This window comes from Paenibacillus macerans (assembly GCF_050565405.1).
Lineage (GTDB): Bacteria > Bacillota > Bacilli > Paenibacillales > Paenibacillaceae > Fontibacillus > Fontibacillus macerans_B.
This window is the reverse complement of record NZ_JBNYYG010000010.1, coordinates 57,672-115,342: the sequence shown is the minus strand read 5'-3', so window position 1 is coordinate 115,342 and position 57,671 is coordinate 57,672. Positions and strand designations below refer to the sequence as shown.

43 protein-coding genes and 1 riboswitch (2 of these 44 cut by a window edge) are annotated in these 57,671 nt (G+C 56.5%); of the genes, 6 read left to right on the top strand and 37 right to left on the bottom strand.

Features of this window, described 5'->3' with window-relative positions:
- Positions 1-321: the 5' portion of a Na-translocating system protein MpsC family protein gene (locus ACQ4N8_RS09400; RefSeq protein ID WP_430704088.1), read on the bottom strand. It extends 60 nt beyond the left edge of the window; only the first 321 of its 381 coding nucleotides appear in the window; it begins with the start codon at positions 319-321; its stop codon lies off the left edge, out of view.
- Between the two features lie 211 nt (positions 322-532).
- On the bottom strand, positions 533-706 hold the full coding sequence (locus ACQ4N8_RS09395) for a hypothetical protein (protein WP_430704087.1): 174 nt from the start codon (positions 704-706) through the stop codon (positions 533-535).
- A gap of 238 nt (positions 707-944) precedes the next feature.
- Here ACQ4N8_RS09395 and ACQ4N8_RS09390 point away from each other — a divergent pair, with 238 nt between their 5' ends.
- Positions 945-1,286, top strand: a complete 342-nt coding sequence (locus tag ACQ4N8_RS09390) for a cupin domain-containing protein (RefSeq protein WP_430704086.1) — start codon at positions 945-947, stop codon at positions 1,284-1,286.
- A gap of 442 nt (positions 1,287-1,728) precedes the next feature.
- On the opposite strand, the gene ACQ4N8_RS09385 is transcribed toward ACQ4N8_RS09390, so the two are convergent.
- Together ACQ4N8_RS09385 and ACQ4N8_RS09380 are read right to left on the bottom strand one after the other, a co-directional pair.
- Positions 1,729-2,859, bottom strand: a complete 1,131-nt coding sequence (locus ACQ4N8_RS09385; RefSeq protein WP_430704085.1) for a glycoside hydrolase family 88 protein — start codon at positions 2,857-2,859, stop codon at positions 1,729-1,731.
- A gap of 73 nt (positions 2,860-2,932) precedes the next feature.
- Entirely contained in the window at positions 2,933-3,925 is a 993-nt protein-coding gene (locus ACQ4N8_RS09380; protein WP_430704084.1) for a Gfo/Idh/MocA family protein, read from the bottom strand.
- 126 nt (positions 3,926-4,051) lie between these two features.
- On the opposite strand from ACQ4N8_RS09380, the gene ACQ4N8_RS09375 reads away from it, so the two are divergent.
- Positions 4,052-4,921: an AraC family transcriptional regulator gene (locus ACQ4N8_RS09375; RefSeq protein WP_430704083.1), complete on the top strand. Its 870-nt coding sequence runs from the start codon at positions 4,052-4,054 to the stop codon at positions 4,919-4,921.
- A 158-nt stretch (positions 4,922-5,079) separates the two neighbouring features.
- Here the strand turns inward: ACQ4N8_RS09375 and ACQ4N8_RS09370 are convergent, their stop codons facing one another.
- The 14 genes from ACQ4N8_RS09370 to ACQ4N8_RS09305 form a co-directional block, all read right to left on the bottom strand.
- A complete protein-coding gene (locus ACQ4N8_RS09370) occupies positions 5,080-7,818 on the bottom strand; it encodes a carbohydrate-binding protein (RefSeq protein ID WP_430704082.1) in 2,739 nt (912 codons plus the stop codon).
- Positions 7,819-7,855: 37 nt separating this feature from the next.
- A complete protein-coding gene (locus ACQ4N8_RS09365) occupies positions 7,856-9,124 on the bottom strand; it encodes a glycoside hydrolase family 125 protein (RefSeq protein WP_430704081.1) in 1,269 nt (422 codons plus the stop codon).
- 64 nt (positions 9,125-9,188) lie between these two features.
- The gene (locus tag ACQ4N8_RS09360; RefSeq protein ID WP_430704080.1) at positions 9,189-10,772 is read right to left on the bottom strand and encodes a hypothetical protein; all 1,584 of its coding nucleotides are present in this window, start codon (positions 10,770-10,772) and stop codon (positions 9,189-9,191) included.
- Between the two features lie 36 nt (positions 10,773-10,808).
- Positions 10,809-11,696 (bottom strand): carbohydrate ABC transporter permease, encoded by an 888-nt coding sequence (locus ACQ4N8_RS09355; protein ID WP_430704079.1) that lies wholly within the window; start codon positions 11,694-11,696, stop codon positions 10,809-10,811.
- Positions 11,697-11,708: 12 nt separating this feature from the next.
- Complete coding sequence (locus ACQ4N8_RS09350; protein WP_430704078.1) at positions 11,709-12,665, bottom strand: ABC transporter permease; 957 nt, start codon at positions 12,663-12,665, stop codon at positions 11,709-11,711.
- A gap of 18 nt (positions 12,666-12,683) precedes the next feature.
- Positions 12,684-14,354: an extracellular solute-binding protein gene (locus ACQ4N8_RS09345; protein WP_430704077.1), complete on the bottom strand. Its 1,671-nt coding sequence runs from the start codon at positions 14,352-14,354 to the stop codon at positions 12,684-12,686.
- Positions 14,355-14,700: 346 nt separating this feature from the next.
- Positions 14,701-16,335 (bottom strand): sensor histidine kinase, encoded by a 1,635-nt coding sequence (locus ACQ4N8_RS09340; protein ID WP_430704076.1) that lies wholly within the window; start codon positions 16,333-16,335, stop codon positions 14,701-14,703.
- A 12-nt stretch (positions 16,336-16,347) separates the two neighbouring features.
- On the bottom strand, positions 16,348-17,058 hold the full coding sequence (locus ACQ4N8_RS09335) for a response regulator transcription factor (RefSeq protein WP_430704075.1): 711 nt from the start codon (positions 17,056-17,058) through the stop codon (positions 16,348-16,350).
- A gap of 14 nt (positions 17,059-17,072) precedes the next feature.
- Positions 17,073-18,164: a glycoside hydrolase family 76 protein gene (locus tag ACQ4N8_RS09330; RefSeq protein WP_430704074.1), complete on the bottom strand. Its 1,092-nt coding sequence runs from the start codon at positions 18,162-18,164 to the stop codon at positions 17,073-17,075.
- A 14-nt stretch (positions 18,165-18,178) separates the two neighbouring features.
- Positions 18,179-19,249, bottom strand: a complete 1,071-nt coding sequence (locus tag ACQ4N8_RS09325; protein ID WP_430704073.1) for a glycoside hydrolase family 76 protein — start codon at positions 19,247-19,249, stop codon at positions 18,179-18,181.
- Between the two features lie 19 nt (positions 19,250-19,268).
- Positions 19,269-20,189: a carbohydrate ABC transporter permease gene (locus ACQ4N8_RS09320; RefSeq protein ID WP_430704072.1), complete on the bottom strand. Its 921-nt coding sequence runs from the start codon at positions 20,187-20,189 to the stop codon at positions 19,269-19,271.
- Positions 20,186-21,073 carry a carbohydrate ABC transporter permease gene (locus tag ACQ4N8_RS09315; RefSeq protein ID WP_430704071.1) on the bottom strand — a complete coding sequence of 296 codons (888 nt, stop codon included), beginning with the start codon at positions 21,071-21,073 and terminating at the stop codon, positions 20,186-20,188. Before ACQ4N8_RS09315 ends, ACQ4N8_RS09320 begins: the two co-directional genes overlap by 4 nt.
- Positions 21,074-21,100: 27 nt before the next feature.
- Positions 21,101-22,396, bottom strand: a complete 1,296-nt coding sequence (locus tag ACQ4N8_RS09310; protein ID WP_430704070.1) for an ABC transporter substrate-binding protein — start codon at positions 22,394-22,396, stop codon at positions 21,101-21,103.
- A 491-nt stretch (positions 22,397-22,887) separates the two neighbouring features.
- Entirely contained in the window at positions 22,888-24,066 is a 1,179-nt protein-coding gene (locus ACQ4N8_RS09305; RefSeq protein ID WP_430704069.1) for a GntR family transcriptional regulator, read from the bottom strand.
- A 202-nt stretch (positions 24,067-24,268) separates the two neighbouring features.
- Between ACQ4N8_RS09305 and ACQ4N8_RS09300 the strand changes: the two genes are divergently transcribed.
- Positions 24,269-25,207, top strand: a complete 939-nt coding sequence (locus ACQ4N8_RS09300) for a M15 family metallopeptidase (RefSeq protein WP_430704068.1) — start codon at positions 24,269-24,271, stop codon at positions 25,205-25,207.
- A gap of 7 nt (positions 25,208-25,214) precedes the next feature.
- Here ACQ4N8_RS09300 and ACQ4N8_RS09295 read toward each other — a convergent pair whose 3' ends face one another.
- The 8 genes from ACQ4N8_RS09295 to ACQ4N8_RS09260 form a co-directional block, all read right to left on the bottom strand.
- Positions 25,215-26,171, bottom strand: coding sequence for a 3'-5' exoribonuclease YhaM family protein (locus tag ACQ4N8_RS09295; RefSeq protein WP_430704067.1), 957 nt, complete (start codon positions 26,169-26,171; stop codon positions 25,215-25,217).
- A gap of 360 nt (positions 26,172-26,531) precedes the next feature.
- Entirely contained in the window at positions 26,532-27,566 is a 1,035-nt protein-coding gene (locus ACQ4N8_RS09290; protein WP_430704066.1) for a protein-glutamate methylesterase/protein-glutamine glutaminase, read from the bottom strand.
- Positions 27,567-27,590: 24 nt separating this feature from the next.
- On the bottom strand, positions 27,591-28,406 hold the full coding sequence (locus ACQ4N8_RS09285) for a CheR family methyltransferase (RefSeq protein ID WP_430704065.1): 816 nt from the start codon (positions 28,404-28,406) through the stop codon (positions 27,591-27,593).
- Between the two features lie 3 nt (positions 28,407-28,409).
- The gene (locus ACQ4N8_RS09280) at positions 28,410-30,218 is read right to left on the bottom strand and encodes a methyl-accepting chemotaxis protein (protein ID WP_430704064.1); all 1,809 of its coding nucleotides are present in this window, start codon (positions 30,216-30,218) and stop codon (positions 28,410-28,412) included.
- A 29-nt stretch (positions 30,219-30,247) separates the two neighbouring features.
- Positions 30,248-30,742 (bottom strand): chemotaxis protein CheW, encoded by a 495-nt coding sequence (locus tag ACQ4N8_RS09275; RefSeq protein WP_430704063.1) that lies wholly within the window; start codon positions 30,740-30,742, stop codon positions 30,248-30,250.
- A gap of 22 nt (positions 30,743-30,764) precedes the next feature.
- Positions 30,765-32,891, bottom strand: coding sequence for a chemotaxis protein CheW (locus ACQ4N8_RS09270; protein ID WP_430704062.1), 2,127 nt, complete (start codon positions 32,889-32,891; stop codon positions 30,765-30,767).
- A 137-nt stretch (positions 32,892-33,028) separates the two neighbouring features.
- Positions 33,029-33,115: riboswitch (cyclic di-GMP riboswitch) on the bottom strand.
- A gap of 157 nt (positions 33,116-33,272) precedes the next feature.
- Positions 33,273-35,474, bottom strand: coding sequence for an FMN-binding protein (locus ACQ4N8_RS09265; protein WP_430704061.1), 2,202 nt, complete (start codon positions 35,472-35,474; stop codon positions 33,273-33,275).
- A 360-nt stretch (positions 35,475-35,834) separates the two neighbouring features.
- Positions 35,835-39,440 (bottom strand): WIAG-tail domain, encoded by a 3,606-nt coding sequence (locus tag ACQ4N8_RS09260; RefSeq protein WP_430704060.1) that lies wholly within the window; start codon positions 39,438-39,440, stop codon positions 35,835-35,837.
- Between the two features lie 291 nt (positions 39,441-39,731).
- Here ACQ4N8_RS09260 and ACQ4N8_RS09255 point away from each other — a divergent pair, with 291 nt between their 5' ends.
- The gene (locus tag ACQ4N8_RS09255) at positions 39,732-41,048 is read left to right on the top strand and encodes an MFS transporter (RefSeq protein ID WP_430704059.1); all 1,317 of its coding nucleotides are present in this window, start codon (positions 39,732-39,734) and stop codon (positions 41,046-41,048) included.
- Positions 41,049-41,070: 22 nt separating this feature from the next.
- Here the strand turns inward: ACQ4N8_RS09255 and ACQ4N8_RS09250 are convergent, their stop codons facing one another.
- Positions 41,071-43,047: a glycoside hydrolase family 127 protein gene (locus ACQ4N8_RS09250; RefSeq protein WP_430704100.1), complete on the bottom strand. Its 1,977-nt coding sequence runs from the start codon at positions 43,045-43,047 to the stop codon at positions 41,071-41,073.
- Between the two features lie 133 nt (positions 43,048-43,180).
- Here ACQ4N8_RS09250 and ACQ4N8_RS09245 point away from each other — a divergent pair, with 133 nt between their 5' ends.
- Positions 43,181-44,062 carry an AraC family transcriptional regulator gene (locus ACQ4N8_RS09245; protein ID WP_430704058.1) on the top strand — a complete coding sequence of 294 codons (882 nt, stop codon included), beginning with the start codon at positions 43,181-43,183 and terminating at the stop codon, positions 44,060-44,062.
- A 194-nt stretch (positions 44,063-44,256) separates the two neighbouring features.
- Here the strand turns inward: ACQ4N8_RS09245 and ACQ4N8_RS09240 are convergent, their stop codons facing one another.
- The 4 genes from ACQ4N8_RS09240 to ACQ4N8_RS09225 form a co-directional block, all read right to left on the bottom strand.
- Positions 44,257-45,162, bottom strand: a complete 906-nt coding sequence (locus ACQ4N8_RS09240) for a hypothetical protein (RefSeq protein ID WP_430704057.1) — start codon at positions 45,160-45,162, stop codon at positions 44,257-44,259.
- Between the two features lie 93 nt (positions 45,163-45,255).
- Complete coding sequence (locus ACQ4N8_RS09235) at positions 45,256-45,687, bottom strand: disulfide oxidoreductase (protein ID WP_430704056.1); 432 nt, start codon at positions 45,685-45,687, stop codon at positions 45,256-45,258.
- 16 nt (positions 45,688-45,703) lie between these two features.
- A complete protein-coding gene (locus ACQ4N8_RS09230) occupies positions 45,704-46,417 on the bottom strand; it encodes a DsbA family protein (protein ID WP_430704055.1) in 714 nt (237 codons plus the stop codon).
- Positions 46,418-47,049: 632 nt separating this feature from the next.
- A complete protein-coding gene (locus tag ACQ4N8_RS09225; RefSeq protein WP_430704054.1) occupies positions 47,050-47,697 on the bottom strand; it encodes a 50S ribosomal protein L25 in 648 nt (215 codons plus the stop codon).
- 267 nt (positions 47,698-47,964) lie between these two features.
- Here ACQ4N8_RS09225 and ppk1 point away from each other — a divergent pair, with 267 nt between their 5' ends.
- Positions 47,965-50,073 (top strand): polyphosphate kinase 1, encoded by a 2,109-nt coding sequence (gene ppk1 / locus ACQ4N8_RS09220; RefSeq protein WP_430704053.1) that lies wholly within the window; start codon positions 47,965-47,967, stop codon positions 50,071-50,073.
- On the opposite strand, the gene ACQ4N8_RS09215 is transcribed toward ppk1, so the two are convergent.
- From ACQ4N8_RS09215 to ACQ4N8_RS09190, 6 genes are all read right to left on the bottom strand, one after another.
- Positions 50,033-51,571 (bottom strand): Ppx/GppA family phosphatase, encoded by a 1,539-nt coding sequence (locus ACQ4N8_RS09215; protein WP_430704052.1) that lies wholly within the window; start codon positions 51,569-51,571, stop codon positions 50,033-50,035. The two genes, ppk1 and ACQ4N8_RS09215, sit on opposite strands and share 41 nt — an antisense overlap.
- A 208-nt stretch (positions 51,572-51,779) precedes the next feature.
- A complete protein-coding gene (ptsP, locus tag ACQ4N8_RS09210) occupies positions 51,780-53,492 on the bottom strand; it encodes a phosphoenolpyruvate--protein phosphotransferase (protein WP_430704051.1) in 1,713 nt (570 codons plus the stop codon).
- Entirely contained in the window at positions 53,485-53,760 is a 276-nt protein-coding gene (locus ACQ4N8_RS09205) for an HPr family phosphocarrier protein (protein ID WP_430704050.1), read from the bottom strand. The genes ptsP and ACQ4N8_RS09205 overlap by 8 nt, the downstream gene beginning before the upstream one ends.
- A gap of 133 nt (positions 53,761-53,893) precedes the next feature.
- Positions 53,894-55,954, bottom strand: a complete 2,061-nt coding sequence (gene ptsG, locus ACQ4N8_RS09200) for a glucose-specific PTS transporter subunit IIBC (protein WP_430704049.1) — start codon at positions 55,952-55,954, stop codon at positions 53,894-53,896.
- 235 nt (positions 55,955-56,189) lie between these two features.
- Positions 56,190-57,035, bottom strand: coding sequence for a glucose PTS transporter transcription antiterminator GlcT (gene glcT / locus ACQ4N8_RS09195; RefSeq protein WP_430704048.1), 846 nt, complete (start codon positions 57,033-57,035; stop codon positions 56,190-56,192).
- 234 nt (positions 57,036-57,269) lie between these two features.
- Positions 57,270-57,671: the final stretch of a flotillin family protein gene (locus tag ACQ4N8_RS09190; RefSeq protein ID WP_430704047.1), read on the bottom strand. Its footprint extends 1,176 nt past the window's final position; only the last 402 of its 1,578 coding nucleotides appear in the window; its start codon lies off the right edge, out of view — the gene reads right to left on this strand; its stop codon occupies positions 57,270-57,272.

Below are 57,671 nucleotides of genomic sequence, written 5' to 3'. Positions count from 1 at the left end.
CGTACCGGAAAATTCGGTCTCCGCATCGTAATCTTTGAGTACTGCGACGATATTCAATTGAAATTGACGTTCGAGGGCCGCCTTGATTTCCCGCTTGAACACCTGAAACAACAGGTAATCCAGCTGCCTGGTGGCCTGGGGATAATCCTCGTCCAAGAGCTTCAAAACCGGCACTCGTCCATTCAATGAGATAATCACGATTTTGTTGCCGACGAAATCCACCTTTTGCTGTTTTACGCCCACGTTAAATATTTGCTTATTTATCGCGTTGTAAATCCTCAAAATGTCCTGCTTCCATTCGCCAGCCGTTGATGCCGCCATTTCCACACGCCCCTTTTCACGTTAAGTAATCTACCATTAAATTGGGGGGGGTGATCGTATAAACTAGCAATCTTGTGTATTATTATAGGCGAATCAAAGCTAATGTCAATATATTTACGCTAAAATAATTAAAACTTAACTCTGTGGCGTTATATTATGTAACACAAAAGCACTATTCAATCATGCCATGTATGAGCGTGGCTGTGTCAGGTCATCCGGTTAGCAACGTCAATCTGTCGATTTGCTGATACAGTCGCTCCGCCTCGTCCGCCATGCCCGGCTCGTTCAGCCGGATCGACATCGCGAGCAGCCGGTCGGCCTTCTGCTTGAGCCGCTTGATCTCCATTAAAACGGCTTCTTGATCCATCCCCAGATAACTTGTCACGAGCGCTACTCCTTTCGCCTGATTTTCAAAAAATATCCATGCACCTCCATTCAATTTACCGCATTTTGCATTAATGGCATTTTCAAGGACTTTTGAATTGGCGGCATTTTTTTCGTTTTCTTGATCTGGATCAAGAATAAATCGGGCTAACGATGCTAACATTGAACCAGGAAGAAACGAAACCCGCCACACACTAAATCATCCGGCTCGGGCCGGACGTTCAAGGAGGAACCTACCTATGGAAAAATTGGCCTTAACCGCGCTGCAGGACTATCAAGCGGATAAATTCACGAAACGCATCGCCTTCAAAAAGGGAGAAAGCGTCGTCTTCGTGCTGAACTTCATGCCGGGGCAAGAGCTGCCGCCCCATACTCATCCAAACACCGACGTCTTTATTCTTGCTCTGGAAGGCGCAGGCGCCGTCACGGTAGACGGAGAAACCTCGCCGCTAAGCAAAGGCGAGGTGCTGCACCTATCCGGCGAAGAAGCGTTCTCTTATCGCAACTCCGGCAGTGAACCCGCCAGCCTGTACGTCGTGCTGACCAAGGTGCCGTCCCCGGAATATGCTCAAAACATTTAATAAGAAAATGGCGGTGCAAGGGAGTGATCCCCGCACCGCCATTTTCGCGTTCCCGGCCATTTATGCTTTGCCCCGGACGATTGACTCCAGCGCTAATGGATTCTACTATATCGGCAAGGCTTCGTAACGGACCGTAATGACGTTAATCGCTCATTTCCCGGTTATTTCCTGAGCTAACGGACTCCACTGACGTTATCGGGCTCCAAACGAGACGATTTTCACCTTTTTAAAGGGAATAACGCCCCCTGGGTCCGTTACAATTTTTATGCCCTTCTTTTGGGGCAATTAACGGCCTGGGGTCCGTTATCCTTCGTATGCGGCGGCGACCTGGACGGCAGTAATTCCGGTATTGTAGCATTGTGGCATTACGGCCATTACGGGCATTACGGCCATTGCGGGCATTGCGGGATCGCGGCATTACGGGCATTGCGGCCGTACCAGTCTATCGGTCGTACCAGTATCCGGATATGCCCTTTTCCATGCGCATCAACGCTTCCAGATAGAAATAGTCGCCCCAAATCGTATAGTCGTCCGGGGAAGCGCCGCTGCGGACGGAATAAGAGCCGTGCCGGATAAAGCCTTCATCTCCGGAAGCCGGGTCCGGCGCGTAGTTCTGAGCGAGCGAAGCCATCGATCGGGTCACGGCCTCCTGCAATTTACCTTTCAGCGGATCCTGCGGGTCCAAATGGCCGATCAACTCCAGCATCCCGGCCGCGGCGATCGCGGAAGCCGAGCTGTCGCGCTTCGTTCCCGGGACCTGCGGGGCGTCGAAATCCCAATAGACGACGTGATCTTCGGGAAGACGCGCGATGAAATACATCGCCAGCCGCTTGGACGTTTCCAAAAGCTCCGGCCGGCGAAGAGCGCGGTAAGCCAGGGCAAAGCCGTAAATTCCCCAAGCCTGTCCCCGCGTCCAGGTGGAACCGTCGCGGTAGCCCTGGTGCGTCCCTCCGCGTACGGCATCCCCGGTGAGCGGATCGAAATAAAACGTGTGGTACGAGGAATCGTCTCCCCTCACCAGAAAACGCCGGCTTTTGTCGGCATGGATTCCGGCAACTTCGCGGTATTTCTCCTCGCCGGTTTGTTCGTAAGCCCAATACAGCAAAGGCAGGTTCATCAAGCAATCGATAATGATCCGGCCACCGTTCTCCGGATCGTTCTCCGGCCCCCAGGCCTGGATCAACTGCGGCTTCTCCCGCCAACGCTTCAGCAAGACGTTCGCCGCCTCCAGCGTAAGCCGGCGCGCTTCCTCATCCCGTTCCAGGATCCAGCCCGCTTGAGTCGACAGGGAATACAGGAACCCGATGTCGTGATGGTCCAGGCTGGCCGGGTTCCGCTCCAGCCGCCGCCGAAAGCCGTCAACCGTGTGAACCGCCGCCTCGCGGAACCGCTTCTCCCCCGTGTATTCGTAACAAAGCCATAAAATGCCCGACCAGAACCCGTCCGTCCAATCGGTGTTCGGATTCAGCTCATAGTGGCGGCCGTCCCGGCTTACGTGGGGGAATTGGTCCCGAAATCGTTCGATATTGCGTTCCGTTTGCCGGACGGCTTGTTCAATCGCTTGTGCCCACATTTTGCGTGACCTCCCATTTTAATAGGTTTCGCTTCAAATTATAAGGGGAGGTTCATTGCGCTCTGTTGTGCCTTTATATCGCTATATTGCGTTTTTCGTTGGCCGAACGATAGGCAGCCTCCATGAGCCGGGTCAATTCCACGGCCATGCGAACATTCTCGTCCGCCGACGTATCGTTTTGGATATGGCCGATCCACTGCGCAAATGCGCTTGAGCGGTTGGTCGGGATCGGCAACTCATGCCAACGCTCGGCGTACTCCTCACCCTTCGTCCCGGTGCGAAGCAGCAGCTTCGATTCCGGCGCGCCGTACAACAAGGTGCCGTCGGTTCCGTGAACCTCGATCGCAAACGGCGAAAAGCGGTTCACGAAACCCGTCTCGGCGATGCCGACCGCTCCCGATGGCGTGCCTAACGTTACGACGGCGTTATCCTCGACCGGCTTGCCCGTGACATAACCGAACTGCGCCGAAATCTCGGCGGGGTCTTCGCCCAGGAAGAGCCGGGTCAAATACATCGGATGACAACCTAAGTCGATCAGGGCTCCGCCGCCGCAATCCTCCAAGTCGTAGAAATGCTCCGGCAGCCATCCCGCCGTCGCGCCGTTATGGGACAAACGAACGCGGACCTGGGTCACGCGCCCGACCAGCCCTTCTTGCAGCGCTTCGGAGATGGCCAGCGTATATCCGTCATTCAAGCGAGGCAAGGATACCGTCAGCTTGACGTTGTTTTTTTGCACTTCGTCCAGGATTTCCCGAACCTCCCGAAGCGTAGGCGCCAGCACTTTCTCCGTAAAAATATGCTTGCCGGCGCAGGCCGACGCGACCATCACGTCCCGGTGCAGGCGCGTCGGGGCATCGACGATGACGGCATCAATGCCGCTCGCCAGTAGCTCATCCAGCTCGGCAAAAAATGGGACGCCCAACTTGGCGGCTTCCTCCCGGCCCCGCTCCGGATTTTCGTCCCATACCGCCGTAATCTCCGTATCGGGATGCGCTTGCGTTTCCTTCGTATAATCCCAAGCATGCACGTGCCAAAAACTGATCTTGCCGATCCGTATCGCTGCCAATGGAATTCCTCCTTAAGAACCTTAAATAAGATGCATTGCTAACATCCTTAATGTATCACATACCGTTTCCGATTTTAACCTGTTATGATATATGGGAATATTGCGTTTGCGGATGGAGGCTTTCATGTGGAGTATCGTGAATCGATGGATCTGGGCGCAGCCGGCTATACGTTCGATTATCGGAACGAAACCAAAGAGGTGCACTGGCGAAGAGTCCATGCCCATCAAGGGATCGAGATGCTTTACGTGCATCAGGGACTCGGCGAGATTGCGGTGGAAGGCGTAAAATACCCTTTAGCAAGCGGAACGCTTGTCCTTTTCCAGCCCTATCAGCTTCACCGGGTAGAGGTTCCCGTTCATGGCGACATGTCCTACATCCGCACGAATCTGACCTTTAACCCGCATTTGGTCGAGCCCTGGCTGGCGCCGTTTCCCAAGCTGGCGTTCTTTTTCAGCAAAGTGTGGCGAGGGGTTTTGCCCAAGCAAGTATTCCAGCTGCATGCCGATCGGCGGCTGCCGAATCTGCTGGAGGATTTCCAGCGGCTGCGGACCAAGGCGTCGCCCGCCGTCGAGGAGGATCTCGGTTTGTTCTTTCTGGCGCTGCTAAGGCATCTTCAGCTTCACGTATTCACGGACGGCATCGACGCCGATTCCGGGCAGGGCAAGGCCACGCAGCATGTCGAGAAGATGATGGATTGGGTCGAGGCCCATTTCAAAGAACCTTTCCAATTGCAGCGGATCGCGGAGGATCTTCATCTGTCTCCGTACCACCTGTCGCATTTGTTCAAGCAGCATACCGGACGAACCCTCTCGGACTATATTGCGGCCAGGCGAATCAGAGAGGCCTGCGCCCTGCTGATACTGACCTCCAAGCCGATCAAGCGGATCAGCCGCGAAGTGGGCGGGCTGAGCGAAGCTTATTTTTGCCAGCTGTTCAAAAAATGGAAAGGAATCACTCCCCAAACCTATCGCGAAACCGTGCGCCGTTTTTATTGAATGCGTTCCCGGATCGCCTGTATTGCAACGGGGATATATATCCCGCCAATCAGGAGGCCTTGCGGTTTGAGGAGAAGCAAGCGGATGAATTCATATTCGGGCAAAAACAAACAGACCGATCGTCGATCCAGGATCCGCATCGGTCTGTTTTGCAATTCTTATTTAGAAAGATAGTCTTCCAGTTGGATCGTGTAGCCTTTGGAGACGTTTCCCGAACTATCTACGGCCTTAAACACGACCGAATAATGCTTCGGATTTTTTATCCCCGGCAGCATGGCCGTCTGAATGCCCCGTCCGACCTCGAGCGTATGGCCTTCCTGCTTTTTGTTCTTGAATACGCTGATCCGAACCATCTGTCCGTCCATGTCGTACGGGCCGTCCCAATCGAGCCGGATTTGCCCGTTTTCCCGCATCGCCCGAACGTTCTCAACGTCTCCCGGAGGCACTTCGTCGCGAGGCGGAGCGGGCGGAACCGTAGGAGCCGTAAACACGGCCGGATCTCCGAACGTAAACTTATCCAGGTTAAACAGCCAATCCGAGCCTTTGAAGATCAGGAACACGATATGTTTTCCCGTCACCGCTGCCGTCACGTCCGCCGAGAACACCTGAAAGTTCTGCCAGCCGCCGGTTCCGGTCACGGTACCGGTCGCGATCACGGGGCCGCTCAGGCTGTCGATCCTCACTTCAATCGTCCCGCCGCCGGTATCGCTGGCTGCGTTGACATGAAACCGGGTTGGATTCGTATCGCCGAAATCGACGTAGTTGTACATCGCGTAGGGCTGGTTCGGTCCGTACAAACCCGCCAGATAGGTTTGCCCGCCGCCCTGTTCCGTGCCGAAGCCGCCGCCGCTTGTCGCGTTTTCGGCTTCAAGCTTGCCGTACGCATCCCTTGCCTTGCCCTTGACGGTCGTAAAGCTGAACCAATCGAGGTTGCAGGGAAAGTCGCTGCCGTTCGTCCCATGAAAAACAAGATACACGTCATGGATGCCGACGGCCCGGGTATCGTCGATCATGGACATGATGTCCACCCAGCTGTTCCAATCGCCCATGGCGGGAATCGGAATGACGCCGACGGACGGTCCGTCCGGAGCGTCCAACTTGACTTCGATCGTCCCGCCTTGATGGCCGCTCGCTACGCGCACCGTTACGCCGGCCGCGCCACTGTCGAAATCAAGGTCCCGATACATGGCGTACGCGCCATCGGTGATCGCATCCAAATAGCCGTGTTCGGCATGTTTGCCCAGCCCTTCGCCGGCATCGAAGTTCCCCGCCCGCAGCTTGGCGAAGGCATCGGTTTTCGTCGGATCGGTCGCCGTGAACTTGAACCAGTTCAAATTGAACAGGTAGTCGTCGTTCGTCTTGGCAAACACCAGGTATACATCATGGATCCCGGTAACCGTCAGCGGTTTCCCTTGATCATCCTGAAGCACGGCGACCGCGTCGATGAAGTTGTTCCAGCCGCCCGTTCCTTCCACGCTAACGGTACCGGCCTTCGGTCCGTCCAAGGCATCCAGCCGGATTTCGATCTTCCCACCGGACGTTCCGCTGGCCGCCCGGGCGATAATCCCCGCAGCCCCGTTCGTCCCGAAGTCGACATTCTTGTAGGCGGCATAATGACCGGACTGGATGCCGCCCAGCTGCAACGTGCCTTCCGCGCTGCCCTCCAGCACGAACCCTTTGCCGAGGTTGTATTGTTCCGCCTCGATTTTGGAGTAAGCGGATTTCGCCGGGTAGCTCAGGTTAACGTCCTTCGGCTCCAGCACGGTCAACGCCTCGACGGCACCCGAGGAAGCCCATGATTCGTAGGTTCCGGCGAGCAGCTGCCCCACCCAGTTCCCGTCGACGATCCCCTCCTCGTTCCGGTGGTTCCATGCCGTTGCGGCGTTGAAGGCCAGCCAGGCATCGAATCCCTGCTCAAATTCCCGGTAGGCGCGGGCATTGCCATCGTTCAGCGCCTGTTGCAGATACGCCAAATTCCGGATGAGAATCGTCTTGCCGCCTTTCAAATCCCCGTTAGGGCCTTCGTAGTTCAGCAGTCCGTTATCGTCGACCAAACGCTCCATCGTAAACCGGGCAGCCTTCACGGCATCCTCCAGGTAAATCGGGTCGCCGGTCACCCGGTGCAGGCCTACCGCCGCGCCGACAAACGTTCCCTGATTGTAATGCGTGGCGTCCGGGACGGCGCCGCGATCCGGCTCGATCCGGTCGAATACCTTGCCGTTGCCGTCGGTCAGCATCGTTTTGCCCCAGCGGAAGATGCGCTCCGCCGCCTCCAGGTAATGCCGATCGTCCGTAATTTCGTACAGGAACACGGCTGCCTGGGCGGCAGGGAAATTGATGCAGGCGTTTTTGGTGACATGCTCGCTGTTCAGCCACCAGATGCCGCCGTTCGCGAATGAATCGTCCCACTGCGTGTCGTACACGAAATCGAAGTAATATCGGGCCTTCTCCAGATATCTGGTTTCGCCCGTGATTTGATAGGCCCGCGCGCTGGCCATGGCCCACCACATGATGTCGTCGTTAAACGGATTGTTCGTCCAATCCTCCCCGTGCTTCGCGACGGCCCCGTCGAAAACCTCGTCGATTTGCGTACGAAGCTGCGCCTTCAGCTCCCGGTCCGTTGTGCGCTGATAGGCATCCATCACCATCTCCCACAGCTCGGCTTCCACCCAGAAGCTTTGGTATTTGTCGCCGCGGTTCGAATCGGCCCAATAATACTTCGCCTGCGGGTCCCAGAACTTCGCGTTAAACGCTTTGATCGCCGCATCCGCATCGGCAGGCCCGACTGCGGCGGCTTGAGAGCTTCCCGCCCCGGCGAACATCGTCAAGATTAGGGCAAACGCCAGGGGCAGCGCGAAAAAATACGACAACGGCTTGTTGCTTCGATTCCTATTCACGGCATGACCTCCAAGGTTTCATTTTATGGATCCTGGGCTATCGCATGCTGATTTGCAGGCCGCACAAACTTAACACGAACTCGACGAACATGGCGTTGGACCAGGAGAACCATTCCCGCGTATATTCGTCCGGATGATCCTTATGGAAACCTTCGTGGACCAGTCCCGTCCCGGCGTCGGTTCGCTCGAACATGTTCAAGATCTCCAGCTTCTCCGCTTCCTCAACTGCGGTGATGCCCTGAATGGAGAGACCGATATGCCAAATGTAATCCTCGGGAGTATGCGGGCTGCCGACGCCTTTGGCATATTTCCCTTCATAGTAATAAGGGTTGCGGCGGCTGAGGATCATTCGGCGCGTGTTCAAATAGACGGGATCGTCCTTGCGGCAATAATCCAGATAAGGCAGCGACAGCAGACTGGGGACATTGGCGTCGTCCATCAGGTTGATCCCCCCGAGCCCATCGACCTCATAGGCATAAACCGGGCCGAACTCCGCATCCTCCAGCAGAGCATGCCGTTCAATGCCTTGCTGGATGTCTCGCCGCAGCAAGCGGATTTCCTCTTCCAGCTTCCCGTCTTGATAAAACCGTTCATTGATTTCCAGCAAATAGCCCAATACGACGACGGCAAACATATTGGACGGTACCAGATAGCCGTACTTGCAGGCGTCGTCGCTGGGACGGAAGCCCGACCACGTCATTCCCGTATACGCCGTCCGCCCCGGGAGGGTATTGGTTTCGCCGCCGTTTTCCCGCACGAACGTATACTTCGATTGCTCCTCGTGCCGCTGCTCGGTACGCCAGGTTCGCAGGATCAGCTCGGCGGCCGACTTGAATTCCGCGGTAAAATGCCGGGTTTCCCCGGTGTTTTTCCAATACAAATAGGCCAGTTGAATCGGGTAACACAGCGAATCGACCTCGTATTTGCGCTCCCAAATCCAGCCCGACATCTCGGTAAGATCCTGGTGGTGGCCGCGGAAGTTCTCGAATTCGTTAAACGCGTTGGCGTAAGGATCCCGCAGGATGCACCCGCATTGCGTCCTTAGTACGCCTTCGATGATCTCCCGCAGGCCGGCATCCTGAGCGGCCGGAATCAAATACGGCCTCAGTTGATTGACGGAATCCCGCAGCCACATCGCCGGAATATCGCCGGTCAGCATGAATACGGTGCCGTCCTCGTGGCGGTGGATCGTCGTTTCGAGCGTATTTTCGTAGCATCGTTTGAACATCTCCACGATTTTCGGACGTTGCTGCATCGTTTGCTCGACCAAGGCGATGATATCGGCTTGGGAAAGGTGTTGGGTCATGGTCATTCTCCTCTGTGGTTATGGATGTCGGGAGCCGTCCGCTCCCGTTCTTGCTGAAATGCGGTCACTCAAACGCCCGCGGGTAGCCGTACCATTCGTACCGGACCACCCCCCGGGCCGTCCGCCAAAGCGACGGGGTGCCCGTGGATAACCAATCGAGCGGTACCGCGGAAGGCTGAGGCGTGGCGGCAAGCGCAAATGCCTCGCGTAAATCCGCCCGCATCGCTTCCGTCAATTCGCGCGGATTGCAGGAGATAAACAACGGCGTCCCGCTATGAGCCACCGCCTTTAACCATTCGCGGTTTTGCTCCCACGGAATGTCGGCCGCAATGCCGACGCAATCGGCATCGGCCAAATAGAACGCCTGATGCTGCGGCATGCGGAAGGCAAGCGTATTGACGCCCATTTTTCGCGTGCGGGCAAACTCTTTGCCGCTGGTATCGTCTCCGGTGCGCTGAAGCTCGAAGATGCCGGCCGCCAAATGGCCGATCGTATTGCAACCGATGATATAAGCTTTTCCGGCATGTTCCCGGATCGTTTGATAGAAGGCTTTGATGATTTGCGCCGTCGTTTTGGACTTGTCGCAGAAGCGGATTTCCTTGTCCGTATAACGCAAATCCATCTGGAAGCCCCAACGCCCGAACAGGTCCACGGTAGTGAAATCATGTTTGATCAGCTCATACCCCCAGCCAACGATCCGGCTGACGTCCTCGCCGATCCGGCGCAAGACTTCGGGATCGCTGGGATCAAGTACGTATTCGCCCTTGCGCAGATCGGCATGGAGCACCCGCTTCCGGTCGCCTGCCTCCCGGACCAGCAGCGGGCGGAACCAGATGCCCGGTCGAACGCCCAGCTCTTTGATCCTGCCGGCGATCTCGGCCATCGACCCGAACTTGACGTTTCCCCGATCCCAGGGACCGCCGTTATAGTCGGCCGCATGCTCCGGCTGCCAGCCGTTGTCGATGACCATGAACGGCCTGACGGCATTGCCTTGCGATAACAAGGCGACCAGCTCCGCGTGTTCGGCAATCAGCTCCGCCGAGTTGTTGCCGTAGGCATAATACCAGTCGTTGCCTCCGTGTACCGGTTCCGCCGGCAAACGCGGCCGCGGGCACATCGCCCGGCAAAAGGCGGCGGCCGCCTCGAACGGTTCCACCCCCTCATGCTGCGCAAACACCACAGTCGCTGCCTCCAGCTCCCTTTCGCCCAGCTCAATCGGATAGGTCCCGTTCCGGATATCCATCCATAAGTCGATGGCCGTATCGTTGACCTGCCAATGGCACAGCGCGTTCGGCCCGGTCATGACCCCGTAGCATTCCGCCAGCCCGGGCGCCGCCGCGATGAAATACCACGGCAGGATGCGATCCGGCCGAAGCGGCTCGAACCCCAGATCGCCGTATCCCCGCTCGAACGCGTCGCCCAGATATGCCGTTTCCGCCGGAAAGGCATGCTTCCAGCTCAGCTGAATCCGGGATAACGCCTCCGACGGCGAACTCACTTTGACGGCAAAGCTGTTTCCGCCGGCCGCGGCCGCGAATTCAAGGCGAATCCCCCCATGGGGAAACGCCCAGCCTCCGTCCGCCGGGTCCAGCCGGACCCAGCCTCGGCCGCCTGTCTCCAGCCGCACGGCATCGGGAAATCGAATCAAACTAACCGCACCTCCTGTTTCTACTGTCATTCCAACCTATTCCTTAACCGAACCCAGCACAATCCCATGGATCAGATACCGCTGCAGGAACGGATAAATGAGCATGATCGGAATCATCGATACGAGGATTTTGGCCGAATTCAAGGTTGTACTGGATATTTTGTTGAACTGCTGCAGTTGCTCGACCGTCAAATTCTGCATTTGGTCCCGGGTCAGGCTAAGCTGCTGCAGATAGGTTTGCAGCGGGATCTTGTCGCTGTCGTTGATCAGCACGATCCCGTCAAAGAAGTTGTTCCAGTGGCCCACGATGACGAACAGCGTGATCGTCGCCAGGCTTGGCAGGGAGACCGGCAAAAAGATGTGCGTCAAAATTTTTAGCGGTCCCGCGCCGTCCATGAACGCCGCCTCTTCGAGTTCTTTCGGGATGCCCCGGAAAAAGTTCATTAGGAGAATCACGTTAAATACCGGAACCGCCCCCGGCAGCACCAAAGCCCAAAGGGTATTGATCAGCTTCAGATCGCTGATCACCATGTACCAGGGCACGATTCCGCCGCTGAACAGCATCGTGAAGATGATGATCCACATATAAAGGTTGCGCGACCGAAACTGCACGATGCTCCGCGACAGCGGATAAGCCATCAGAACCGTAAGCAGCATGTTGATCGCGCCCCCGAGGAATACCCGTTCCACCGACACGGCAAACGACCGCCAAAACTTCGCGTCGTTCAAGATTTTTTCATAGGATGAGAAATTCAGGTCGACGGGAAGAAAATAGACCCGGCCGGCGTTCACCGCCGTACTGCTGCTGATTGAAACCATGATCGTGTTGATCATCGGCGCCAGCGACAGGAACGCGATGACCACGAGCGCAAAGACGATCAGCACGTTTACGAATCGGGACCCTAACGTTTGCGACTGTACCATGACGATGCCCCCCTAAAAAATCCTGTACCCGGCGTATTTGGCCGCCAGCTTGTAGGAGATGATGATCAGCACGAAGCTGATGACGGATTTCATAAGCCCGATCGCCGTGGCGAACGAATACTGCATATTGATGAGACCCATCCGGTACACGAACGTATCGATGATGTCCCCCGTCTCGTAAACGAGCGGATTATACAGGTTAAACACCTGGTCAAAGCCCGCGTTCAGCACATTCCCCAAGCTTAGCGTGCCGAGCAGCACGATCGTCGGGAATATCCCCGGCAGAGTGATGTTCAGCATCTGCTTCCAGCGGTTCGCCCCGTCAAGCGCCGCCGATTCGTAAAGCGACGGATTGATGCTCGTCAGCGCCGCCAAATAAATAATCGTCCCGTATCCGAATTCCTTCCACGTATCCGTCAGGATCAGCAGCGGCCGGAACCACGTATTGCTGGCCAGGAACATGATTCGCTCGAGCCCCAGAAATTCCAGCAAGTTGTTGACCATCCCGTCGTAGGAAAAAATCATCGTCAGCATCGTCCCGAGCACAACCCAGGACATGAAATGGGGTAGATACACGATCGTTTGCACCGTGCTTTTGAACAGCTTCAGCCGCACCTCGTGGAGCAGCAGCGCAAACACGATCGGCACGACCAGGCCCAGCACGATTTTCCCTACGGCAATAACGATCGTGTTGATAAAGATTTGCTTGCTGTCCGGCAATTGAAACATGTAGGTGAAATTGTCCCACCCGACCCAAGGGGATTCCGCGATCCCCTTGGCCGGAATGAATCTTTGAAACGCCATGACCGCGCCGAACATCGGAACGATCGAGAACATGAACAGCATGATCATGCCGGGCAGCAGCATCAGGTGATACGTCATGCCGTCCAGCCGGTTGCGCATCTTGCGTTTACGCAGCGGTACCTTCGCTCCGCGACCTAAACTCGCTTCGGTTTGAGCCATTTTCATCACATCCCGGGTTCAAAGTTATTGCCCATTGATCTCAGCCATAATTTCGTCCCCGCCGGTACGGTGCCAGGTATCGACGAATTTATCGAACTCGTCCGGCCCGGCTTCGCCCATAATGATTTTCAGGATCGTCTCTTCCTCCATCTTTTTCAGGTTGGCCCATTTCAGCTTCATCGTTTCGGTCGTGCCGTAGAAGGCGCCGGGAATCACGTCCAGATTCGGGTTGTTGGCTTCCCGTTGCCCTTCGATGCGGGAGATGTATTCCCCGTACGTATTCGCGTCGATGCCGTTGCCCTTCTCTTTGAATTCCTGGTAGGCGCGCAAGGATACGATCCGGTCTTCCTGAATCGACGATTCGTCGCCGGATTCGTCGGCCTTCATGATGTCTTCGTAATAACGTTTCAGAACGTCGTCGTAATCGACCTGCATCGGAATTTGCGTGGGATCGTTGTTCCAGCGGCTGTTGTCCGTCAGCAGCTCATCCGGATGGTCCTTTTTGTATTGAATGGCATCCTCGGTCAAGGAATACAGGAAATCGGTCGTCAGATTAATCGATTTCATGATGGCTTCCGGATGCGGATAATCCTTCTTCACGACCACGATCCCGCCGCCGACCGGATCCTGGCGGATGGTTTTAAATTTTCCGGCATCGTCGACCGGCGCCGATACGGCCACCCACTCCGCTTCCGGATTCTGCTTGATCGATTCCTTATAGTTCGTATAACCGATCCACCACGGATTAAAGATCATTCCGACCTGTCCGTTGATGACGAGCGCCTCTTTCTCTTCATTGGAACGAACGGCGAACTGTTTGTCGATCAGCCCTTCTTTGTAGCGTTCGCTCAAATCGGCCAAAGCGGCTTTCATTTCCGGCTGCACCGATCCGTAAACGGTTTGCCCTTCGGCGTTTTTGATCCATTGGGTCGGAAACGCGTTATGCGCGGCAAACACCGGCGAGAAGTTCATCGCATTTTGGTCCATGACGAACCCGCCGGTTTTCCCGGTGCCGGAGGCGTCTTTTTCCATGAACGTACGCGTCAGGTTCCAAACGTCGTCCAACGTTTTCGGCAATTCCGCCCCGACTTTGTCCACCCAATCCTTCCTTACCCACAACAGCTGGTGCTGGTTCCCGATGTTCGTCATCGGCAGGCCCATGATTTTGCCGTCCACCTTGACTTGGTCCAGCAGCAAATCGCCGTAAGACCCGTAAATCTCCTTGATTCCTTCGGAAGCGGTTTTCTCGTAAACCTCGGTTAAATCGGCAATGAGATCATTGTCTACCAACTGGTTGAAAATCTCCCGATCGACCAGCATGACATCGGGCAAATCGCCGGTCGTCATCGACAAGGACAACTTCTGCTTCATGTCGTCCGTTTCCCAGGCGACCTTCGCCTTGACGTTCACCCGGCTTTCCACGTATCGCGTCGCCAGGTTGTTCTCGATGGTGTCGCCTTCCGGCAAGTTGTTGACGTGATTCGTATGGCGGCCGATCGTAAACTCCACCGGCGTTTCATACTTACCGTAAGGATCGAAATTCGGCGAGTCGCTCTCCTGAGCCGAATCGGCGCCGCCGTTCGAGCTGCCGCCGTTGCCGGCCGCGTTGCCCCCGTTGCCTCCGCCGCATGCGCTGGCCGTAAACAAGCTGAGGCAAGCGGTTAATATCAAGGCTAACTTCCATGTTTTGTTCATGTCCCTAACCCCTTTATCGTTTGATAGCTCGATTGTATCCGGTTTCAAAAGGGGCGCCTATGCAACGTTTTTTTGATTTATAGCAGGATTTGCATGGCTTGCGTTATGGACTTGCGGAGGGCAAGTTGAACAAATCATTGTGCAGACGGAGGCAGCCGAGTGAAATGTTCTTACGATCGCTGTTGTTCCCGGATTTCTAGGATTGAACCTGATTCAAGCAAGGTAGAAATCCGGTCGCAAAGGCGAACGCTCCGCTTCTTCAGAATCATTTCACCCTCTTGCCTAATTCCCGCCCTGATCTCCAATTCAACTTATAAAACCGCAAGCTTAGTTCTGCTCAAGCCGTTTACCGTCCATACGGCAGCGTAATCGTCACCGCCGTGCCGAGCCGGGGCTCGCTGGCGATGGCAAGCCCGTATTTCGGGCCGTAGTACAGCTTGACGCGGTCATTGACGTTTTGGACCCCGCAGCCGCCGTTTTCCGCCGACAGCAGCCTCGCCGCCCGCTCCGGGGACATGCCGACGCCGTTGTCGCGCACGCTCAGCTTAAGTTCCTCTTTGGCGCGGCAAGCCGAAATCCAGAGCTGAAGGTCCTCGTCCGCCGTTTCGGCAAAACCGTGCTTAATGGCGTTTTCCACGATCGGCTGCAAAATAAAATGGATGATCTCATGCGTCAGCAAGCCCTCGTCAATGTCGTAATTCGCTTCGAAGCCGCCGTCATGCATTATCATCTGCAGGTCGATATAGGCCTTGATGTTATCCAATTCGTCCCGAAGGGTCACCCGGGTTTTGCCCTTGTTCAACGTCGTCCGGTAAAACTTGGCCAAGGCGGCTACCATATAACTCGTTTCGATATCCTGCTTTTTCACCGCCCGCCAGTTGATGAAGGACAGCGTATTGTACAAAAAATGCGGATTGATCTGCGTGATCAACTGGTTATACTCGCTTTCCCGCTTGGCGATTTCCGCTTCGTATACCTGCCTGATCAGGCCGTTGATCCGGCTGAGCATTTTGCCGATGCCGTTGGTCAACTCGCCGACCTCATCCTTCGAGGAGCTGTGGATCACGACGTCGAGATTGTTTTGTTCCACCTTGTCGACCTTGTTTCGGAGACGGACGATGCGGCGGGTGAAATTGCTGGAGAAAATATAGATCAGGCAAAACGTAATCAGCAAGCTGAGAAGAATCACGAAGAAAGTGATCTTAAAAATCGCCATTGCATTCAAATAAGCGTTGTCATAGGAGAGGGAGTACTTCAGCATCCAATCGATGTTCTTCAGCGGCTCGCGGATTTCCGCCGCGTCCCGAGCCGGGGCAAACGGCTGGGCGCTGTGATAGATCGGCTCCCGGTCCACGCCTTCAATGCTCACGGAAATATGCTCCGACAGCCGGTCCAGATCGGAAAAGATGCTGTCGTAATCGATCGTGATCACCATGAAATTGCTTTCTTTCAAATTGCTGATCAGTTGCTGCAGCAAATACACATGCCCGTCGTAAACGATCCAGTGCCTGCCCCTGTACCCGTCATACCACGGCTGTCGCTTTAATTCGTCCAGCGGGAGGATGTTCCCGCGAATGCCCGGCAGATCTCCCGACGTGTAGAACGTAATCTCTTCGATGTCCTCGTCCATCAATTTCGTTTGCGCGATCAACGGGTCCACGATATCCCGGAAGTCGAGGTACATGCGAAAATAGTTGCTGCCGTAATCTTTCAGGAACACGGCGGAGAACTCCCGGTTCAGCACGAGGAACTCGCACAGCATATTATACCGGTTGATTTTGTAGTCGAGGATGCTGGCCACCTGGTTCATGCTGGACCGGGCTTCGCTTTTCAGCTCTTTCATTTGCGCATGGTACGATTGGGAAAAAGACAGCATCCCCAGCAGCAGAATCGGAATCAAAGCGATAATGAGGTGGGAGAGCAGCAGCTTGCCGCGAAATTTCAAGTCGTTGAATTTGCTTTTGATCAGGCGTATCATCATCGTTTGGCCGATTCAGCTTTCCCGGTATTGCAGCGGACTGACTCCGTATTTGTTGCGGAACAGCTTGCAGAAATACGACGGATTCTCGATCCCGACGGAAGCGGCGATATCGTTGATTTTCATGTTGGAGTGAAGCAGAAGGTAGTCCGCCCTCCGCAGCCGATAATCCGTAAGGTACTTGGAGAAGTTGACGCCGGTTTCCTTTTTGAACAAAATGCTCAGGTAACCCGGGGAAAGGAAGACTTCATTCGCCGCCTCGGATAAGGAGATGTCCCGCTGAACATGATCCCTGATAAACTGCTTCACCTGCCGGATCACCTTGGATTCCTCGGTTTCGTGATCGGGAGCCGTATAAGGCTTCTCCTGCGTCACGTTCTCCATAACCTCCAGAAACTCGTCGATGATCAGCGGCTTGAGCAAATAATTGACCACGCCGAGCTTGATGGCGCTGCGGGCGTACTCAAATTCGCTGTATCCGCTGCAGATGACGATTTTCAGGTCTTCTTGCGTTTTTCGGGCCAGCTCGCTTAATTCCAAACCGTTCATCATCGGCATTTTGACGTCCGTAATCAGCAGGTCGACGGCATGGCGATTAAGAATTTTCCCGGCGGCATAGCCGTTCTCCGCTTCGAGAACTTGACAGGGGAACTTATATTGATGGATCAGGTTTTTGATTCCCTCCCGTTCCGTCGCTTCGTCGTCGACAACCAGCACATTCATCATCCCACCGCCTCCTTTCAGGCTTGATTGACGGTTGCCTCCAGTACGGCCGCCGCCTCCAGCAGCATCAGGCCGCTCAACTGCACGCTCAGCTGGACCGGGAGCCTCGGCGGCTCCTGCCATGAAGGGCCGCATAATCCGGGCGGACGCAGCAAGCCGCTGGACCAGAGCCGTTCCGCATTGGCCATGATGATCTCGCGCACGCGCGGGCAATCCGGGTCCGCCCTCAGCAGCTCCACCAGATAGCGAATGAGAATCCCTTTGAACAGCCCGGTATCGTCGATCCCTTCGTCGGGTAGCAGCCCGGTGCCGGGTTCGCAAAGCGCATCGAAGCAGGCGGCCGCCGTCCGCTGCGCCTCCTTCAGATAGCCGGGATCGCCGGTGCATCGATGAAGCTCCACGCCTGCGCCGATGAACACCCCTTGGCAATACGTGAACTTCCAGTCCTTGTCGATTTGGCCGTCGCCGAGCCGATTGATGCCGTCCCAAACGAAACCCGTCGCCGGGTCCACCAGCCGGGACCGGTTCCAGTCGTAGATGCGCTTGGCCCACGCCAGGTCCGCTTCACGGCCGAATAGCCGGTAAAGCCGGGCCGCCAAAATGGCGGCCGGGGCGTTGGCCGGCGTATTTTTGTAATCGAGCTGATCTTTCTTCCAGGCCATCCCGCCGTCGAAGTACCCGTTCCAAGCCGTTTGGATATCCTCCCACAGCTCCAGCGTCTTCTCCTTGTACCAAGGCTCGCCCGTCCCCTGGTAGGCCCGCAGCAGCGCCAGCGCCGTCCACTCCATATCGTCGTAATAGTTATGCGTGAACGTGCCGCTGTTATAGCTTTCCAGACTGCGGCAGAACCGTCCGATCCGCTCCGGCAAAGCCGGATCGCCGGTCCGTTCGTAAGCGTCGACCAACACGTCGAGGACATGGGCTTGCCACCAGTAATAGAAATTGTCTCCTGCCCGGTTTGCCGTCCGAGGATACCATTGATCAAGAATGCCCGTATCCTCGTTCATGTAACAAGCGAATAGGTCGCGATGCATCCGATCCGCCCGGTCGGACCACGCGTCGGCACGCCCCGGCAACCGCAGATTCTCTTCGGAGCGCTCGTTTTTCATTTTCGCATCCTCCTTCAGGCCTTCCGTTCCGTACCCGGCCCGGCAGCCATCTCCAGCAGCATGACGCCGCTGAGCTGCGAGCTTAACGACGCGGTGTCGCCGGGGGCGGGGCCACGGTTCCAATCCGTGCCGAACCGCGGCTGGTCCGGAACCTGCAGCCTTCCCCAAGCGTTCTCCGCCTGGGCATCGATATACTCGGCGATTTCGGGATGGTCCGGCGCCGCCTTGGCCAGCTCCGCCAAATAGCGGATCAGAATGCCTTTGAACAGCCCGGCGTCGCCGTCCCCTTCATCCGGCAGGAGGCCGTTTTCGGGCTGAGCGAACTCGTTCGCGACAACGCGAAACGTCCGCAGCGCCGCTTCCGAATATTCCGTTTGCTTGCTTATCCGGTGCATCTCCACGGAAGCCCCGATAAAGACGCCCTGACAATAGGTGAATTTCCAGTCCTTGTCGATCGCGCCGTCCCCGGTCCGGTTCATGCCGTCCCATACCAGGCCGGTTGCCGGATCGACCAGATTCGCCGACTGCCAATCGTAAATCCGCCGTGCCCAAGCCAGATCGTCCGGATTCCCGAACGCCTGGTATAATCGGGCCGCTAAAATGACGGCCGGAGCGTTGGCCGGCGTGTTTTTATAGTCCAGCTGCGACTTCTGCCAGGCGATCCCTCCGCCCATCTGCTCGTTCCACCCGGTTTGGATGTCCTGCCATAGGATAAGGGAAGCGGCCTTGTATTCAGGTTCGCCGGTCGCCTGATAGGCGCGCAGCCAAGCGAGCGCCATCCACTCCATATCGTCGTACAGCTCATTGGGCCAGACGCTGCCGTTTCGCTCAAGGAGGCCGTCATAAAACACCCTCAGCCGCTCGGCATACCGTCGGTCGCCCGTACGCAGCAGTCCGTCGACCAGCACATCGACCGCATGAGCCATCCACCAATAATGGAAAATACCGTTGCAGCCTCCACCCTCGCAAGGAGTTTGAATGTTGTACATTCGAATCCGTTCGTTCCAGAAGAGCTCTTCCAGCGCCAGCTGAGCAAGGTTGGCCCGCTCCCGCCGCACTTCGGTTTCCGTCGTTGTCGTTTTCATCTTATCTCTCCAATCTCTCCTACCCTTTGATTCCGCTGAACGCAATGCCTTGGATAAAATACCGCTGCAGCAGCAGGAAAAGAACCAGAATCGGCAGGATGGCCACCAGCGCCCCCGCCATCATCGGACCGTAATCCGTCTGATAGTTGTACGAAAAAGCCTGCAGCCCCATTTGAATCGTCGCTTTCGCCGGATCGTTCAGCACGATCATCGGCCACAGGAAGCCGTTCCATCCGGCCTGGAACGTAAAGATCCCCAGCGTCGCCAGCGCCGGCTTCGTGAGCGGCAAATAAATGCGCCAGAAGATCTTGAACTCCCCGCAGCCTTCGATCCGCGCCATTTCCATCATGTCTTTCGGCAGCGTAAGGAAAAACTGGCGCATGAAAAACACCGCAAACGTCCCGGATGCGCCCGGCAAAATAATGCCCCAAAACGAGTTCATCAGCCCGTTGCCCCCGCTGCCGAACAGGTCATTGCCGCCGGCGAACGGAATATGGCGCAGCACGTACACGCTCGGGATCATCGTCACGATGCCCGGTACCATCATGGACACGAGCAAGATGCGAAAAAACGGCTGATTCATCTTGAAGTTCAGCTTGGCGAACGCGTAGCCGCTGAGCGACCCGAAAAACAGGTTGAACAGCACGCCGACCGCCGCCAGCAGAAAGGAATTCCAAAAATAAAGTCCAAAAGGCACCGTCGTAAAGGCGTTGTAATAGTGCTCAAACGTCAGGTTTGCGGTAAACCATTTGATCGGCATGGAGAACATCTCTTCATCCGGTTTAAAGGAGGTAAGCACGCTCCAGTAAAAAGGCAAAAACATGATCACGGCGATGATGCCGCTAACCGCATAGAACAACGCATTCGCCAGCCTTTTCTGCGCCGGCACGCCCAACTGCAAGGGACGGGCGCCAACCTTTCTCGCATCGCGGTTTGTCATACGATCGGCTCCTCCGCTTTGGTGATTTTCATGCTGATCAGCGAAAAGATCAGGATCGCCATCGCCAGCACGAACGCCTGCGCCGAAGCGTAGCCCATTTGCAGTTGGTTGAAGCCCTGCTGATAGATCAGATACACCGGCGTTTTGGTGACGTTCGCCGGTCCGCCCTGCGTCAGCACGAACGCCTGGTCGAACAACTGCAGCGCGCCGATGATGGACAGGACGCTGACGAGAAACGTCGTCGGGCGAAGCTGCGGCCAGGTGATATAGCGGAAGCAGGCGAACCGCGACGCCCCGTCCAGCCGCGCCGATTCGTACAGATAATCCGGCACGCCTTGGAGGCCGGCCAAATAGATGATCATGTTGGAGCCGACCGACTGCCATAACGTCATCACGATGATCGACACCATGGCGGTCTCCGTCTGAGACACCCAGGCCGGACCCGTGATGCCGATGTACGACAACAATCCGTTGATCAGGCCGTATTCCGGATGCAGCATCCAAATCCATACGGTGGCGGCGGCGACGGCCGAGGTCAAGGTCGGCAAGTAGTAAAACGTGCGGAACAACTTGACCCCGCCTTTTCTTTTGTTAAGCAGCATCGCCAGCAGCAAGGAGATCAGCAAATTCAGCGGCACGAAGACGACCGCGTAATAGAACACGTTCAAGAAGGTCTGCCACAGCAGGTGATCGCCGATCAGGCGGCGGTAGTTTTCCAGCCCGATCCAATCGTTGGTGCTCAGCACGTCATAATTGGTGAAGCTTAAATAGAGGGCCATCACGACGGGGATGACCATGAATACGGCAAACAGCAGCATGGTTGGCGTAATGAACAGATAGGCCATTCGGGCCTGATGCCGTTCGAGCTTATTGACGGATGCCATTCTTCGCTCCCCTTTCAGCGGCCCGGTTTATTTGGCGACCGCGTTTTCCGCGAGCAGCTTGTCGCCTTGCTCCTGGGCTTTTTTGAGCGTATCGTCGATGCTTTGCTTGTTTTGCTGAAACAGCTCCAGATTCGGAATCAGCGCGTTTTCCTCCATCACGGAATAACCGGGGTGCGTCGGACGCGTCTTGGCGAATTCAAGCGTTTCCGTAAACGGCTTCCACAGCGGGTCCTCCGTAAAGAAAGCATCCTCCAGCGCCGGCTTGAAGCCCGGCATATTCAGGCTCGTTTTGGCCCACAGCAAAGCGTTGTCCTTGTTGGCCGTCCACCATTTGATGAATTCCCACGCTTCCTCCGGGTGCTTGGAGCCCTGCGGGATGACCAAGCCGAAGCCGCCCATCACGCTGCCTTGATCCCCGTTCGGCCCGCTTGGCGGCGGCACGATGCCGTAGTCGAGATCCTTGCCGTATTTGTTGTAGGTGCTCATCATCCACGGGCCGGTGTACAACATCGCCACCTTGCCGGTCACGAACGCGTCCGTGCCTTCCCCAAGCCCTTTTTCAAAACCGACTTTATACACTTTGTCCTCGTTCAGTAAGCGCTGCCAAAATTCCAGCACTTGTTTGCCCTGCTCGTTGTTGAAATTCGTCTTCTGATCCTCGCCCAGCATCGTTCCGCCGGCCTGCTGCAGGTACATATTGAACAGCCCCGGATCGGCCATGGAGAAACCGGCTACCTCCAGCTTGCTGCCGTTCCATTTCGTCAGCGTTTTGGCCGCTTGCTCCAATTCGTCCCACGTCTTTGGCGCCTCCAGCCCCGCGTCCGCAAACATCTTCTTGTTGTAGAACAAAGCGCGGGCGTCCACCGTTAACGGCAAGCCGTATAATTTATCGCTATAAGTCAATTCCTTCAAGGACTCGTCGTAGAAATCGCCCTTGTTAATGCCATCGCGCTCCAGGTAATCGTCGATCGGGCGAAGCACGTTTTTCGGAGCGTACAGTGCCGTTCTCCAGCGGTCCCAAAACAGGATGTCCGGGGACCCTCCGCTCGTCGCGGCCGTCAGGAATTTTGTGATCATATCCTGCTGCAATACGTACTTCACCTCGATTTTGTCCTGCGACTTGTTGAAGGCGTCGACCATCGTCTCGAATTGCTTCTGCCCTTCGCCGCCCCAATCGCCCCAAAAGGTCAATTGAACTTTGCCGCTTTTGCCTCCGCCAGCCCCGTCTCCGCTCGCCCCGCTACCGCTGCCGCTTCCTCCGCAACCAGCCATGAGCGCGCCCAGCATGACCGTCGCCAGCGCAACAACCAACCATTTCTTCATCCCTAAACCCTCCCTTTTCATTTCGACCCATTTACAAAATAAAGCGTTTTCAATAAACATAGTATATTAGCATCATATCATTATGTCAATAGGAATAAAAAACGATTACACTGGTATACGAAGCATATCAAATCAACCTTTTCCCGGGATGCCCATAACCCAAAAAAACCGTAACCGTGCTGCCTTCGGGAAGGCTGCCGGAAACGGTTTTGATCATGCAATTAAAAACCAAACAATATTCCATTGTTTTTCGGCGTGGCGAATCCATCGTTCAACCGCGGAGATATCGCACCTTGGTCGGACAGCCGGTCTCCCCGTATCCGTCCGTTTGTCCGCTTACCCATGAACGTAGATGATTTTCGTAAACCATTCATCGAAATCACAATGGCGTTGCATTAAAGCTTCCAGGAAACCCATGGAATCTGAGTCGTAGCCCGCGATGGTTCAGATGACTCCGGGTTACTCCGTACGAACATGATTTGGGAAACGAATTACAAACCGCGAGCGGGAGCGGTGGATTCACCCGGAACCAATTCGGCCGGCAGCTTGATTTTGTTCGCTACCGTTTGGTTATCCATGATCGCCATCACGTTCTCCACGGCCAGCTTGCCCATGTCCTCTTCGTTTTGCCGCATATGGGTGAAGGCATACCCTTCGCCGATCCGGAACTGCGGGCTGTCGAAGCAGAGGATCGAGACGTCCTGCGGAATGCTTAAGCCCAACCGCTTTACCGCAGCCTTCGCCAGCAGGGCAATATTGTATTCGATCGCGAAAAATGCCGTGATTGATGGGTGTTCCCTGAAATGCTTCATGATTTTTTCGATGTCCCGCTCGATGTTCTCGTCGCTGAACGAGCTTGGCAGCGTAGAGGTCAGATCGCTGACCCACAAGCTCCGGTCCGCGGCGATGCCGCGGCTAGCATGGGCTTGCACGAAGCCTTCGATCCGGTCCTCTACCGCAGAGGTATCCACCGGCGGGGGGGACAACAGCGAAATATGGGCGTGGCCCAGATCGAACAGGTATTCCACCGCGGACGACGACGCCTTCACATTGTCGGTGCTGATCGACGCCGCGGCCACCCCCTTGATCTCCCTGTCGATCAATACGAGCGGGAACCGCTCGATCACCATCTTAAGGATTTCCGCGTTGAAATACTCTCCTTGGGCGGGAAAAACGATCAGCCCGTCCACCCCAAGCCGCAACAGCTTGCGGATCGTATCCTCCTCGTTCTCCTGGATGCCGAACGTTCGGCGCAGCACGAGGAAGCAGTCCTGCTCCCGGGCGGCATCCTCCATCCCGTAAATCAGCCGGGTTCCGTAGCTGCCGGCGAAATCCGTCAGGACGACGCCGATCAATTTCCCGGCAAGTTCCTTCTCCGTCTCGTCCACGTCCCGCCCGTTTCCCTGCCGCCCGGCTTCCGGGGCTACCTCTCCATCGGCCTCCGGGTCGGCCACGAAGGAACCCCGTCCCGGCTTGCGGACGATGATCCGCTCGGCCGCCAGCATTTCCATCGCCCTCTTGCTCGTGATCCGGCTTACGTTGTATTCTTCGGCCAATTCCTTCTCCGAAGGAATCCGGTCGCCGGGCTTATAACTATGCGCCATGATTTGCCGCTTCACATCATCGAATATTTTCTCGTACATCGGTTTAGACGAGGTCGTTTCACTCATGACAATCCTCCCGTGCATCCCCACTAAAGGACTTGATATATATTATAATATATCATGATATATTATCGTTGTCGAATAATGTTTAAAGCTCTACGTCAAATTGGGGCCGCCGAATCTACCGGCAGCCCCTACTATAGGTATATGCTATAATCATAGAACTAGATCTGGCCCGTCTTATGACCGGCGCGAAAGGAGTACCCCGATGTTATCCCGTAGACACCGCAAGGCGGCGGACCTGTCCGCTTTTCATCCTGTCCAGCCCCGCCCTAACTCTTTCCGGACCGGCCGGAGGGCTGGCTTGCTTGGCTTGTCGGCGCTGTTGCTGTTCATCAACTGGAACGCGGCCGGCATCGGCTACACCGCGGCCGATTCGTTGAAACAAACGGCGCTGTCGGGGGAAGAGCGACCGCAGAACGAGCCGCGGAAGGATCATGCCCCGCAAGGCCAGGATCGGCTTGAACCGCCGCAGCCTCGCATGATGCAAGCTGCCCAGCCGCCTGCCGCCGCGATCGCCAAGCAGCACCAACTGCCTGAAGGCAAAGGATTCGTTTACCTCGACGAAATCATCCCGAGCGCCGAATATGATATCCGTTATTACACCGGCGACAACTTTATCGGGGAGCAGATCAACGGATACAACGGCCCGTTCGCCATCCTGACGTTGCGAGCGGCCCGCGCTTTGAAAAAGGTCAACGATGATTTGGAAAAGCAGGGATACCACCTCAAAATCATCGACGCCTACCGCCCCCAAAAAGCGGTCGATCATTTTATCGCCTGGGCCAAGCAGACCCATGACACGAAAATGAAAGACAAGTTCTATCCCGACGTCGACAAGAAAAATTTGTTCAAGCTGGGTTACCTCTCCTCCAAATCGGGTCATTCTCGCGGCAGCACCGTGGATCTCACCATGGTGTACAAAAAGACCGGCCAAGAAGTCGACATGGGCAGCCGTGTCGATTTCCTGGGCACGATTTCCTCACATGGCGCGAAGGGGCTAACCAAAGAGCAGCGCGCGGGCCGTTACATCCTAAAGACGGCGATGGTCAAGCAGGGCTTTAAGCCGTACAGCAAGGAATGGTGGCATTATACGCTGGAAGACGAACCGTACCCGTCTGCTTATTTTGATTTCGACGTGGAATAACGCAGGCTTACCACTTTAACCGGTAAATTCCCTTGTTCTCCAGGCCGCGGATGAGCGGCGTCCATGCCTCCGACTCCGGCGTGGCGGCCAACGTGTCCTCGACCATCTGCAGCTTGGCGTCCAGCGCGTCGATATGGTGCAACGCGACGGCCTCCGGCGTTTGCGGCTGCACGGGACTGCCCCATTCGCCCAAATTGTGATGGGACAGCACCAAATGCTGCAGCCCCAGCACCTTCGGCGAATCGAGCTCGATGCCGAGGCGGATCGCCGCTTCGGTCACCCACTGGGACGCCATCGAAATATGTCCGAGCAGCTTGCCCGGCGTGCTGTACTCGGACACGATCCCCAGCTCGGCCACCATTTCCTCCGGCTTGGCGATATCGTGCAAAATAATGCCCGCCTTCAGCAGATCCTGGTTCAAGAACGGACGCTGTCCGCACAAAAACTCCCCGATCTCCAGCATCCGCACCATATGGTAAGCGAGACCGGCAAAATAAGCGTGATGATGCGTTTTAGCCGCCGGATAATGCGCCAGCTTCTCTTCCACCTTGCCGACGCAAAAGGCGACGATCGCGCGAATGTCGGCGTCGGCAAGTCCCGCGATCACGCTCTGGATCGTATGAATCAGCGCTTCCGGCGAAATCGGCGCGGAACGGATGAAATCCGTCAGCCTTACGCCATCCTCGGTATTGGCCGGGCGGATTTGCAGGATTTTCACCTGCAGCTTATCCCGATACGTCTGCACGAGGCCCCGCACCTTTACAAGTCCCATCGGAAAAAAAGTCTCTTTATCGGTCTGCGAAGCGTCCCAAAACTTGGCCGGAAGCTCCCCGGTCGAATCGCATAATACGATATCCAAATAATCCTTAGGCGGATTGGCGTTCGTCTGCTTTACCTCCAGCTCCTTCAGCAGGTAGTAGCCTACGAACTCGTCCTGGTTTTTCAATTGATTAATCTGCGTCACCAACGATTCCTCCAAACCCATGATAGATTCATTATACTACGGTCGAATGACAAAAACCCCCCGTTATTTCGGGAGGTGAACTGACGCATAACGATGGGGATGCCCGGCCAGAAGCGATAAATGTTGTAATTCGTACAACAATTTTGTATCTATTGGGGCCGTTTGGGCTCAAAAGTTGCATTTCATGCAGCATTTTGGGGCGCCCCGGGCTAAAAGTCGTCGTAATATTGGGTGGCCGCTTAGCACCCGCTCGATCGGATGACCGAAATGGTCACGAGAGCAGGTCAAATGCTCTTAGTACGTACGTACTCATCACAAATTTCCGTAACGGTTCTCTTTCGCTCCCCCTCTTCTCTTCCTTCACTTCACCATCGCGCACAGCAGCCGAGGCATTTGCTCCAGAGGCGCTTGCTTCTCCACCGCGTCCAGCTCATAGGCAACCTTGGGCATGCCGTACACCACCGAGGACTTCTCGTCCTGCCCGAGCGTTCGCGCGCCTTTCCGCCGCATCGCCAGGAGGCCCCTCGCCCCGTCGTACCCCATACCGGTCAAAATGACGCCCACCGCGCGCTGGCCGCATTCCTTGGCCGCGGATTCGAAGAGGACGTCGATCGAAGGGCAGTGCCCGTTGATCTTGTCCCCTTCGAAGCACTCGACCTTAAACCGGTCGCCCAACTTGCGCAGTCGCATATGCCGGTCGCCGGGCGCGATCAACACCTTGCCCGGCCCGAGGATGTCGCCGGTTTCCGCCTCCTTCACTTCAAACGGCGTGCTGTGATTCAGGCGATCGGCGAACATTTTGGAAAACAGCGGCGGGATATGCTGGACGATCACGATTCCCGGAAACAAGGGGGGCAACTGCTTCAGCAGGAACGTGATCGCTTCGGTACCTCCGGTCGAAGCCCCGATGGCGACGATTCGGTCAGCGCTGAAGGGCTGATCCACGATAGGGCCCGGGGCCGTCGCTTGGCCCCCCCTAAAGCCCGGACGCAGCACCTTCGTATTCGCGGCCATCTTCACCTTCTCGATCAGTTCGCGGATGAAACCCTCGACGCTCATCGGCGACCGCGGATCCGGTTTGCACACGAAATCCACGGCTCCCGCATTCATCGCTTCAAAGACGGCGTCGCTGATCGTGCTCACCACGATGACCGGCAGAGCATACTGCGGAAGAAGACGGCGGAGAAATTCGATCCCGTTCATCTTGGGCATTTCCACGTCGCAGATCATCACGTCCGGACGGAGCTGCAAAATTTGGTCGCGCGCATCGAACGGGTCTACCGCTTTGCCGACGATTTCGATGCGGGGATCCGACGATAACCCCAAGGACAACACTTCCCGGTACATCATGGAATCGTCGACGATCAGCACGCGCAGTTTTCGGTTGTCCCCCATACGATCTCCTCTTTTTCCAAAAAGTTATTCCTTCCGGTACACCGCGGGCATGACGTATTTGAACGGCGTCGTTTCCCGCTGCAGCGATTCGGAATGCCCGATGAACAGATAACCGCCGGGCTCCAAATGCTTATAGAATTTGTCCACCAAAGTTTCCTTCGTGGGATTGTCGAAATAGATCATGACGTTCCGGCAAAAGATGACGTGAAACTTGCGCTTGAACGGAAACGTCGGCTCCATCAGATTGAATTTGCGGAAGATCACTTCCCGCTTCAGCTTCTCATGAACCGCGCTATGCTCCCGGTCCTGCACGGAGAAATACTTCATTCTCCATGAAGGCGGCAGAACCTTGAGTTCTTCGTTGGCATAAATGCCTCGTTGCGCCTTGCCCAATATTTCCCCGGAGATGTCGGTCGCCAACACCTTGGAATCCCATAAGAGTTTGTTCACGCCGAAATAATCGTCCAATAACATCGCCAGCGTATAAGGCTCCTCGCCCGACGAACAGCCGGCGCTCCAAATCCGGAGGTCCTTGTCTTTCACGACGCTCTCCAAAAAGGGGAGCACCCGGTCCCGGAAAAATTCGAAATGGTCGAATTCCCGCATGAAAAACGTATGGTTGGTCGTAATTTTATCCACCAGCGTCATCACGGCTTTCCCGGATCGGTCCGAAACGATATCGTCATAATACTCTTTGAAGCTGGAAAAGTTCTTGCTAACCAGGACATGCTGCAGCCTCCCCATCACCAGCGCCTGCTTCTCCTCCTTCAAATGGATCCCGTAATGACTGCGAATGTAATCCGTCAGCTGTTTGAATTCCTCGTTCGTGATCGTAATCATGGATTAATATTTGCCGAATTCCGAATCGCTGAGCAGGATTTGGGGAGAACGGTTCCCGCCGGACTCGGATTTCCGCGAATCGTTCAGATGTTCAAGGACGCGCAGCACTTCGGGATTCATTTCATCCTTGCCGCTATAGACGCCGTAACCGTTGCGCTTTAAGTTAAATTGCGCCACCTGCTGCTTCAGCAGCCCCGCCTGGCTGGACAGCTCTTCGCTCGCTGCCGCGCTTTCCTGCGAAGTGGCTGAATTGGTCTGAATGACTTGGGAGACCTGCGAGATCCCTTGGTTGATTTGCGTGATGGCAGCGGCCTGCTCCGTGGAAGCCGTTGCGATATTTCCAACGAGATTGGCAACCTTTTCGATATCCCCGACGATCGATTGCAGCGCTTCCGCCGTCTGATCGGCGATCCTCGTGCCTTCCTGCACCTTGTTGATCGAGCCTTCGATCATGTCGGTCGTTTCCTTGGCGGCATTGGCCGAGCGGGCGGCAAGATTGCGCACCTCCTCGGCCACGACGGCAAAGCCTTTGCCGTGCTGGCCGGCCCGTGCGGCTTCGACCGCAGCGTTCAGCGCCAGGATGTTGGTTTGGAAGGCGATCTCGTCGATCACCTTGATGATCTTGGAAATGCTACTCGAGGCCTCGTTGATTTCGCGCATGGCCCCCAGCATATCCTTCATCTGCTCGTTGCCCTGCAGCGCGCTTTGTTTGGAATCGGCGGCCAGTTTGTTCGCTTCATTGGCATTTTGCGCGTTCAGCTTCGTCTGCGTGGAAATTTCCTCCAGGGAAGCCGTCAGCTGCTCCACGGAGCTGGCCTGCTCGGTTGCGCCCTGCGACAGCGCGATGCTGGAATCCGAGACCTGCTTCGAGCCGGAAGCTACCTGATCCGCCGCCGTATTGATGCTGGTCAGGATCTCGTTGTTCCGCTCGATCATCTCCTGCAGCTTTTTGCCCATCAAATCGTTCTCGGATCTCACCTTCACCTGAACGGTCAAATCGCCGTTAGCCACCTGCTCCACCCCTTGCGCTTGCTCGCGAATACTGGCGATCATGCGGGAGAAGGACTGCATGAGCTTGCCGATTTCATCCTTGCTGTTCGTTTCCACGTTGATATTGACGTTCCCCAACGCCAGATCCTCAGCCGCTTTGGAAAGCTTGCCGATCGGCTTGGTAATGCTCAGGATAATATACACGGCCAGAATCACTGCAAGCAAAACGGCGATCACGATGATTGCGATCAAGGTCGCTACGGTGCCGGAATATTCCCGGTCCCCTTCGTCGCTTGCCAGCTGGGCGTTGTCCACATTGAATTTCACCAGTTCGAGCAGCGTGTTGGATGCCTCGTCAAAATGCTGCCGAGACTCCCCGCGCATCAATTCCATCGCTTCGTCCGATTGATGGCGATCGATCAAGTCGACGATCTGCCCGCTCGCGTTCAAGTATTCCGCCCACTCGGTTTTGAACCGCTCAAGCAACTGCTTCCCTTGTTCCGTGATCACTTTTGCTTCATAATTTGCAATGAGTTTCTGCACCTCTTCGTCTTCCCGGTTTAGCCGATCCGCCAGTTCCTTCTTCTCATCGGGATGCTCCGCCGCAAGAACGTACCGCAATTCGGATATCCGGTAATTGGAAGTTAACGTATTAATGGAGTGAGCGCTGTCCATGCCGGGCAACCAGTTTTTGGTGATTACCGTAGACTGCTGGTTCACCGAATTGATCGATTGGATCGCGAATATCCCCAGTCCCGCCAAAGCAAGAACCAGAATCGCAAAGGCCATCGTTAAGCGCGCTTTAATCGTAAGCTTCGTCATTTTTCAAAACCCCCGTTGTTTGTTTGTGATCAAAGTTGACTTAAATGCTCGGCTTCATCATGATGAAGCAGCTTATCGCCGTCCAGCAGCAGCTTAATCTCGCTTCCTACCTTGCCGACCCCTCTGATGAAACCTTGCTGTTGCGCCGAATTGATTTCGGGGGGCGGCACGATGTCCTCCTCGGCGATCTGCACCACTTCAGCCACGCCGTCCACAATCAGCCCGATAGATATATCGCGGATTTCCACCACCACGATGCAGGTTCGGTCATTGTACTCGCGGAAGGGCTTTTTGAACCGCAGCCGCACGTCCATGACCGGGATGATTTTGCCCCGCAGATTGATGATTCCCCGAATATGCTCAGGCAGCTCGGGCACCTCCGTGATGGCCTGGATGCCGATAATTTCGGTTACGTAGCGGATTTCAATCCCGTAAACGTCGGATCCAATCTGAAAAGTCAGAAACTTGCCTTTTTGCGTATCCTCGTCTTGCTCGATCTGCAGTTGCGCCGTTTGGTCCGCCATGATCCCGTCTCCTTTGATTTATTCATGATGTTCTTGCAAGTCCTCCGACATCGAGGATCAGGCTGATGCTCCCGTCCCCCAGCATGGTGCAGCCCGCCAATCCCCGGATATGGCGGATTTTGCGGATATAAGGCGGCAGACTCTTCACGACGACCTGCTGCTGGCCCAACAATTCATCCGCGAAAAGACAAAACGGCTTATCGTCCTGCTCCACCATGATCAAAATGCCGTCCTCGATTTCCGTAACGGCCGTCTCCACCCCATAACGCTTGTACAAGCGAAGTACGCTGTAGCATTGGCCGCGCACCATCACCATTTCGTTGCCGTCCGGGTCGACGACGATGCTGCCGCGGCCGAGCCGGAACGATTCCTTGATCGCCGTCGTCGGGATCGTATATCTGGCCGGCCCTACTTTCACGTTCATCCCGTCGATGATCGCGAGCGTCAGCGGGATGCGGATCGTAATCGTCGTTCCTTCCCCCGGCACGCTATCGACGGACACGTTGCCGCCGACGCTTTCGATGTTGCGCCAGACGACATCCATGCCAACGCCGCGGCCGCTGAACTCGGTAATGACCTCTTTGGTCGAAAAGCCGGGCAGAAAAATCAAATTATAAATCTCCCGCTCGCTCATGTCGGCTTCGTCCTTAAAGAGCATCTGCCGCTCGCGGGCCCGCTGCAAAATCTTAGCTTTGTTCAACCCGCGTCCGTCGTCGCGGACGCTGATAAGCACCTCGCTGCCGACGTTTTTGGCTTCCAGAGTCAGCGTGGCGGCATTGGTTTTCCCGGCTGCCAGCCGCTCCTCCGGTTTCTCGATGCCATGGTCGATGGCGTTCCGTACCAGATGCATGATCGGATCGGAGATATGCTCGATGATGTTCTTATCGACCTCCGTTTCCTCGCCCAACAGCTGCAGCCGCACGTGCTTCCCTTGTCTTTTGCACATATCGCGGACGATGCGGTGCATTTTTTGGAAGGTGTTCACCAAGGGGACCATGCGGATTGACATCACTTTGTCTTGGATCTCCCCGGTAATTTTCCGCAAATGCCGGGATGCCTTCTGGAACTGCTCCAGCTCAAGTTCCGCCAGCTCGGGGTTTTGCGTCACCATCGACTCGGCGATGACCAATTCCCCCACCAAATCCATCAATTCGTCAAGCTTGGCCAAATTGACGCTGATGAAGCTGGATTGCTGCGAAGCCGTCGCCTTAGAGACGTCCGGCTTGGAGGATTCCGTGCCGCTGCGTCCGGCCGGAACGTCCCCGGCTTCGTTAGCAGGCGGCTTGTCCTCCGTCTCGCTCAAGTGCTTCAAGCCTTGCCCATCAGCCGGAGGCTCCTGCTCCGGTTCCGGCGCGGATTCAGCCAACCCGGGAACCTGCATTTCGCGAATTTCCAAGTGTTTCAGGCATGGCGCTTGAGAGAGATAGGAGGAGATCAATTCGGCGCTTTCACCGTTCCGGAAGAATAACTGAAAGCCATGCCGCTTGATGATTCCGGCGGATTCCTGGTTCTCGGCGATGTCTTCCGGCCAATAGCTGAAACGCTCGGTCATTTCACGAAGGCTGTGGACGATCTGATAGGCTCGGACATTCTCCATGTTATAGTCGTCGTCGAAAAACACGACGGCTTTGATATGCGCATCCCGATCGGGGAGTACTGGGAATTCGGCACCTAATCCCGCCTCATCTTGAGCGGAACTGGGCGATTCCCCGGAAGCCGCAGCCGCGGCCATGGCCTGCTCCTCCTTAAGCGCCTCGAGATACTGGTGAATGCTGCTCCTCAGCGGTGAGGAATCGCCGTCAGGGACATCTCCGTTCCGGATTTTGTACAGCTCCAGCTTGATGAAATCCCCTCCCTGCAACACCAAATCGGACAAGGCCGAGTAATCCGATAATCGGGGCTGATGCTCGCGGATAAACGCAAAGAGGTCTTCGATGACATGGGACAACGCCGCAATATGGTCATAGCTCATCATCGTAGAGGAGCCTTTGATCGTATGCATAATGCGGAAAATGACATCGACCGCCCCGGATGAAAACGTATTTAACTTTTCGCATTCCAAAATACTCTGCTCCAGCTGTTCCAGAAGCTGCGAATTTTCGTGAAGATAGATTTCTAATAATGGATCCGAAGCACCGAATTCTGCCATCACATGATCTCCCCATCCTACATAATTCGACAAATAATAATTAAATTCGACAAAACTATAGCATAAAAAAACTCTTTCTCGATATACCCGCATTTCGAAGAAAGAGAACTTTCAGAAAGATTGAGCCACGCAACCTAATATGAAACCCGGCTGCCTTTGCTGTCCTTCGCTTTAGGCCCGTAGCTTTGCGTCCTTGTCTTTCGGCAAGTTTGCCCTTCTAGTAAAATTGCTATTTTTAGTTAATTTATACTAGCATGCCAGGTGAGAAGTTGTAAATGACAATTTTACATTCGCATGTCAAAAGACAAAAGCCCCCCTCGCACGGTTTGCAAGGGGGGCTTTGTTCATGTGCGCATAGACTTGGTTGCCGGGAGGTTTCGATTATCTGCCGGCGTTTTCAAGCGCATTTTTGATCGCGTCTACGACTTTGGCGGATACGGCTTTTACGCCGTCCGTCTCGCCGAATGCAGCAGGGCGATAGCCGTATTTATGCAGGGATCCGGTTGTCGTCGGCGTTTCGATTTCCGTCTTGACGGTCTTCTCGTCCGCGGACAATTGATCCTCCGTTTTGATTTTCGCTTTGTCGTCGAGATAGAATACTTCCATCTTGAACGGAACGTTGTTTTGAACGGTTACCATAACATAAACGGATTTATCTTTATTGATGCCGGCAAAGATGCCGTTGGCGTAAGCCGTTTTGTAAGTCTCGCTGATTTCCGCTTTTTTGTAGGCCAGCTCGACAGCCGCTTTCAAAGCCGTGCTGCTGCTGGTAGCCCCGGTTACTACGTCCACTTTTTCCGCTTTCTCTCTCGTTCCCGCGAACAGCAGGTCGCGAGTCAAGATCGGGATCGCTCTTACGACTTCGGCATAAGCCGATTGGCCGCGGTCAACCATGTTGACGCCTACGCGGTACAGCTTCAGGCCGACGATCACGCCGTTGCGCAGCGTTACGTCAGCGCGGTTGGTCCCTTTGTCATAGGCATCGCCGTAGGCGGTGAAGGTGCCGTCCTTGTAGTTGTTTTGCGCTTTCGAAGCGTTGTTCAGCAGGTCGGCGAAAGCCGCTCTGGCTGCCATGCTCAGCGCTTCCTGCGTCGGAATCGGTGTCATGTCCGCACCGTATGCGTTCAGGCCTTCCGTGAGTTGGGCAACAACCGTTTTTTGTTCTTCCGTCAGTTTGTCGCCCGCAATCAGCTTGCCGTCGGCGCCAAACAGATATACGGTCGCATTCGTTGCTTTATCGGCTTTGACGTCGGCAAGGACAAGCACTTTGGACAAATTGTCCACGCCGGCAAAAATTCCTTCGAAATATTTCGCTTTGCCCGGAACCTTTAGCGCTTTTTCAAACGCTCTTTCCACGGCCACGTTCCAGCTATGGCTGCTTTCGGTCGCACCGGAAATCGCGTCGACGTCATCGCTGTAATTCGCGATAAACGAACCGTTCGCCAGCAGTTTGGCAACCATCGGCGCGTTGGCTTTCACGACTTCGGCATATGCGGTATCGCCGCGGTCGATCAGGTTGGAGCCCAGTCTGTACAGCTTCACGTCAACCAGCTTGCCGTTGCGGATGTAAACGTCGGCTCTTTCCACGCCTTTATCGCGGGCTGCGCCGTAAGCGGAATAGAATCCGTCGACGTATTTCGCCGCATTGTTGATCTTCGCGTTTTGCTCGGCATCCCAATAAGCGTTGACGGCGGCTTTGAATTCCGCTTCGTTGCCTTTGGTAGCTACGGCGTTGGTGCCGTTAGCCGACAGCTCGGCGGTGATCGCCTTGGTCAGCGCGGCTTGCGCTTCGGTCAAGTTCGTTTCTTCGACGGCATTGCCGCTGGCGTCAAGCGGATATACCTTGACTCCCAGACGTTTCGTGGCGTCGTAGTTCACGAATACCATGTATTTGCCTTCAGGGTCTACACCCATGTGCTCCCCGGCGAAATAGGTTGCGCCTTTCGGCTTCTCCTTCAGCGCTCTTTGGAAGGCCCGGTCAACGGACAGCTTCCAGCCTTCGCTCGAACGGGTTGCTCCGGAAACGACGTCCACCTTGGCAGCTTGCTCTTGCGTTTTGCCGAGCAGGTTTTTCTCCATCGTTTCATAAGCTTGCCATAGGCCGCTGTAGTTGTTGCGCACGTCGCGATCGATCAGCTTAGGGCTCGTTCTGAGCAGCTCAAGCGCAGCCACCTTGCCGTCTTTGATCGTGACTTTGGCACCTTCGGTACCTTTGGAGTATGCGTTGCCGTAAGTGACGTAAACGCCGTCGGCATAAGGACTTTCTACCGGTTTAACGACCGGTGCGGTCGTCTTGGCCGGAGTCGTTGCTTTTGTCGGAGACTTAGCCGGCGTAGTCGTGGACTTCGCAGGCGTCGTAGTTTTGCTTGGTGTTTTGGTTGTTGTTTTGCTAGGCGTTGTTGTTTTCGTAGGTGTCTTCGTTGTCGGTTTCGATGGCGTTTCTTTCGCTGGCGTTTCGGTGGTTTCCGATGCTGCGGATACGACGTCAATGCCGGTCAGCTTGAACCCGGACGTATCAACCGTAAGCGCCAAAGACGATAATACCAGCGTCGCGCTTACCGTAAGACAAATCAGCTTTTTCAAATGCGATCCTCTCCCTTGTGAAATTGCCCAAGCTATGTAAATACATAACCTGCTTCTTAATGACGGTTTCTCTTTGTTTGTCTGCCTTTGCTCAAAAAATCGCGATAGCTTTCTGAGCAGTCACGCCCCTCCCTTGGTACCGAAACTTCCTTCAAACCGCAGCACCCCATTACGTGAATCTATTCACATAATAAAGGAAAAAAATAGATGCAAGCGGTTTCCACTTATACTAGGTAATTCGGCTTAAAAATGCTGTACACAAAATCACACGCTGTGAAATATATATCACTTTTCATGGTAACTACAGCCGAATCAAACAGCCACCGGAGAGTCCGGCGGCTGTTTGGCATACCTCGTATTTTAGAGCGTATCTCCGATCGCGATCCACGTCACGAAGCCGTAATTCACATTGCTTTCCTTAAGCTTGGAAACCGTAATGACGGCCGATTCGACAGCCTGGTCCTTCAGCGTGACGTAATAAGCCGGATGGTTGGTCATGCCTACGATCACGAAATTGGGCGAAGCGAACGGGGCATCGAACACGATCGTGATCTCCGTTTCCTCCTCGTGGCGCTGCAGCAAAAACGGAACCATGCCGAACTGCTGCTGAGCCGGGAGCCCCGGCAGCGTCTGGACCGGGGTGAAGGCAAGCTGCTCAGGCCCGACGGCGCCCGGCTGCAGATGGCGCGAGCTTACCGCTCCGTCAGCCAGCTGACCGCTGCCGATCGCATCGGACGCGAGGTGGACGCCGTGCACCGCCCCCGGCTGCAGGTGTCCCTGGCCGACCGCGCCTTTACCGAGCACGATGGCATCCACGGACCCGGGCTGCAGATGCGCCCGGCCGATCGACGCCGGCTGAAGGTCCCCGCCGCCGACGCCTTCTTCCGGCAGCAGGCCGCTTTGCCGCAGCTCGGCGGACAAATGCCATAGGTTCACGGCTTCCGCCGAGAGGTGGCGGGCTTTCACCGCCGCCTCTTTAATGTGCCGCGAATCGATGCTGTCCAGCGCCAGATGCTGGCCTTGCACCGTGCCTGCCGCCAGGTTCCGGCCTTGCACGGCTTCCACCGACAGATGGCTGGCTTGCACGGCCCCGGCCTGCAGATGGACGCTGCCGACCGCCCCCTCGACGAGCACGTCGGCATCCACCGAACCCGGCTGCAGATGCGTCCGGTCGATCGAATCCGGCCTGACGTCCCCGCCGCCGACGCCTTCCTTCGGCAGCAGGCCGCTTTGGCGCAGCTCGGCGGACAAATGCCGAAGGTTCACGGCTTCCGCCGCAAGATGGCGGGCTTTCACCGCCGCCTCGCCGAGGTGTCGCGGCTCAATGCAGCCCTCGGCCACGTGCAGGCCTTCCACTGCGCCCGGAGCCAGGTGCCCGTTTTGCACGGCCCCGGCCTGCAGATGGACGCTGCCGACCGCGCCCTCGCCGAGCACGCCGGCATCCACGGCTCCCGGCTGCAGATGCGCAAGGCCGATCGACTCCGGCCGGATGTCCCCGCCGCCGATGCCTTCTTCCGGCAGCAGGCCGCTATGCTGCAACTCGGCGGACAAATGCCATAGGTTCACGGCTTCCGCCGCGAGGTGGCGAGCATTCACCGCCGACTCTTGGATGTGCCGCGACTCGACGCTGGCCAACGCCAGATGCTGACCCTGCACCGCGCCTGCAGCCAGGTGCCGGCCTTGCACGGCTTCCGCCGACAGATGGTCGGCCTGCACAGCCCCGGCTTGCAAGTGGCCGCTGCCGACCGCTTCGTCGGCCAGCACTTCGGCGTCGACCGCCCCGGCCTGCAGATGCTCGCGTCCGACGGACGCCAACTGCAGGTCATCCGCGCCGATGCCGCCCTCGGGCAGCAGCCCGCCCCGGCGCAGCCCGGGAGTAAGGTGGCCGGCGGATATCGCCTCCTCGGCAATATGGCGGGATTCGACCGCCGCTTCGTCGAGGTGGCGGCCCGTTACGCCGCCCGGAGCCAAGTGGCTGGCCTGCACGGACCCTGCCGCCAATTTGCCCGCGGTGACGGCGCCGTCTTGCAGCGTTCGCTCGGAGATCGAACCGGTGCTAAGATGCCCTTCTTCGACGGCCTGCGATTGAAGCTGTCCCGAGCCGACCGAAGCGGCGGCCAAATGCTCCATTCGTACAGCCTCCGCCGCCAATGCTTCCGGCTGCACGGCACCGGGCGCCAGATGAGCCGACCGGACGGCCTGCGCAGCAAGCTTCGCCGCCGTTACGCCGCCGTCGGCCAGCTTGGCGGACGTTACCGCCAGGTCCCCGAGCTTATCCGTCGTCACGCTTTCCGGCGACAGCTTTACACTCGTGACCGCATGGTCTTGGAGATGCGGCGAGAACACGACGCCCACTCCCAAGTGCGCCTCCCGGACCGCGCCGGACTGAAGCAGGCTGCCGTCGATGCTGCCCTTGGCCAGATGCTGGCCCTGCACCACGCCCGCGCCCAGATGGTCGGCATTGATTTGCCCGGCTCCGATGGCGGCTGCCGTCACCGAGCCGGATCCGATCGCGCGGCTGGTCACGCTGCCCGGCGCCAGCTTATCGGCGGTGACGCTGTCCGACTGCAGATGATGCTCGGAAATGGCCCCGATGGTCAGGTGATGACCGGACACCTCGGCTAATCCCAGTTTCTCGCCGGTTACCGCGCTATCGGCCAAATGCCACTCCTGCACCGTCTCCGGGAGCAAATGCTCGCCTTGCACCGATGCGGCAGCTAAATGCAGGCCCGTCACCGCCCCCGGTGCGAGCTGCGCCGACTGCACGGCGCCTTTGGCCAGATGGCGGGTAAATACGGCTTCCTCGGCGATTTTCCCCGGCAGGATGCTCTGATCGGCGATTTTGGACGAGGTCACCGCCTGCTCGATGATGTGCGCCGTGCCTACGGACTGATCCGCCAGCTTCGAGGAGAGGAGCGTTTTGTCGGCCAGATGGCGGCCTACGATCTCCCCGTCGGGAATGTGCTGCTGCCTGATGCTGCCCGGCTGTACCTGATCGCCGGCAATCGCACCGGGCGTAATATGGCGGGACTCCACCGCCCCATCGGCCAGATGGACCGCTTTCACGCTGCCTTCCTGCAATTGCTCGGCGCCGACGCTGGACCCGGCCAGCAGCTCCCGGCCGATCAGCCCGGGAGCCAAATGGCGCTGGGCGATGGCGTGTTCCGCTAAATGATGGCCCTCGACCGCGCCGTCCCGCAGCTTGGCCCCGGTGACGGAACCGTCGCGCAGCTTGGACGTGGTCACGGCCTCGTCGCCGAGCTTCGAGGTGTCGACCGCCCCGTTTGCCAGCTGCAGCGCATCCACCGCCCCGCTGCGGATTTTATCTCCCGTTACCGCCTGGTCCTGCAGCAAATCCGTCGTTACGATCCATTCGCTTAAATGCCGGCTTTGGATCGAGCCGTCCGCCAGCTTCTCTCCGGAAATGGCCTGGTCGGCCAATTTCTCCGGCGTTATGCTGCCATCGGCCAGCTTCTCGCCACCGATGGCGTGATCCTTGATCGCCCGTCCCTCGATCGAGCCGTCGACCAGGTGGCTGCCGGTCACCGACAAAGGGGCGATTTTGCCGGAGGTCACCGCCCGGTCGGCCAGCTTGATGTTCTCCACCGCATAGTCGGCGATCCATGCCGTGCCGACGGTGCCCCGCATGATCCGCGAAGCGTCGATCGTAAACGGAGCGATCTTCTCCCCCGTGATAGCCGCGTCCATGATATCGTCCGTATAAATGATGCCCTGCTCTTGATGCGGCGCGGCTTTTTCGCGCAATAGCTCCTGCAGCACCCGATCGCCGAGCGTCGGTGATGCCGCAGGCTCATTGTTTGGCGGCACGCTAGCCGCTTCGTTCTCTTCAGGGGCCGACAGCGCCGGCGCCGAGGTCTGGTGAATGTGCAGTTCCTTTTCCTCGGACTGCAGCTCGGCCTTTCGCTCCTCCAACAGCTTTAATTCATTCATTTCCGGATTGTCCACGTAATAAAGCGATTTCCTCGCTTTGCCTGATTTCGCAGGTTTTATCCTTTTCAGAGCCGCCCTCTCCTTTGCCAAAAGATGATCCGTCTTCGGTATCATATGCGGACGATTAGGCACTTGTCACAGCGGCTTTTGCCCAGTCTGCGGGCTAATTAAGGGGCCTGGCCCGAAAAAGCGGAAATCCGTCAATGATTTTCTACCGTTTTTCTCCTGCCGTTCCCGCGTTACAATAAGATCGCGTCAAGCACGCCGTAAATCACATTCGCAATAGCCTGGAGGCATAATCACGCCATGGAAACCGACTTCGCCCCGCTCAAAAAGCAAACCGCCGCAACCGGCCCCATCGCTTCGTTCGATGACGTGAACGGGACCGGGACCGATTTCGAGTCCGAGCCCGCCACCGCTGCCGAGCCCGCCCTGAAGCCTCGCTTCAACCGCTCGTTTGCGATCATTTTGTCGAGCGTGCTTCTGCTGACCTTCGGCAGCAAGCTTTACGAAATCATCCTGCCGCTCATGATGTACGACATCACCCGCTCTGCCGTCGCCATGTCCAGCATGAAAACCGCGGAGCTGCTGCCGAACTTCTTCTTTGCCATTTTCATCGGCGTGTTCGTCGACCGGGTGGACAAAAAGCGTTGGGTGCTCTGGATGATCGGGCTGCAGGCCGCCCTGCTCCTGGGCTTCGTCGCTTTGTTCCGCTCCGGCATCCATATTCTGCCGGTGTATTACGCGATCGGCTTCTTGCTGATGACGCTGAGTTACGGCTATTTCAACGCGCAGGTCAGTTTGACCAAGCTTAGCGTCCCGACGCGGGAATTGACGAGCGCCAACGCCAAGCTGAGCTTCGCCGAGACCTTCGTCGGCATCATGGGCCCGGCCTTGTCCGGCCTGATCCTGATGTTATCCGACATTTCCGACGGACTGATCATTACCTCGGCGTGTTATTTGCTCTGCATGGGCCTGTTCACGAGGCTGAAATTGGCCGAGGAAACCAGAACTCCGCGGCGAACCCGGTTCGCCGCGGAGTTTCTGGAAGGTTGGCGCGCGTTCAGCGCCAATAAACCGCTCATGATGATGACCGCATTCGTCATCTTCCTCAACTGTACCTATACCGTAGTCAACACCACGGTGATCTTTTTTGCGAAGGACGATCTGGGCCTCTCCTCATCCCTTCTGGCCGTCGTGCTCTCCGCCTCCGGCGCCGGCGGGCTGGCGGGAAGCCTGTTCCTGAGCAGGCTGAGGGCGGTTTGGGGGCTGGGCAAGGTGTATGCCGCCTCCATTCTGCTGAACGCGCTGGCGTACGCATTGCTGTTCTTCACGCATGGGCTCGCCTTGTTTATCGCCGCCCTGTTTCTGTGCGGGTTCGCCGCCACCCTGTATAGCGTGTCGATCTACGCGTTCCGCCAGGAGCAGACGCCGGCCCCGCTGATGGGCCGGATCGCCGGCATCACCGGGACTTGCTTCCGCATCGGCATGCCGATCGCCGTGTACGCCTCCGGCTGGGCGATCGCCTGGTGGGGCGCGTCGGTCGTTTTTGCCGCCTGCGCCGTCTGGAATATCGCCGTGCTGCTCGTTTTTCTGCGAACCCGCTTGCGGCATATTCAATAAGAATCAAGAATCGGTAAGCCGTCTATCTCTCCCGTACCCATACGGTCATTTCGCCTTCGCCGCGGTTGGCCCAGGCGTAATACGGAATGAACTTCAGCGCGGCCGGCTGCTCGCTCGGCTGTGCCGACGGACTGTACAAGCCGCCGGACCACCCCCGCTCCGACACCCGCACGGCCTTGGCCCGCACGGTGACGATGCGGCCAAGCGGCCCGTCCTCGCGTTCGGCGCTAAGCTCCGAAGCTTGCGGCAGCACGAGTTCATGCAGGTGCTCGCCGTTATCGGCCTGCTCGAGGCAATACACGAGCGGCCCGCGCTGCAATGCCACCTTCCCGGCGTTGGCCCGCACGAGCGGATGGCTGTGCATGCGCGTCACCGGCATCGCCAGCTTCAGCTCCACCACGTCGCCGGGCCGCCACTGCCGCTCCAGACGGATATAACCGTCTTGGATCCGGCCCTCGTCCTCCACCGCAACCGCTTCGCCGGCCACCGTCAGGGCCGCCTTCGGACACCACTCCGGCAACCGCAGGGCCAGCGTAAACCGGCCGTCTTCCTCCGGCTGCACCTCCATGCGGACGGTTCCGTCCCAAGGATACTCCGTCGTTTGCACGAGCTTCACCGCACGGCCGCCCACGTTTAGCTCCGCTTCCCCGCCGATGTAAAGGTGGGCGTAAACCGTATCGTCCTGCACCGTATAGATGTATTCGCCCAGCGAAGCCAGCAGCCGGGCAACGTTCGGCGGGCAGCAGGCGCAGCCGAACCATTCCTGACGGACCGGCTTGATATGGTCGAATTTGTGGTTGGCGCCCCCGCAGGCCTTAGGATCCACTTCCAGCGGATTGACGTAGAAGAAATGCTTGCCGTCCCGGGCCATCCCGCCGACCACCGTGTTGTACAAGGCCCGCTCCATCACGTCGGCGTATTTCGATTCCGGCGAGATCCGCAGCATCCGCTGGGCGAAGAAGATCAGCCCGATCGAGGCGCACGTCTCGGCGTATACCGTGTCGTTCGGCAGATCGTAGTCGAACGAAAACGCTTCGCCCTGCGGCATCGAGCCGACGCCTCCGGTAATGTACATCTGCTTGCCGGCGATGTTGTCCCATAGCTTGCGGCAGGCCTCGAGCATCGCGCCATCCCCGGTCAACGCCGCAACGTCGGCCATCCCGGCGAGCATATACATCAGCCGCACGGCATGCCCGACGGCGGTTTCCTGTTCGCGCACCGGCAGATGCGCCTGATGGTACGCCAGGTCGATGCGGTCGCCGTTCCCCGGCCAATGCGATTTGCCGCCCCTCCGCCGCAACTCCTCCTGGAAGAAATTAGGCTGCTGCCCGCGCTGATCGAGAAAATAGCGGCTCAAGCGCAAATAGCGCTCCTCGCCCGTGGCTTCGTACAGCTTGACGAGGGCGAGTTCGATCTCCTGATGGCCGTCGTACCCGGGCAGCTGGTCCGGCTTGGTGCCGAACACGCCGTCGATGTAATCCGCCAATTGGGAGACCACGTCCAGCAGCTTTCTTTTTCCCGTGGCTCTATAATAGGCGACTCCCGCTTCGATCATATGTCCCGCGCAGTACAGCTCGTGGCACTCCGTCAAGTTTGTCCAGCGTTTGTCCGGCTCCTTCAGCGTGAAATACGTATTCAAGTAGCCGTCTTCCCCCTGGGCCAAAGCGATCACGTCGATCAAGCCGTCGGCGATTTCCTCGAGCTGCGGGTTTGCATCCGCTTCCAAAAGATAGGCCACGGCCTCCAGCCATTTGGCCAGATCGCTATCCTGGAACACCAGCCCGTAGAAATCTCCCTGCTCCAGGCCCGCCGCGATGCGGAAATTGCGTACGGCCCCGCTGGGCTCCGCCGTTTCGACCCGGTCGTTCAGCGCTTCCCATTGGTAAGGCACCACCACGTCCTTGACCAACCCGATATAGTAGCTCCAAAAATCGTCCCGAATCCGCACCCGATGGAGCGCCACCCTTTCGGAACGCGGTGTATGCTCGGTTTGAAACATCACAAGGAATCCTCCTTTATTTTTGAAATATCATACTGACAAAATTCATTTTATCTCATATATTTAGTTCATAATACGAATGACAGCAACCTGAAAGTTATAATATTTCACACTCACCCTGGAGGAGAATGCAATGTTGAATGCGTCTGAAATGGTGCAGTTTGCAGCACCGCCCTTGCCCTATTTCCTGGAGTGCGGGCATACCGTATACCAGCCCGGGGACGAACATCCCAGCCGGCGCAATATCGGCATCTTCGATCTGATCGTCATGGAATCCGGGACGCTGCATATCGGCGAAGCGGACACGACCTGGAGCTTGACCGGGGGGCAAGCGCTGCTGCTGCTCCCCGATCGCGATCATTATGCGGTGAAGCCTTGCGAGGAACCGACCGTCTTCTACTGGCTGCATTTTCATACGGTATGCTCCTGGCAGCAGTTGCCAGCGGAAGAGGCGGATTACCCGCTTCCCGGCGCGGACGGGCATCACAAGCGGTTTCGGGTTCCGCCGTACTCTCTCCAGTTGCCGAAAGTCTGGGACATTCCCTATCCGGAGCAGGTTCATCAACTGCTCCGCCACCTGCTGCAAACCTCCGGAGAACGCCAGTCCCGCGCGTTTTGGACCCGCCAGGAGCGTTTTGAAGAGCTGCTGCGCGCCATGGACCTTCGGCAGTTGGAGTCATATGCGTCTCCAGTCGTCAACGTGGCGGAGAAAGCCGAGGCATTCATCAAAACCAACTTTCGTTCCGAGTTGAATAGCGAGCAGCTGGCGGGAGCGCTGCATTATCACTATAACTACATCACCCGCTGCATGAAGCAGGTGTACGGCATGACGCCCAACGATTATCTGCTGCAATACCGACTGGAACAAGCCAAACTGCTGCTGCTGAAGACGGAGTGGCCGATCGCGGACATCGCCGCTTATGTCGGGTTCAACAGCACGCCGTATTTCTCGAACCGCTTTACGCTTAGGAACGGCTGCTCCCCGAGGGAGTTCCGAAAGCGGTATACGTCTTGATCAGACCGCGCGGACGGATCAAGACGCTCATAGCCGAAATGGGGGCCACCCGCTCCAATTGTTGTACAGAAAAGGGGCAGGCCGACCCTTTGGCACCGCCTCGCCCGTCAAGCGCCGATTTGGGCTATATCGAAAAAGCCGTCCGGCGCAGGTTCCCCGCGCGGACGGCATCATTACGTTACCTTATATGTTCTTCAATCCGTCGCCACGATCGTGTTCAAGGATGCGAAGGCCAGCGGGCCAAAGCCTTCCGAGGCTTCGCCGTGCGGCATGTTGATCATCCACGCGTAACCCTGCCCGCCGATGTTCTTGACGATGTACTCCCGCGTCAAGTCATCGCCGCTAGCGATCAGGTACAATTCGGCATCGCGCATCGTGACATAGATCTCTTCGCCGGAACGTTCCTCGACCTTGCCGGTTTTGGACAGTTCCTCCCGGGCGGTTTTAGCCAAATCGGCCACGTCGTAGCCGGCCGGCAGTTTCGAAATGTCCACATGGTATCCCGGATCGTAGTCCATCGTTAACCGATGGGCGCCGGCATCAAACGAGAAGCCGTCGAACATATAAAACGCATAGCCGGCGCCCTGCGCCAACTTGGCGGTCCGCTGCTCCTTCATGCCCTCCAGCTCGACTTCGATCGCCTTCTCGGCCGGCAGGCCCGAAGCTTCCTCCACGCCGATATCGGTCACGGCTTTCCCTTCGGAAGCCTCCAGCTTCGTCAGCACCAGTTGCTTAAGCAAGTCATCGCCTTCCACCGCTTGCTCCACGTAATCAAAAGCCACGGGCGTGCCCTGAGCTAAGCTCTGCGCCAATGCGGCCAAGGTTTCATCCATTTGAAACGCGGTCGGCGTTCCTTCCAGCTCGATTTCCGCCGAATGGTTATCGATCAGGCCTATGAAAATCCCGGTCCCCTGCTTCGTTTCGGAAGGCTTATCCTGCACATCCGTCCGGCCGCCGTTTTGGTCCTGAACCTGATTGCCATTCGTGCCGCCATTCTGCGCGTTGGTTCCGGAGTCTGCCGTTTGGCCGCTGCAGGCGGCAAGCGACATGGATAGCAGGATCACAGTCATACATCCCAACGTTTTCATCGATTTGTTCAAAAAAGCTGCACCCCCTTGCCTACTCGAACGATCCGAACGGTCAAAAGGTTGCAGCTTCTACTGTTTTCCAGTTCGCGTAAGGCCGAAGACCAGTCATGCGTCATCCCGTTTCCGGCGGGCCGCCGTCAGGCACAACGCGATCAGCACGAAAGCGACGAGCGCCATAAACGGGATCGTAATAAACCCGAGCCAGCCTTGGCCCAAATAGTCCACGTTGCACGGCACGCCGACCTTGCAGGGAAGGAGCTTGGACAACGCGGGGATTTTTTGCTCGCCGTAATGGTACAGGGAGATCGAACCACCGACGATGCTCAGCGGGAGCACGTACGGAATGATGTGCCGGTCGTTCTTGTACGCCGCAATGCCAAGCAGAATGACCTGCGGGTACATGAAGATGCGCTGGAACCAGCATAGCCGGCAAGGTTCGTAATGCAGCACTTCGCTTAAATACAAGCTGCCCGCGGTCGCGACCAGCGCCACCAGCCAGGCCGAATAAATGCCGTAATCCCTCAAAAAAGCCCGCATCGTCCGTTTCCCCCTTTTATTCGCCGGACAGTTCCTGGTCGATCGCCTTTTTCAGCGCCCCGTAATCGCCGAGGTTGCCGGCGTATTCCACGCCGTTAATGAACATCGTCGGCGTGCTGTCGACGCCCAGCTTGTTCCCCTGCGCCAATTGCGCTTCGACCTCGCTTTGATACGTCCCTTCCGCGATGTCCTTCTGCAGCAGGTCGTAATCGATCGGCAGCTCCAGCTGCTTGGCCAGATCCACCAAGGCTTCGGCCGAAGCCCATCCGCTGTTCTCGGCCCCCTGAAGCTCGTAAATCGCATCGAAATAAGTCCAGAACGCGTCGTTGCTTTGATGATAGACCGATTGCGCGGCCAAGGCGGCCGTAAACGAGTCCGTGCCGATAAACGGCAGATTCATGAAATAAAAGGCGACTTTGCCTTGATCTATATAATCCTTGGCCAGATCCGGCTTAATCAACTCATTGACGTGTTTGCATGACGGACACTGATAATCTCCGAATTCAAGCACCTTCACCGGCGCATCGGCTTTACCCAGCACGGGGAGGCTCTCATAGTCGAACGAAGCGGCTTTCGGTTTGGGCTGAATGGAGAGCACCACGATAATCAGGACAAGCAGCAGTCCTACCGTCGTGAACCAAATCAGGCGTCTCGTTTTCATTTTTTGCTGCTGTTTCAACTGCTCGGCCTTGCGCTGGGCCAAAGCGTTGGTGGCGGTTTTCGGCGGCATGCGACCCCTTCTTTCCTAAATAGTTAAAATTCGTTTTATCCTGCAACCATTCTAGTTACAAAAGTTCGATTCGTCAAGCCGGGCGCGGAAAGAAGAGTTCCGGTCCTTCTAAACCCGGGGACGCTGCTCTAACTATGGACTCCGAAACAAACCCGAAAATTCCATCAGGTCAACACTCGCTGTCCGGACGCTTTGCACGATTATCCCATTTGGTCAGGCAGCAGAGATACAGAAAATCCTCGGGGGAAGAAAAGAAAATATTGGGTGGAAAAACAGAGCGGTTCAAGATCATGAGGCGGGCTTAGGACAAAGGAGCAGGTTAGAGGGAGTACGACGGTGCAGGCGCTGCCGCAGACGGAAGGGTTCAGACTGCAGCAAAATCACGACCTTCTCGTTTCCACCGCGTCTTGTCCTCTATCTTTTCGTCCGGTCTGCTTTACTTCCCTAGCCCCTGACCTTCGTTCCTTAACGAAAGGGATAATCGTGCAAAGGAGCAGGCAGAGACTACAAGACAGAATATATCACCAAACTTCTGATATTGGTTAAATTTGACGATAAAAGGCTGCCCCCGGCATCATTTGCGTCAGGGGCAACCTTTCATCGGCTTTCAACCCGTACTTTTATTCCGCGTTTTATTCTTCGGCTTCGCCCGATCCGTTCGATCCGACCACGCCGGACGGCTCGCCGTCGGCCGCCGCGTCCTGCGCCAGGTCCGCATCGGCGACGCGCGGCAGCACGATCGAGGCCAGCAGCTCTTCCGCCTGGGCATGCAGGATAATCCCTGCCGGCAGCTTCACATCGCCGGCCGTCAGCTTGTCCCCCGCATCCAGGGAAGTAATATCTATGTCCAAAGCGGCCGGCAAATCATCCGGCAATCCCTCCACTTCCAGCTCCGTCGCCTGAATTTGCAGGACGCCGCCAACCTTCGTGCCTTCCGCCGTTCCGGTAAAGTGCAGCGGTACTTTCACGCGAATCGGCTTATTTTTGGACACCTGCTGAAAATCGACGTGGACGATCTTCCCTTGCTGCTGCTGCAGCTCCTTGATCAACGCCGGAATCGTTTGTCCTCCATCCACCTTCAGGTCGAAAAACTCCGATCTTCCCGTACGCGCGACCTTCACAAGCTCCTTCACATCCACATGAACCGCGAGGTTCCCGGACTCGGCTCCATACACGACAGCCGGAACGCGTCCGTTTTGTCTCAGCTGGCGCAGCGACGAACGGGTGAAATCCGTTCTGGGCGTGGCGTTCAGTTGAAACGTGTGATGGTTCGTACTCATCTTGCAACAACCTCCTTGATATAGTCCCCTGGCTGGTCCGTTTTGCGGACGCCATACACCTATATTACCCAACTTTGCCCACATCTTAACAAACGTTCTGCCTTTAAAGAAGAGATGTTTACATAGAGTTATAAATTTTACATAGATTTTACAAAACCAGGTATTTCGTTTTTGCCCGTCATAGTACAATAAGAAGAAAATGGCCATCCATTTCTTTACCGGATATAGCTGGTTTGAACTTGTGATTTTAGGCGGAGGTTATGCCAAATGGAGCTTACGGACAACAAAAAACAAGGACCTCGATATTTGAACCGCGATCTCAGCTGGGTGGAGTTCAACCGCCGCGTGCTGCTGGAAGCCAAGGACTCCGGCACGCCTTTATTGGAAAGAGCGAAATTCCTGTCCATCGTTTCGAGCAATTTGGACGAGTTCATGAGCGTGCGCGTCGCCGGCATCCAGGACCAGATTCGCGCGGGTTATTCCAAGAAGGACTTTACCGGCTACGCCCCGGCGGGGCTGTACAAACGCCTGATTCCCCGGATCTCGGCGATGGTTGCCGAGCAGTACCGGACCTTCCGGGAGCTGTCGAGACAGCTCGCCAAGGAAAATATCATGTTCCTCAAATATGACGAGTTGAACGGAGCCCAGCGGAAATCGATGGAGACGTATTACCATGACATCATTTTTCCGGTGCTCACCCCGATGGCGGTCGATCAAAGCCGCCCGTTTCCGCTCGTGCATACCGGGTTCGTGTATCTGGCGGTCGTTTTGATGCGCGTCGGCGGTCCGAAGCAGGCCGAGGAGGAAGCGGATGAGCCTTATTTCGCGATCGTGCAAATTCCTTCCAACTTGTCCCGCATCATCCCGCTGCCGCATCATTCCAATAGCAAGAAACAGTCTTTCATTCTGATCGAGGAGCTGATCCGCCATCACATCCAAACGTTGTTCAGCGGATTTGTGCCGCTCGCGGTGCACGAGTTCAGGCTGACGCGCAACGCGGACCTGGCGTTCGACGAAGAAGGCGCCGAGGATTTGCTGGAGGAAATCGAGAAGGAGTTGCGCAAGCGCCGCTGGGGAGCGCCCGTGAGGCTGGAGATCCAAAAGGGGATCCACCCTTATGCGCTCGAGGTGCTGCAGGAGGAATTCGAGATCGCGGATGCCGTGTTCGAAATCGACGGACCGCTGGATTTGGGCTTTCTCGGCAAGCTGCCGGGGGCGGTCAAAGGTTACGCGAGGCTGCGTTACCCGCAAATCGACCCGGTCTATCCCCGGGAATTCGACGACAACGAGGATTTCTTCGATGTGCTGAAGCAGAGGGACGTCCTCGTCTACCATCCGTACGAGAGCTTTGACGCCGTCACTGATTTTATCGGCCAAGCTTCGGAGGATCCGGCGGTGATGGCGATCAAAATGACGTTGTACCGCGTCAGCGGCAATTCGCCGCTCATCCAGGCACTGGCGAGCGCCGCGGAATCGGGCAAACAGGTCACGGTCGTTGTGGAGCTAAAGGCACGGTTTGACGAAGAGCGGAACATCGCCTGGGCCCGGACGCTGGAGAAGGCCGGCTGCCATGTGGTTTACGGCTTAATCGGGCTGAAAACCCATGCCAAAATCCTGCTCGTCGTCCGTCAGGAAGGCCGGGACTTGAAGCGGTACGTCCATGTGGGGACCGGCAATTACAACGATATCACCGCCCGGCTCTATACGGATATCGGGTTGTTCACGACCGATTCCTCCATCGGAGAGGATGCTTCCCAATTGTTCAATCTGATCACCGGTTATTCGGAGGCCGACCGATGGCAGGCTTTCACCGTGGCCCCGACCGGTATGAAGGACAAGCTGTTCTCCTTGATCCGGCGGGAGGCCGGGCACGCCGCGGCCGGCCGGCAGGCGAGAATCATCGCCAAGATGAACTCCTTGTCCAACCAGGAGATGATCGACGAATTGTACGATGCTTCCGATGCCGGCGTCCATATTGACCTTATCGTGCGCGGCGTATGCTGCCTGCGGCCCGGCGTCGAAGGATTGAGCGAACGGATTACGGTACGCAGCATCGTGGACCGTTTCCTTGAACACTCGCGAATCTATTATTTTGAGAACGGCGGAGAGCCCGAGGTTTGGCTGTCCAGCGCCGACTGGATGACCCGCAACCTGACGCGCCGCCTCGAATTGATGTGCCCGGTCACCAATGCGGAAACCCGGGAGACGCTGGTGCAAATCCTGATGCTCTCGCTCGCCGACAACGTGAAGGCCAAGCGGCTGCTGACGAGCGGTAAATACGAGCCGATTCACAGCACCCAGCCGGCTTGCCGCAGCCAATTCGCCGCCCATGACATCAACGTGTGGAAGTCGGAACAAGCTCCCACTCCAATTTAAGTTCCCAAGCTTTCTTGAAGTTTTTGGCCGCAGCCTCCAGCTGCCTGGTTTCCAGGTAGGGGTAGCTGCGGCTTTTCAACTTCAGCAGCAGCGTTTCTGCCGTCATTGTTGCTTCCAGCATGTCGATGTTTTGCGTCTCGCCGGCATCCAGCGCGATCGCAACCTCCACCAGCGCCCCCATTCTTTGAATCAGCTCTTCGTCCTTGTCCTGCAGCAAGTCGCCGTATTCCTGCAGGTTGATTTTTTTGCCGTGATTCGCCGGGAAATCGGCGATCAAGCCGCACAGCACCGCCTCGCGATGGGATAATGCCCCGAGCGGCGCATGCGTTAGCCAATACAGCGTATACCTGTCGTATTGGTGGTAGCGGATCTCCCCGCCGATTTTGTACAGCATGGAAGCCGCCGCGATCAGCCGGCTCATGCCGGGCTCACGATTCGCCCCGGAGAGGATCCGGTAAAGCCGCTCCGCATCCCCGCCGACCTGCCGGAAATGAGCCAACGGCGCGCGCGCGTGGAAGGCCAATAGGGTTTCGGCTTGCCGAACCAGCACCTCCGCGGCGGCGGGGACGCCCAATCCCAGCGTATCCTGCAGCAGGCCTTCGCGCAGCCCCGTGCCGCTGACCAGGCAGCAAGCCGCCCCGGTCCGGGCAAACACGGTTTGCAGAATGAGCGTTCCGGGTACGATGATGTCGGCCCGGGCTTTGGACAAACCATCCAACCGTTTTCGCTTCTCCAGCGGCATCTGCGGCAGCGATTCGGCGTAATGCCGAATGCTGTCCGGAGATAGCCGATAGTTATGAGCCAGCCGAAGCGGGTATTTCCGCCGCCGCTGATCCAGCTTGCCGAGCGTCCGAATCGTCCCTCCCAAGCCGATCAGCGGCAACCCCGGATGCCCCTCGATCCAAGGCAGGCCGTCCAGCAGCCGCCCGATCTCCGCCTGCAAACGGGCCACGTGTTGCTCCGTCCAGGGCTCCTCTGCTTGCCCGAATTTGACCTGGGCGTTCACCGCTCCAAGCGGCAATGAGACGCTGCCCAGCAACCGGCGTCCGCGAAACAGCGTGATCTCCGTGCTTCCGCCGCCAATATCGATAATGAAGCCGTCCTCGACGGCCATCCCTCCGGCAACGGCAATAAAGCCAAAATAGGCCTCCTGCTCGCCGGATAAAATTTCAATGTCCATGCCTGTCTCGCGTTCGAGCAGGTCCTTGATTTCAAGCGCATTCGCCGCGTTTCGGATTGCGGCCGTGGCCGCCACGCGAATCTCCCGGCAGCCGTATGCGTCGCAAACCTCCCGAAACTGGCGTAAAATCGGCACGATGGAGCGAATCTCCCGCTGTTCCATCGCACCGGCCGAATTCATCTTTTCGCTTAATCGGGCGGATTCCTTCAGCTCGTTAATCAGCCTGTACTCCCCTTGCGCCGTGGCCTCGTAAATGGCCAAGCGGATGGAGTTGGACCCGATGTCGATAATCCCGATGTTGAAGTGGTTGTTATGCATAGTTACGAAGCTCCTGTTCCCGCTGATAATCAGTTTTACCTCACTTTATCCCAAACGCGAGCAAAAATAAACCTGGGGCCCGTTAAAATTTTGCCGCTCCATGGTCGGAAATGCCTTCTTCCGAACCGACGCAACGCGAAAAAAACCGGCGCCCGAGAGCGCCGGCTTGATAGAAACCCGCAAAACTTTTGGAAAAGATCCGATTCGTTTATTCGCCGATGCTGCGTACCAGCTCGACGACTTGCTGCGCGGTCTGCATCTGCAGCGCCTTCGCCGCCAGCAATTCCATGTCCGCTTTGGACAGTTTGGAAATCTGGGAGCGAGCCGGCAATATCGACGTCGCGCTCATGCTGAATTCGTCCAAGCCGAGGCCCAGCAGCAGCGGAATCGCCGTCGCATCGCCAGCCATCTCGCCGCACATACCGGCCCATCGGCCTTCCTTGTGAGCGGCATCGATCACCATCTTCACCAGGCGCAAAATCGCCGGGTTATAGGGTTGGTACAAGTAAGCAACGCGTTCGTTCATGCGGTCTGCCGCCATCGTATATTGAATGAGGTCATTGGTTCCGATACTGAAGAAGTCTACTTCTTTGGCGAATTGATCCGCCAGGACGGCCGTCGAGGGGATTTCCACCATAATGCCCAGCTGGATTTCCTCGGATACCTGAACGCCTTCGGCTTTCAGTTTCTCTTTCTCCTCCAGCAACAGCGCTTTCGCCGAGCGGAACTCATCCAGCGTCGCGATCATCGGGAACATGATCCGCAGCGAGCCGTATACGCTGGCCCGGAGCAAAGCGCGAAGCTGCGTGCGGAACAGATCCTTCTGCTCCAGGCACAGGCGGATGGCGCGGAAGCCCAGGAACGGATTCATTTCCTTCGGCAAATCCAGGTAAGGGAGCTCTTTGTCGCCGCCGATATCCAGCGTTCGAACGACGACCGGCTTGCCTTCCATTTTTTCCAGCACGGTCTTGTAGGCATTAAACTGGACTTCCTCCGAAGGCAACTCCGTGCGTCCCATGTACAGGAACTCGGTCCGGTACAAGCCGACGCCTTCCCCGCCGTTCTCCAGTACGCCCGTCACGTCGTTCGGCGTGCCGATGTTGGCAGCCAGTTCGACATGCACGCCGTCCTTCGACGTCGTCTCTACCTCGCGCAGCTTTTTCCACTCTTCGATCTGCGCCAGATGCCGGTCTCGTTTTTGCGTATACTCGCTCACGACGTCCTCGGTCGGGTTCACGATAACGCTGCCGTCCAAGCCGTCGACGATGACGAGATCGCCGCTGTTCACCTTGCCGAGGACCTCTTTGGTGCCCACGACCGCAGGGATTTCCAGCGAACGGGCCATAATGGCGGAGTGCGACGTCCGGCCGCCGATATTCGTCGTAAAGCCTTTGACGTAGTTCCGGTTCAACTGCGCGGTATCCGACGGGGTCAAATCTTCCGCAATCACGATGACCTCTTCGCTGATTTCCGCCGGATTCACGTAAGTCAGGCCAAGCAGATGGGTTAACACGCGCTTGGTGACGTCGCGCATATCCGCGGCGCGTTCTTTGAGATACGCGCTTTTCATATTTTCAAACATGGCGATGAATTCGTTAGCCGTTTCGTTCAACGCGAACTCCGCGCTGACCTTTTCAGCCGCGATTTTATCCCGAACCGGCGTCAAGAGCTCCGGATCGTTCAGGATCAACAGATGGGATTCGAATATTTCCGCTTTTTTCTCGCCCAGCTCTTGAAGCGTGCGCTCTTTGATCGCCTCAAGCTCCTGTTGCGATTTCGCCAATGCATCCTCCAACCGCGCCAGCTCGGCGGAAGGATCGGAGGCATCCCGGCGCGTTACCGTATAGTCGGGATGCTCCAGTTTGAAAGCCTTGGCAATGGCCACGCCGGCCGAAGCGGCAATGCCGTCGATTTTAAGCATTCACTTCTCCTAACCCTTCGTTAACCATGACATCGGTGAGCGCTTGAAGAGCGTCCGCAGCCTCTTCCCCTTCGACGATCAGCTTGATCGAATCGCCTTGCTCCAGACCCAGGGACAATACGCCAAGAATCGATTTCAATGTGACTTTCTTGCCGTTTGCTTCCGCAAAAGACTCGGCTCCTTTGAATTTGTTTGCCGTATTGACCAGTGCTGTAGCCGGACGTGCGTGAATACCGTCTTCATCCGTAATTTTAAACATTCTTTCCATATCGATCCTCTCGCTTTCTGTTCATGTATTAAAAAATATCTATGAAATACGCTCCCTCTTATTGTAAGGGATCGTGATAACCAAAGCCAAATGTGCCGCCAGCCGCTGACGGCACATCCGCATTCTCGGCAGATTACTTAATGGTAACGATGTCCGTTTCGCCTTTCGGCAGCTTGCCGGTTTTATTCAGCTTGACGGATGCCCCTTCCGGCAGATTGGAGAATACGATCGGCGAAATGATCGATGGCGCATGCTCCTTCACGTAATCCAGATCCACTTCCAGGATCGGCTGTCCGGCAGCGACCAGGTCGCCCTCCTTAACGAGCACGTTGAAGCCTTGGCCTTTCAGCTTCACGGTATTTACGCCGATGTGCACCAATACTTCTTTGCCGCCGTCCGACATGATCCCGATGGCATGCTTGCTCGGGAACACGTTGAACACTTTCCCGTAAACCGGAGAAGTAATGACGCCGTCATGCGGCAGCACCGCAAAGCCGTCGCCTGTCATACGCTCCGAGAATACCGGATCCGGCACGTTCGAAATATCCATCAACTCGCCATTGACCGGCATCACGATATCTTCGTTGATGATCGCATCTCCGTCTTTCGCCGCCTGTTGTTCGACCTCGGCCGGTTTGGGCGGTTCGGTTGCGACAGCCGCTCTCGGCGCCTTGCCGCTCATGATATCGGCGATTTGCGATTTGATCGTATCGGAACGCGTCCCGAAGATCGCCTGGATATTGTTTCCGACTTCCAGCACGCCGGAAGCGCCCAACTTCTTGAGGCGGTCCTTGCTCACGTTGCCCTTTTCCTTCACCTCCACCCGCAACCGGGTAATGCAGGCATCCAGGTGAACGATGTTTTCCTGTCCGCCTAACGCAGACAAAATGTTGTGCGGCAATTCATCCTGCGTAACGGTTCCTCTGGCTTCCGAACCTTCCGCCTCGGCTTCCGGATCTTCCCGGCCCGGCGTTTTCAAATTGAACTTGCGGATAACGAAGCGGAATCCGAAGTAATAAATCACCGCAAGAATCAAGCCGACGATGATGACGTTCCACCAAGGGGTCCGGTTAGGAATAACCCCGAAAATCAGGAAGTCGATCAAACCGCCGGAGAAGGTCATCCCGATTTTGACGCCCAGCAAGTGCATCGTCATAAACGACAAGCCGGCGAAAATCGTGTGCACCGCGAACAACGCCGGCGCGACGAACAGGAACGAGAACTCCAGCGGTTCCGTAATCCCCGTCAAAAAGGTGGTCAACGCGGCCGAACCCATAATCCCGGCCACGTATTTCTTGTGCTCCGGTCTGGCTTCGTGGTAAATCGCCAGCGCCGCAGCCGGAAGCCCGAACATCATGAACGGGAATTTACCGGTCATGAACGTACCGGCCGTAAACGGAACCCCGTCGCGCAGCTGAGCCATGAAAATCTGCTGATCCCCGCGAACCAGGTCGCCCGCTTTGTTCACGTATTCGCCGAATTCGAACCAGAACGGGGAGTAGAAGATGTGGTGCAAACCAAACGGGATCAGCGCCCGTTCCACGACCCCGAAAATAAACGCGGACAATGTCCGGTTTTGTTCCAGCATGAAGTGCGAAGCGTTATTCAATCCCGCTTGGATCGGCGGCCAGATCATGACCATTAGCAAACCGAGCAACACCGAAGTGGCTGCGGTCATGATCGGCACAAACCGTTTCCCGGCGAAGAACCCGAGATAGGACGGGAGCTCGATACGGAAGAAGCGGTTATACATGGCAGCCGCCAATATACCCACGATAATCCCGCCGAACACGCCGGTAGCCAGCGTCGGGATTCCAAGCACGTTGGCATAGGCCGGATCGGTACCGATCATTGCCGGCGTTACGCCGATAACCGTACCCATCGTTACGTTCATCACGAGGTAGCCGATGATGGCAGCCAACCCGGCAACGCCTTCGCCGCCGGCCAAACCGACGGCAACGCCGACGGCAAACAGCAAGGCTAGGTTCGTGAACACGATCTGCCCGGCATTCATCATAACGGTGGCTACCGCATGAACGCCATTGTTATCTAATGCCGGTACTAAGTCAAGGAACTCGGGGCTGACCAGCATGTTGCCGATCCCGAGCAGCAGCCCCGCTGCAGGGAGCAGGGCTACCGGCAGCATCAGTGCCTTACCGACTCTCTGTAAAATACCAAACAAACGCTTAAACATATACACCCTCCTGTGTGCGACTTTGATGTACCTAACACAAACAAAAAAGCATGAGCCAATTAAAAGTTTGTTGATGTTCCGTTATCGTTTAGGGATATAATACCCCGTAAACGAACGATACAATCAAAAACCTTTTATCAACTCATGCCTGATCGAATCAGTCACACATTGTGATTATGAAATTATTGCCGATGCTTTAGGAATTATAGCAGAGCTTTTTTTTACATGCAAGCTGCTATTGAACATCGGCCGGGGCAACCCGGTGCAAATGCAGCGTCAAGTAGCTGACTTCGGCCTGATATACCGGCATTTTGAGCCGTTGCTCCATCACTTTTGTCAATTTGTAGGCAAGCGAGTACAACGTTGGATATTCCTGTTTCAGCAGTATTTCCAGCTTATCGACCTCGCTGACCTGCTCCCCGCGACGTATTCGTTCGATGGCAAAGCGCAGATGGGTCAACATACGCGAATAATCGAGCGAATGGCGCAGGATCGAGAATTGGAACTCCTCTTCGATGATCCCGACCAAATCGGCGATGAGCTGGGCGTGCCCGCGAACTTCGCTGATATGGCGGTTCGTCATGGCGCTGTTGATATGCAGCGCGACAAACCCGGTTTCATCTTCGCCGAGATCGACGCCCATTCTTTGCTTGATCAAAGCGATGGCGTATTCCGCCAACTCGAATTCGACCGGGTAGATCTCCTTGGTCTCGAACAAAAACGGATTGTGGAACGCAAGGTCCTGCTCCGCCCGCTTGATTGCAAACGCCAGGTGGTCGGTGAGGGCAATGTGGATATGTTCGTTCAATTCGACTTGCGTTTTGCGGGAGATGTACATGATGATCTCCCCGATAATCTCGATCAGCTGTTCATCCACCTGGGGAACGAGCTGTTTATATTGTTCCTGCTCCTGCTGATTCGTGAGAATGAACATTTTCTCAACCGCATCAAGGGCGATGGAGTCATCCGTTTTGCGATTAAATCCGATGCCTTTGCCGATCACAACGACTTCGCCGTGCTCCGGGTGATTTGCGATGATGACGTTGTTATTCAACACTTTGGCCACGCGTAGGCTGTTCACAACAATTGCACCCTCTTCTTGTCCTTTTCTCCAAAACGCTTATTCCCATTATAATCGATTTCAGCGGCTCCTGTCAGCCGATTCCCAGGCATTTCAAAAGCGCCCGCGCCCAAGATCGGACGGGACGCTTTAGCGTTTACCCTATGCAAAAGTACAAGTTACGCCGAAAAATGTCAAGTAAAGCCGCCCCCTAGCATAGGAATAGGGAACAAAGGCCCGGTTATATGGGGCCGGTCATCCTTCCGTTTCCTGCGAAGCAGCACTTTCTAAGGCGACAGGTTCGATACTGGGCGCGCTTTTTGCCGTATCCGGCTTCGCGGAAGCCACCTCGGGCGGGAGCGGCGCTGCCGCTACTTTACCCTTGGTAAATCCCTGAATCAGCCGATCCAGCTCGATGCCCGATACGCTCTTCAGCATGTCGGGAGCCGTCGCCATCAGTTCGGTCACATAATTGCTGACCCGGGCTGCGCCTTCGCCTTTGCCGGTGTCCACGACCGTCAGCTTATCGATGCTCGACAGCGGCCCGGCGATTTTCCCAGCCAAGTCAGGAAGCATTTTAACGACGATATCGAGGACAGCCGCTTCGCCGAACTTCTGGAAGGCTTCCGCCAGTTTCTCTTTCGCTTCCGCTTCGGC

Bases quoted from the DNA above. Each gene is read 5' to 3' on its own strand.
- ACQ4N8_RS09330 (WP_430704074.1), bottom strand. From the start codon at position 18,164: ATGAAAAACGAGCGCTCCGAAGAGAATCTGCGGTTGCCGGGGCGTGCC.
- ACQ4N8_RS09215 (WP_430704052.1), bottom strand. From the start codon at position 51,571: ATGCATAACAACCACTTCAACATCGGGATTATCGACATCGGGTCCAAC.
- ACQ4N8_RS09270 (WP_430704062.1), bottom strand. From the start codon at position 32,891: ATGGCAGAATTCGGTGCTTCGGATCCATTATTAGAAATCTATCTTCAC.
- ACQ4N8_RS09250 (WP_430704100.1), bottom strand. From the start codon at position 43,047: ATGTTTCAAACCGAGCATACACCGCGTTCCGAAAGGGTGGCGCTCCAT.
- ACQ4N8_RS09320 (WP_430704072.1), bottom strand. From the start codon at position 20,189: ATGACAAACCGCGATGCGAGAAAGGTTGGCGCCCGTCCCTTGCAGTTG.
- ACQ4N8_RS09345 (WP_430704077.1), bottom strand. From the start codon at position 14,354: ATGAACAAAACATGGAAGTTAGCCTTGATATTAACCGCTTGCCTCAGC.
- ACQ4N8_RS09390 (WP_430704086.1), top strand. From the start codon at position 945: ATGGAAAAATTGGCCTTAACCGCGCTGCAGGACTATCAAGCGGATAAA.
- ACQ4N8_RS09290 (WP_430704066.1), bottom strand. From the start codon at position 27,566: ATGGGGGACAACCGAAAACTGCGCGTGCTGATCGTCGACGATTCCATG.
- ACQ4N8_RS09325 (WP_430704073.1), bottom strand. From the start codon at position 19,249: ATGAAAACGACAACGACGGAAACCGAAGTGCGGCGGGAGCGGGCCAAC.
- ACQ4N8_RS09280 (WP_430704064.1), bottom strand. From the start codon at position 30,218: ATGACGAAGCTTACGATTAAAGCGCGCTTAACGATGGCCTTTGCGATT.
- ACQ4N8_RS09225 (WP_430704054.1), bottom strand. From the start codon at position 47,697: ATGAGTACGAACCATCACACGTTTCAACTGAACGCCACGCCCAGAACG.
- ACQ4N8_RS09365 (WP_430704081.1), bottom strand. From the start codon at position 9,124: ATGACCCAACACCTTTCCCAAGCCGATATCATCGCCTTGGTCGAGCAA.
- ACQ4N8_RS09205 (WP_430704050.1), bottom strand. From the start codon at position 53,760: ATGGAAAGAATGTTTAAAATTACGGATGAAGACGGTATTCACGCACGT.
- ACQ4N8_RS09235 (WP_430704056.1), bottom strand. From the start codon at position 45,687: ATGCGGGCTTTTTTGAGGGATTACGGCATTTATTCGGCCTGGCTGGTG.
- ACQ4N8_RS09255 (WP_430704059.1), top strand. From the start codon at position 39,732: ATGGAAACCGACTTCGCCCCGCTCAAAAAGCAAACCGCCGCAACCGGC.
- ACQ4N8_RS09335 (WP_430704075.1), bottom strand. From the start codon at position 17,058: ATGATGAATGTGCTGGTTGTCGACGACGAAGCGACGGAACGGGAGGGA.
- ACQ4N8_RS09300 (WP_430704068.1), top strand. From the start codon at position 24,269: ATGTTATCCCGTAGACACCGCAAGGCGGCGGACCTGTCCGCTTTTCAT.
- ACQ4N8_RS09285 (WP_430704065.1), bottom strand. From the start codon at position 28,406: ATGATTACGATCACGAACGAGGAATTCAAACAGCTGACGGATTACATT.
- ACQ4N8_RS09315 (WP_430704071.1), bottom strand. From the start codon at position 21,073: ATGGCATCCGTCAATAAGCTCGAACGGCATCAGGCCCGAATGGCCTAT.
- ACQ4N8_RS09305 (WP_430704069.1), bottom strand. From the start codon at position 24,066: ATGAGTGAAACGACCTCGTCTAAACCGATGTACGAGAAAATATTCGAT.
- ACQ4N8_RS09340 (WP_430704076.1), bottom strand. From the start codon at position 16,335: ATGATGATACGCCTGATCAAAAGCAAATTCAACGACTTGAAATTTCGC.
- ppk1 (WP_430704053.1), top strand. From the start codon at position 47,965: ATGGAGCTTACGGACAACAAAAAACAAGGACCTCGATATTTGAACCGC.
- ptsP (WP_430704051.1), bottom strand. From the start codon at position 53,492: ATGCTTAAAATCGACGGCATTGCCGCTTCGGCCGGCGTGGCCATTGCC.
- ACQ4N8_RS09275 (WP_430704063.1), bottom strand. From the start codon at position 30,742: ATGGCGGACCAAACGGCGCAACTGCAGATCGAGCAAGACGAGGATACG.
- ACQ4N8_RS09230 (WP_430704055.1), bottom strand. From the start codon at position 46,417: ATGCCGCCGAAAACCGCCACCAACGCTTTGGCCCAGCGCAAGGCCGAG.
- ACQ4N8_RS09355 (WP_430704079.1), bottom strand. From the start codon at position 11,696: ATGGTACAGTCGCAAACGTTAGGGTCCCGATTCGTAAACGTGCTGATC.
- ACQ4N8_RS09350 (WP_430704078.1), bottom strand. From the start codon at position 12,665: ATGAAAATGGCTCAAACCGAAGCGAGTTTAGGTCGCGGAGCGAAGGTA.
- ACQ4N8_RS09310 (WP_430704070.1), bottom strand. From the start codon at position 22,396: ATGAAGAAATGGTTGGTTGTTGCGCTGGCGACGGTCATGCTGGGCGCG.
- ptsG (WP_430704049.1), bottom strand. From the start codon at position 55,954: ATGTTTAAGCGTTTGTTTGGTATTTTACAGAGAGTCGGTAAGGCACTG.
- ACQ4N8_RS09385 (WP_430704085.1), bottom strand. From the start codon at position 2,859: ATGTGGGCACAAGCGATTGAACAAGCCGTCCGGCAAACGGAACGCAAT.
- ACQ4N8_RS09245 (WP_430704058.1), top strand. From the start codon at position 43,181: ATGTTGAATGCGTCTGAAATGGTGCAGTTTGCAGCACCGCCCTTGCCC.